At 72.1% G+C, this 57671-nt stretch carries 48 protein-coding genes, 4 tRNA genes and 1 other RNA gene (1 of these 53 running past the window's edge); 28 read left to right on the top strand and 25 right to left on the bottom strand.

Features of this window, described 5'->3' with window-relative positions:
* The 3 genes in view from ABD371_RS29545 to ABD371_RS29555 are tightly spaced (each overlapping or abutting the next) and all read right to left on the bottom strand, a layout consistent with a single transcriptional unit that may run on beyond the window.
* Positions 1–814, bottom strand: the 5' portion of a protein-coding gene (locus tag ABD371_RS29545) for an AAA family ATPase (protein WP_344483570.1). It extends 1274 nt beyond the left edge of the window; the window shows 814 of its 2088 coding nt (coding positions 1–814); it begins with the start codon at positions 812–814; the stop codon falls past the left edge of the window.
* A complete protein-coding gene (locus ABD371_RS29550; protein ID WP_344483573.1) occupies positions 811–2535 on the bottom strand; it encodes a hypothetical protein in 1725 nt (574 codons plus the stop codon). Before ABD371_RS29550 ends, ABD371_RS29545 begins: the two co-directional genes overlap by 4 nt.
* On the bottom strand, positions 2532–4868 hold the full coding sequence (locus ABD371_RS29555; RefSeq protein WP_344483576.1) for a protein kinase domain-containing protein: 2337 nt from the start codon (positions 4866–4868) through the stop codon (positions 2532–2534). Before ABD371_RS29555 ends, ABD371_RS29550 begins: the two co-directional genes overlap by 4 nt.
* A 496-nt stretch (positions 4869–5364) precedes the next feature.
* Between ABD371_RS29555 and ABD371_RS29560 the strand changes: the two genes are divergently transcribed.
* Complete coding sequence (locus tag ABD371_RS29560; RefSeq protein ID WP_344483579.1) at positions 5365–6483, top strand: macro domain-containing protein; 1119 nt, start codon at positions 5365–5367, stop codon at positions 6481–6483.
* Between the two features lie 22 nt (positions 6484–6505).
* On the opposite strand, the gene ABD371_RS29565 is transcribed toward ABD371_RS29560, so the two are convergent.
* Complete coding sequence (locus ABD371_RS29565) at positions 6506–7324, bottom strand: 4Fe-4S cluster-binding domain-containing protein (RefSeq protein WP_344483582.1); 819 nt, start codon at positions 7322–7324, stop codon at positions 6506–6508.
* A 369-nt stretch (positions 7325–7693) separates the two neighbouring features.
* On the opposite strand from ABD371_RS29565, the gene ABD371_RS29570 reads away from it, so the two are divergent.
* The 6 genes from ABD371_RS29570 to ABD371_RS29595 all read left to right on the top strand — a co-directional run bounded on the left by ABD371_RS29570 (position 7694) and on the right by ABD371_RS29595 (position 18439).
* A complete protein-coding gene (locus tag ABD371_RS29570; RefSeq protein ID WP_344483585.1) occupies positions 7694–8383 on the top strand; it encodes a hypothetical protein in 690 nt (229 codons plus the stop codon).
* Positions 8380–9162: a hypothetical protein gene (locus ABD371_RS29575; RefSeq protein WP_344483588.1), complete on the top strand. Its 783-nt coding sequence runs from the start codon at positions 8380–8382 to the stop codon at positions 9160–9162. The genes ABD371_RS29570 and ABD371_RS29575 overlap by 4 nt, the downstream gene beginning before the upstream one ends.
* On the top strand, positions 9140–10699 hold the full coding sequence (locus ABD371_RS29580; protein WP_344483591.1) for a hypothetical protein: 1560 nt from the start codon (positions 9140–9142) through the stop codon (positions 10697–10699). The genes ABD371_RS29575 and ABD371_RS29580 overlap by 23 nt, the downstream gene beginning before the upstream one ends.
* Positions 10700–10745: 46 nt before the next feature.
* Entirely contained in the window at positions 10746–12233 is a 1488-nt protein-coding gene (locus ABD371_RS29585) for a hypothetical protein (RefSeq protein ID WP_344483594.1), read from the top strand.
* Positions 12234–12317: 84 nt separating this feature from the next.
* Positions 12318–17555: a caspase family protein gene (locus ABD371_RS29590; protein ID WP_344483597.1), complete on the top strand. Its 5238-nt coding sequence runs from the start codon at positions 12318–12320 to the stop codon at positions 17553–17555.
* Entirely contained in the window at positions 17552–18439 is an 888-nt protein-coding gene (locus tag ABD371_RS29595) for a hypothetical protein (protein WP_344483598.1), read from the top strand. The genes ABD371_RS29590 and ABD371_RS29595 overlap by 4 nt, the downstream gene beginning before the upstream one ends.
* A gap of 4 nt (positions 18440–18443) precedes the next feature.
* On the opposite strand, the gene ABD371_RS29600 is transcribed toward ABD371_RS29595, so the two are convergent.
* From ABD371_RS29600 to ABD371_RS29625, 6 genes are all read right to left on the bottom strand, one after another.
* Positions 18444–18986 carry a hypothetical protein gene (locus ABD371_RS29600; RefSeq protein WP_344483599.1) on the bottom strand — a complete coding sequence of 181 codons (543 nt, stop codon included), beginning with the start codon at positions 18984–18986 and terminating at the stop codon, positions 18444–18446.
* 129 nt (positions 18987–19115) lie between these two features.
* On the bottom strand, positions 19116–20354 hold the full coding sequence (locus ABD371_RS29605) for a hypothetical protein (RefSeq protein ID WP_344483602.1): 1239 nt from the start codon (positions 20352–20354) through the stop codon (positions 19116–19118).
* Positions 20355–20437: 83 nt separating this feature from the next.
* Complete coding sequence (locus ABD371_RS29610) at positions 20438–20857, bottom strand: hypothetical protein (protein WP_344483605.1); 420 nt, start codon at positions 20855–20857, stop codon at positions 20438–20440.
* A complete protein-coding gene (locus tag ABD371_RS29615) occupies positions 20847–21347 on the bottom strand; it encodes a SigE family RNA polymerase sigma factor (protein WP_344483608.1) in 501 nt (166 codons plus the stop codon). The genes ABD371_RS29610 and ABD371_RS29615 overlap by 11 nt, the downstream gene beginning before the upstream one ends.
* 85 nt (positions 21348–21432) lie before the next feature.
* On the bottom strand, positions 21433–22857 hold the full coding sequence (locus ABD371_RS29620) for a DUF2252 domain-containing protein (RefSeq protein WP_344483611.1): 1425 nt from the start codon (positions 22855–22857) through the stop codon (positions 21433–21435).
* 133 nt (positions 22858–22990) lie between these two features.
* A complete protein-coding gene (locus ABD371_RS29625; RefSeq protein WP_344483614.1) occupies positions 22991–23581 on the bottom strand; it encodes a lytic polysaccharide monooxygenase auxiliary activity family 9 protein in 591 nt (196 codons plus the stop codon).
* Between the two features lie 259 nt (positions 23582–23840).
* Here ABD371_RS29625 and ABD371_RS29630 point away from each other — a divergent pair, with 259 nt between their 5' ends.
* The 3 genes from ABD371_RS29630 to ABD371_RS29640 all read left to right on the top strand — a co-directional run bounded on the left by ABD371_RS29630 (position 23841) and on the right by ABD371_RS29640 (position 26852).
* Positions 23841–24425, top strand: a complete 585-nt coding sequence (locus ABD371_RS29630; RefSeq protein WP_190126215.1) for a sigma-70 family RNA polymerase sigma factor — start codon at positions 23841–23843, stop codon at positions 24423–24425.
* On the top strand, positions 24422–25177 hold the full coding sequence (locus ABD371_RS29635) for an anti-sigma factor (protein WP_344483618.1): 756 nt from the start codon (positions 24422–24424) through the stop codon (positions 25175–25177). The genes ABD371_RS29630 and ABD371_RS29635 overlap by 4 nt, the downstream gene beginning before the upstream one ends.
* A gap of 94 nt (positions 25178–25271) precedes the next feature.
* On the top strand, positions 25272–26852 hold the full coding sequence (locus ABD371_RS29640) for a sulfite oxidase (RefSeq protein WP_344483727.1): 1581 nt from the start codon (positions 25272–25274) through the stop codon (positions 26850–26852).
* 12 nt (positions 26853–26864) lie between these two features.
* Here the strand turns inward: ABD371_RS29640 and ABD371_RS29645 are convergent, their stop codons facing one another.
* The 4 genes from ABD371_RS29645 to ABD371_RS29660 form a co-directional block, all read right to left on the bottom strand.
* Positions 26865–27038 carry a hypothetical protein gene (locus ABD371_RS29645; protein WP_344483621.1) on the bottom strand — a complete coding sequence of 58 codons (174 nt, stop codon included), beginning with the start codon at positions 27036–27038 and terminating at the stop codon, positions 26865–26867.
* A gap of 545 nt (positions 27039–27583) precedes the next feature.
* Positions 27584–28006, bottom strand: a complete 423-nt coding sequence (locus ABD371_RS29650) for a PIN domain-containing protein (RefSeq protein ID WP_344483624.1) — start codon at positions 28004–28006, stop codon at positions 27584–27586.
* Entirely contained in the window at positions 28003–28278 is a 276-nt protein-coding gene (locus tag ABD371_RS29655; protein ID WP_344483627.1) for a CopG family transcriptional regulator, read from the bottom strand. Before ABD371_RS29655 ends, ABD371_RS29650 begins: the two co-directional genes overlap by 4 nt.
* Positions 28279–28571: 293 nt before the next feature.
* Positions 28572–29528: a hypothetical protein gene (locus ABD371_RS29660; RefSeq protein ID WP_344483630.1), complete on the bottom strand. Its 957-nt coding sequence runs from the start codon at positions 29526–29528 to the stop codon at positions 28572–28574.
* Between the two features lie 1198 nt (positions 29529–30726).
* Between ABD371_RS29660 and ABD371_RS29665 the strand changes: the two genes are divergently transcribed.
* Together ABD371_RS29665 and ABD371_RS29670 are read left to right on the top strand one after the other, a co-directional pair.
* Positions 30727–31290, top strand: coding sequence for a hypothetical protein (locus tag ABD371_RS29665; RefSeq protein WP_344483634.1), 564 nt, complete (start codon positions 30727–30729; stop codon positions 31288–31290).
* Positions 31291–31379: 89 nt separating this feature from the next.
* A complete protein-coding gene (locus ABD371_RS29670) occupies positions 31380–31565 on the top strand; it encodes a hypothetical protein (RefSeq protein ID WP_344483637.1) in 186 nt (61 codons plus the stop codon).
* A gap of 308 nt (positions 31566–31873) precedes the next feature.
* Here the strand turns inward: ABD371_RS29670 and ABD371_RS29675 are convergent.
* Positions 31874–31961, bottom strand: a tRNA-Ser gene (locus ABD371_RS29675).
* A gap of 72 nt (positions 31962–32033) precedes the next feature.
* Here ABD371_RS29675 and ffs point away from each other — a divergent pair.
* The 6 genes from ffs to ABD371_RS29705 all read left to right on the top strand — a co-directional run bounded on the left by ffs (position 32034) and on the right by ABD371_RS29705 (position 40513).
* Positions 32034–32132, top strand: an RNA gene (ffs, locus tag ABD371_RS29680) — signal recognition particle sRNA small type.
* 61 nt (positions 32133–32193) lie between these two features.
* A complete protein-coding gene (locus ABD371_RS29685; RefSeq protein WP_344483639.1) occupies positions 32194–34449 on the top strand; it encodes a DNA polymerase III subunit gamma and tau in 2256 nt (751 codons plus the stop codon).
* Positions 34450–34508: 59 nt separating this feature from the next.
* Complete coding sequence (gene purD, locus ABD371_RS29690) at positions 34509–35819, top strand: phosphoribosylamine--glycine ligase (RefSeq protein ID WP_344483641.1); 1311 nt, start codon at positions 34509–34511, stop codon at positions 35817–35819.
* Positions 35820–36112: 293 nt separating this feature from the next.
* Positions 36113–37798, top strand: coding sequence for a hypothetical protein (locus ABD371_RS29695; protein WP_344483643.1), 1686 nt, complete (start codon positions 36113–36115; stop codon positions 37796–37798).
* A gap of 224 nt (positions 37799–38022) precedes the next feature.
* Positions 38023–39480: a N,N-dimethylformamidase beta subunit family domain-containing protein gene (locus ABD371_RS29700; RefSeq protein WP_344483645.1), complete on the top strand. Its 1458-nt coding sequence runs from the start codon at positions 38023–38025 to the stop codon at positions 39478–39480.
* A gap of 130 nt (positions 39481–39610) precedes the next feature.
* Entirely contained in the window at positions 39611–40513 is a 903-nt protein-coding gene (locus tag ABD371_RS29705; RefSeq protein WP_344483646.1) for a phosphoribosylaminoimidazolesuccinocarboxamide synthase, read from the top strand.
* Positions 40514–40627: 114 nt separating this feature from the next.
* On the opposite strand, the gene ABD371_RS29710 is transcribed toward ABD371_RS29705, so the two are convergent.
* The 8 genes from ABD371_RS29710 to ABD371_RS29745 all read right to left on the bottom strand — a co-directional run bounded on the left by ABD371_RS29710 (position 40628) and on the right by ABD371_RS29745 (position 45321).
* A tRNA-Gly gene (locus tag ABD371_RS29710) sits at positions 40628–40700 on the bottom strand.
* 22 nt (positions 40701–40722) lie between these two features.
* Positions 40723–41331, bottom strand: coding sequence for a response regulator (locus ABD371_RS29715; RefSeq protein ID WP_344483648.1), 609 nt, complete (start codon positions 41329–41331; stop codon positions 40723–40725).
* A 1-nt stretch (position 41332) separates the two neighbouring features.
* Positions 41333–42649 (bottom strand): sensor histidine kinase, encoded by a 1317-nt coding sequence (locus ABD371_RS29720; RefSeq protein WP_344483651.1) that lies wholly within the window; start codon positions 42647–42649, stop codon positions 41333–41335.
* A 34-nt stretch (positions 42650–42683) separates the two neighbouring features.
* On the bottom strand, positions 42684–43529 hold the full coding sequence (locus ABD371_RS29725; RefSeq protein ID WP_381735032.1) for an ABC transporter permease: 846 nt from the start codon (positions 43527–43529) through the stop codon (positions 42684–42686).
* Position 43530: 1 nt separating this feature from the next.
* The gene (locus tag ABD371_RS29730) at positions 43531–44448 is read right to left on the bottom strand and encodes an ABC transporter ATP-binding protein (protein WP_344483654.1); all 918 of its coding nucleotides are present in this window, start codon (positions 44446–44448) and stop codon (positions 43531–43533) included.
* 187 nt (positions 44449–44635) lie between these two features.
* Positions 44636–44708, bottom strand: a tRNA-Gly gene (locus ABD371_RS29735).
* Positions 44709–44786: 78 nt separating this feature from the next.
* Positions 44787–44858 (bottom strand) — tRNA-Gly (locus ABD371_RS29740).
* Positions 44859–44979: 121 nt separating this feature from the next.
* Entirely contained in the window at positions 44980–45321 is a 342-nt protein-coding gene (locus ABD371_RS29745; protein ID WP_344483657.1) for a histone-like nucleoid-structuring protein Lsr2, read from the bottom strand.
* 334 nt (positions 45322–45655) lie between these two features.
* On the opposite strand from ABD371_RS29745, the gene purS reads away from it, so the two are divergent.
* From purS to purM, 9 genes are all read left to right on the top strand, one after another.
* A complete protein-coding gene (gene purS / locus ABD371_RS29750) occupies positions 45656–45901 on the top strand; it encodes a phosphoribosylformylglycinamidine synthase subunit PurS (RefSeq protein ID WP_190126232.1) in 246 nt (81 codons plus the stop codon).
* Positions 45898–46578, top strand: coding sequence for a phosphoribosylformylglycinamidine synthase subunit PurQ (gene purQ / locus ABD371_RS29755; protein WP_344483662.1), 681 nt, complete (start codon positions 45898–45900; stop codon positions 46576–46578). The genes purS and purQ overlap by 4 nt, the downstream gene beginning before the upstream one ends.
* Positions 46575–48824, top strand: a complete 2250-nt coding sequence (gene purL / locus ABD371_RS29760; RefSeq protein ID WP_344483666.1) for a phosphoribosylformylglycinamidine synthase subunit PurL — start codon at positions 46575–46577, stop codon at positions 48822–48824. The genes purQ and purL overlap by 4 nt, the downstream gene beginning before the upstream one ends.
* A gap of 117 nt (positions 48825–48941) precedes the next feature.
* Positions 48942–49463, top strand: coding sequence for an ArsR/SmtB family transcription factor (locus ABD371_RS29765; RefSeq protein ID WP_344483669.1), 522 nt, complete (start codon positions 48942–48944; stop codon positions 49461–49463).
* Between the two features lie 82 nt (positions 49464–49545).
* The gene (locus ABD371_RS29770) at positions 49546–50436 is read left to right on the top strand and encodes a M23 family metallopeptidase (RefSeq protein WP_344483672.1); all 891 of its coding nucleotides are present in this window, start codon (positions 49546–49548) and stop codon (positions 50434–50436) included.
* Positions 50437–50446: 10 nt separating this feature from the next.
* Positions 50447–51238 (top strand): maleylpyruvate isomerase family mycothiol-dependent enzyme, encoded by a 792-nt coding sequence (locus tag ABD371_RS29775; protein ID WP_344483675.1) that lies wholly within the window; start codon positions 50447–50449, stop codon positions 51236–51238.
* 50 nt (positions 51239–51288) lie between these two features.
* Positions 51289–52098, top strand: coding sequence for an META domain-containing protein (locus ABD371_RS29780; protein ID WP_344483678.1), 810 nt, complete (start codon positions 51289–51291; stop codon positions 52096–52098).
* A 118-nt stretch (positions 52099–52216) separates the two neighbouring features.
* Positions 52217–53734, top strand: a complete 1518-nt coding sequence (purF, locus tag ABD371_RS29785) for an amidophosphoribosyltransferase (RefSeq protein ID WP_344483681.1) — start codon at positions 52217–52219, stop codon at positions 53732–53734.
* A 101-nt stretch (positions 53735–53835) separates the two neighbouring features.
* Complete coding sequence (gene purM / locus ABD371_RS29790; RefSeq protein WP_344483684.1) at positions 53836–54927, top strand: phosphoribosylformylglycinamidine cyclo-ligase; 1092 nt, start codon at positions 53836–53838, stop codon at positions 54925–54927.
* Between the two features lie 119 nt (positions 54928–55046).
* Here purM and ABD371_RS29795 read toward each other — a convergent pair whose 3' ends face one another.
* Together ABD371_RS29795 and ABD371_RS29800 are read right to left on the bottom strand one after the other, a co-directional pair.
* Entirely contained in the window at positions 55047–55301 is a 255-nt protein-coding gene (locus tag ABD371_RS29795; protein WP_190126241.1) for a DUF3073 domain-containing protein, read from the bottom strand.
* Positions 55302–55582: 281 nt separating this feature from the next.
* The gene (locus ABD371_RS29800) at positions 55583–56674 is read right to left on the bottom strand and encodes a Leu/Phe/Val dehydrogenase (protein ID WP_344483688.1); all 1092 of its coding nucleotides are present in this window, start codon (positions 56672–56674) and stop codon (positions 55583–55585) included.
* A gap of 156 nt (positions 56675–56830) precedes the next feature.
* On the opposite strand from ABD371_RS29800, the gene ABD371_RS29805 reads away from it, so the two are divergent.
* A complete protein-coding gene (locus tag ABD371_RS29805; protein WP_344483691.1) occupies positions 56831–57670 on the top strand; it encodes a DUF8083 family protein in 840 nt (279 codons plus the stop codon).
* The last annotated feature ends 1 nt before the right edge of the window (position 57671 follow it).

The following is a 57671-nucleotide window of genomic DNA, read 5'->3' on the forward strand; positions in this document are numbered from 1 at the left end:
CCGCGGTGTGCCCGGTGTGCCCGGAGGTGTGTCTCGCGTGCTCGGCGGCGAGCAGCCGGGCCATCCGCCGTCGGGTGCCCAGGTCGGGCAGGGGCAGCCCGATGGTCCGCACCCGCTCACTGCCGGCCACCAGCCAGGTGGGCAGCTCGCGTTCGCCGTCGGCCAGCCAGATCACCGGGTTGAAGAGTCCGCGCCCGGTCTCCGGGTCGGTGAGCGGCTGCGCGTCCTCGGCGAGTTTGAGACAGCTGAGGAAGAAGTCCCGTTCCGGCTCGCTGAGCCGGGTGACGTCGGTGGGGATGCGGGCGGCGTAGTCGATCAACAGCACCGCGCGGTACGGCTCCTGCCGCTGCGCGGGCCGCCTGCCCGGACGGTCGGCCACGGGCGGCCACCCGCTGACGATCGAGCGCAGTACGCGCTCGGTGTCGGTGAGCGGCCCGGCGGGAGCCGGGGGCCCCGGGCGCGCGGGCCGGGCGGCCCCCTCGCCGCTGTGCAGCAGCGCGCGCACCTCCTCGGCGGCCGGTCCGGCGACCACCGTGAACCCGTCCACGATGTCGTAGCGGACGAGGACTTCGTACCCCTCCTGCCAGAGCGCGTTCCACAGCACCTCGGTCAGGGTGTGATGGGCGTCGTACGTCCGGTCCGGGCCGCCGTCGTCGGGGTCGGCGTCGTGGCGTACGAGGTGGATGTCGCGGATGTTGCCGTGCAGGACGTACTGGGAGTGGACGCTGAGGGTGCCGGTCACTTCCTCGGCGAAGGCGGGCAGTTCGCGTTCGCGGACCCCGCCGGTCGCGCCGGTCCCGGGCGGTCTGCTCATCGGCGGGGCTCCTGGCCTGGACGGTCGGGACGGTCGTGGTGGCGGGCCCTGGGGCCGGTGCGGCGGTCGCGGGACCGGCGGTCCTCGTCGGCGACGGCCGGCTCGCGCGGTGCGGGCCGCTCGGGGACGGGGTCGAAGGTGAGGCGCAGCGGGAGCCCGGCCCGTTCGGTCAGCCGCTCCAGGGCCGCCAGCTGCCCGGCGGCCTCGGTGCAGCGCCGCCAGTCGAGGTCCCGGTCCGCGTCGGTCTCCTCGCCGGGGCTCCGCTCCCGGTGCATGGTGACGACCCGCGCGGCCCCGCCGTTCACCAGGAGGCGGAGCCAGTGCGTGTCCCCCCAGCCGGGCGGGGTCCAGTCGACGGTGGTGGTCCCATCGGTCCCGGCCGTGCCGCTGTCGGCCGGCCGCCCGGCCGCCGGGTCCCCGCTCGCCTCCCGGGCCGCCGCGCGGATCACCTCCGCCGTGTACAGCCGCTGGAGCAGCTCGGTCCGCTCGCCCACCCGGGCGGCGACCCGGGTGCGCACGGTGTCGGCGAGCGGCTCGCCCTGCGACAGGACCCGTTCCAGCGCGGCGATCTCGCCGTCGGCGACGGGCAGCCGGACGGTGCCGTCCGGCGGGGTCCGGCGGAGGAAGTCGAGCTGCTGGGCGGCCCATTCCTCGTCCGCCCGCAGGCGTTCGGCGGCCCGGGTCATCCGCTCGGCGAACCGCCCTGCCTCGCGCAGATGCCGGCGGGCGGCGGCGGGGCGGGCGGTGACCACTCCGGCCGCCGCCGTGATCATCTCCTCCAGCAGCCGGTAGTCCGCCGAGGGAAGGTCCCGGGGGAGCCGGGCGAGCAGCTCCCCGCCCAGACGCAGCACTTCCTCCTCGGAGAGCGCCTCGGCCGCGGGCGGTACGGAGACCTCCCCGGCCGCCTTGCCGGCCCCGGTCCGCCCGGTCCGCTCGTACTCCGTCAGCGCCTGTCGCCGCCGGGCGCGCAGCCTGGTGTGCCAGCCGCTGTCACTGCCGTCGCCGCTGTCGCCGCTTTCGAAAGCGGCTCCGTCCGCGGCCTCCATCGTCGCCCGCGCGAAGGCGGTCTCCGCGCGGCGGAGCGCGGTCCCGGTCTCGGCCAGCCGCCGCCACACCTCCGTCAGCCTCATGCCCACGGGGTCCAGCGGCGGTGGCAGGTCCGGCAGGTCCGGCGGGCCTCCGGGCCCGGATCCGGACGGCGGACCCGCCCGCCGGATCCGGGCCCGCAGCGCGGCGAGCCGGGCGTTGGTCCGCGCGGCGGCGAAGACGGCCTCGCGCCAGCACTCGGCGGCCTGAGCCGCCGTCAGCAGCTCCTTCCGCAGCGCCGCCTGGGACTCGGCGGCCCGGACGGCGGAGGCGGCGAGCAGCTGGGCCCCGGCCATGGCGGCCCGTCCGGCGAGCAGCGCGCCGCTGAGCGAGCCGAGGCCGATCAGGGCGGGCAGCAGCAGCTCCTGCGCCTGGTCCAGGGCGGAGTCCAGCACCTCGCCGCCGGCGTCGGCGAGTGAGAAGTCCGGGATCACGTCCGGGACCGAGAGCCGGGGGAAGGCCCCGGAGACCGTGGGGTCGGCGACGGCGTCCGACACCGCGCCCGACACGGCGTCCGACACCGTACCCGTACCCGTACCCGCGTCGACGATGCCGGACTCGGCGAGCGGGGAGACGGGGAAGTCCACCTGTGCCATGACCTGTTCGACGGTGGGTATGACCAGCGCGCCACTCATCCGATTCCTCCTCCGTGTGCCGTGGACCCCGGGGGCCCGGTGGTTCCTCCGCCCGTGCCGCCGCGCAGGTCGGAGAGGTGCAGATGCCAGCGGTGCAGCCTGCGCACGGTCCACCAGGCGAGCCCGGCGACGGTCGCGGCGGGCCAGAGCCAGGCCGCGTGCGTCAGCGTGAGCAGGAGCAGCCCGAGCGGCAGCAGGATCAGCAGGCCCCGGACCGGGAAGCGGGACCCCGGCTGCCGGACGAAGCGGGCGAAGGGCAGCGCGCGGTCGATCACCAGCCCGGCGAGCGAGCGGTCCGGGTGGTAGGAGGGGCTGCCGATGCGGTAGGCGGTCCACAGTTCGAGGGCGAGCACGGCCGCCGCGCCGGGGACCGCCAGCAGCCAGCCGGTGAGGACGCTCCGCCGGTCCGCCAGGCCGAACACATCGCTGACGCCGATGACGAAGATCCAGGGGAGGATCAGCGCCGCGGCCCCGCCGACGGCCCAGCCGAGGGTGGCCGGCAGGTCCTGGCGGCGCAGCCACACCGCCGCCGCGTCCAGGTCCCGCCGCTGCCGCAGGACCGCGCGGTCGGCCTCGTACCGGGCCTGCGCCTCCCAGGACTCGCGCTCGGCGAGGAAGGCGAGGCGCAGGCCGAGATGCGTCCGTACGTCGTCGGTCTCGTCCGCCACCAGCCTGCGGTACCAGCCGACCGGTCGCGGCAGCCGCCCGAGCACCTCCCGCGCGGGATCCGCGAGCCTGCCCCGGCTCCGCTCGGGCTCGGCGGCCAGCGACAGCAGCGCGGCCCGGCGCGCCTCGTCCAGCCGGGCGGCGGTGCGGACCTCGTCCCTGACCCGCGCGGGCCAGCCGGACTCGGCGATCAGCTGGTCGACGCCGTGCTCCCAGCGGGAGAGCGCCGAGATCCACCGCCGGTGCACCCCCTGGAGGCCCTCGCCGCCCGGCCGGTGCTCCAGCAGCGGCAGGATGGTGTGCGCGCCCAGGTCCGCCACGACGGAGCGGGCGAAGGCGTCGCCCCGGCCCGCCTCCCGCAGCAGCTCCCGCAGCCCGGCGCGGTCGAGCGGCACCCCCCGGTAGGAGGCGTCGAGCGTCGGGCCGAGCCAGGAGATCAGCCGTACCAGGGTCGCGGGCCCGGGCTCGTGCGCCAGCAGGCCCAGCAGGGCCGTCAGCTCATCGGCGTCCCGTCCGGGCGCGCCCTCGAACTGCCGCAGCCAGAGGGTGAACTCCTCCCGGCCGCGCCGGCCGCCCAGGGCCGCCCCGGCGCGCCGCCAGTTCTCGCCGAAGGCCCTGGCGAGCCGCGCGGGCCGGGTGTACTCCTCGCCGAGGAAGGCGTACGGCGCGATGCCGGGGCTCCGCTCCGGGTCCGTGCTCTCGGGCGCGCCGCCCGGCTCCGCCGGGGCGACCGGCGGGGAGCCGCCGGCCAGCCACTCGGCCACTTCGGCGGAGCCCCAGCGGTGGTCGGGGTCGCGGGTGAGCAGCCCCCGGCAGAGCAGCAGCAGCCGGCGGTCGGCGATCCGGGAGAGGTCGGGGGCGCGGGAGCTGATCTCCTCCCGGACGAAGTCGTTGTCGGTGTACGGGACGGGGTGCCGGCCCCCGGCCATCTCCGCGACGATCATGCCGAGCGACCACCAGTCGGCGGGCGGATGGACGAGCTGGTTGCGCAGCGAGGCCTGCGGCGACATGTAGAGGGCGGTGCCCGCCCAGCGCTCGCCCCTCAGGAACCGCTCCTCGGGGGCGTGCGCCGAGACGCCGAAGTCGACCAGGACCAGCGAGGGTTCGGCCGGGTCCAGGCTGCCCAGGACGACATTGGCGGGGCTGAGGTCGCGGTGCACGATGCCCAGTTCGTGCAGGGCCGTCAGGGCCTGGTGCAGCTGCCGTACGACCCGGCGCGTGAAGTCCGGGCCGGCCGGGCCCGAGCCGTCGCGCAGCCGGGTCGCGAGGTCGGTCTCGCCGTAGGAGGGGGCGAGGTCGTAGGGGTGGCCGTCGGCCCCGGTGAGGCCGGTCTCGCCGTAGTGGGTGAGATGCGGCAGGCCGCGCTCCCGCAGCGGTGCCCACACCAGCGGGTCCGGGGCGTGGTCGCGGTCGTACCACTTGAGGACGTGGGTGCTGCCGTCCCCGACGTCCTCGACCCGGAAGACGGCGGCCTGGTACGCGTGCTCGGGGCGGCGCAGCACGGCCCGCAGCCGGAAGCGGTCGCGCAGCGAGAGCGGCAGCTGCCCGGTGTCGCCCCGGGGCGGGCCCGCCCCGGGAGGGCCGTCCGCGGCGTGGCCCTCGTGCTCGGTGGGCGGCGGCGGTTCGGGTCCCTCGTGCTCGGTGGGCGGCGGCGGTGGAAGGGTCACATCAGTCACCTCGTACACGGGCGGGCCGAGTCGGAAGCGAGAGCGGTTCCGGACGGCGGAGAGAGGGCCGGGGCCGATTCCGGGCGCAGTTCTTCCCGTACCGCATGACGCGACCGGGGGAACCGGCCCGGGAGATCGCTCCGGAATCGCCGGGGAACCCGGCCCGGAAGCGGTGTCCGGACCTTCCGGACCTTCCCCGGTGCGACGGCCGGAATGCGCGGAGCAAATACGGAACAGTGCGTTCGGCGACCGGGCGACGGAATGGGACCGGGTGCTTCCCCCAAATCCCCTGCGGTATCGCGGCGATGGTAGCGAAACAGCGGCAATCGCGAGAGGGATTTCCGCGCCTCTCGTGTTTTCCCGCATTTCCCCCGGGAGCGGGAGCCGCCTGTGCTACGGGGCCGAGCGGCGGCCCGGTCGCGCCGGGTGCCGATCCGTACGGTCCCGTAGCGCGAAACCATCGCCCCGGCAGCGCGTGCTCGCTAGCCTGGTCGCCATGAGTCAGGAGCAGTCGCCCGCCAGTCTCCCCTCCTACGACCAACTCATCGACGAACTGCGGATACTGCGCCGCATCGGCCTGGCCGGACTGCGCGGGGCCGAATTTCCGGCGCTGCGCTCGGCCGGCCTCGCCGGAGGTTTCTGCGCGGGCCCCGACGGCGTTCCGGCGGGCATCGAGGCGCTGCTCGGGGAGGCCGTCCGGCGGCTCGGCGAGAAGGATCTGCTCGGCCGCGCCGCGGCCCACGCCTTCGGGCTGCTCCCCGACCGCCGGGGAGACCCGGCCTATGAGCGCCGCAAGGCGGCGGCGGGGGTGTACGGGGTGACCCCCGAGCGGTTCCGCAAGCACCAGGAGCCCCAGGTCGTCCAGCAGCTCGCGGAGGCGGTGCTGGCCGTGCTGCGGAATCCGGTGCGGGAGCCCGACCCCTCCTTCACGGGCCGGTTCACGGGCCAGAACAGGGGCGGCGGCCTCAGGACCGCCGGTCTCGAACCCCCGCTGCGGGTCGAGCGGGTGCCGGTGGACGCCTCCACCAGTTTCACGCTCCATGTCTCGCCCATAGAGCTGCTGCGCGACATCGACATCCTCGTCTCCTCGGAGAACGTCTATCTGGAGATGTCCAAGACCTTCCGCCCCACGGTCTCCGGCTCGCTCCGGCTGGCCGCCGCCGTGCGCGACCCGGCCGGTGAGATCGTGGACGACGTCCTCGTCCGGGAGCTGGGGGACTGGCTGCGCGCCAACGGCCGCCCGGGGCTGCCGGTGCGCTCGGGCACGGTGGTCCCCACCTCGCCGGGGGCGCTGGCCGCGCGCGGGGTGCGGCGGATCTACCACGCGGCGGTGGCCACGCCCTACGAGGACACCTACCGGGTCGGGCCGGAGAGCATCGCCCGCGCGGTGGCCTCCTGCTTCGCGCTCGCCCGCGAGGAGGAGGCGAGGGAGGGCCGGCGGCTCTCCTCGCTCTGCTTCCCGCTGCTCGGCGCGGGCCGGGGCGGGCTGACGCCCGTGGTCAGCGCGACCTGGCTGCGCTGGGCGATCCGCGACGAGCTGGCCAGGGACCCGGACCGGCAGGTGCACATGGTGGTCCGGGACCGGGAGATGGCGCGGGCCGTCGGCGCGCTCTGAAGCCCCCGCGCGGCCGGGGTGCCTACGGTCGCCAGCTGCGTCTGTCGAGCCGGATCCCCGCGCGGGCCAGCCGCCGCTCCAGCGCGGCGAGTTCACCGCGCAGGGGCACCCCGTACAGCCGTACATCGTTCTCTCCCTCGGCCAGATGCGTCTGCAGTCGGGGGCCCTCGTCGGTCCGGTCCAGATGCGCCGCGTACCGCGCGCGCCCCAGCTCCGTGCGCGGGCGCAGCCGCTGGTTCGCCGAGCCCCGCCACACCAGCGCGGTCGGCTCGGCGATCCGGAAGCGCCCGGTCACCAGGGCGTCCACGGGGCGAACGGCGGCCGTGCGCAGCGGATTCCGGTCGATCTCCTCGCCCTCGTACCCCGTGTAGAGGAGGAGATCGGCGGCGGCCGAGCCCGCCGCGAGCGCCTCGTCCCGGATCCCGGCCGCCCCCGTGAGCAGCGCGCCGAGCCCGGCCGGCTGATCCAGCGGCTCGCCGCCGCTGACGGTCAGCCCGTCGGCCCCGGCGGCCAGCGCCGCGCGCCAGAGCGCCAGCAGGGACGGCACCGGACGGTCGGAGCCGCCCAGCGGGTCCCAGGTGTGCCGGGACATACAGCCCGGACAGGCGAGGGCGCACCCCTGGAGCCAGACGGCGAACCGGCGGCCCGGCCCCAGGGTCCGTACCGGGAAATGCGTTCCGCTGATCCGCAGCGAAGCCCCAGCGGCCCCTGTGGCACGGGTGACCCCATCCGTCTCGAATTCCCCTGTGGTCCCTTTCGTTTCGGCGGATCCGACGGGTTCGATGACTTCGTCCATCCGGTCGTCCCCCTTTCCCCGGCCGCCGTGTTCGCGCAATTCCATGATCGAGAGAACTCCGGCCCCCGGAACCATTTCAGTATGACCCCGTCCGGGGCGCCGGTACGGGCGTTCTCCGGTCGGCTTCCGGGCGACTTCGGGAGGGTTGTGGAAAAGGGGCGTTCACGGGTACGGAAGAGGGAAACCTCCGCTACGCTCCTGCCAGTTGTCGCCACCTCCCGACGGTGACTCCGCGAAGAGCGGAGGCGGAACACAAGATCCCTGTCCGATCCGTATAAGAGCCGAACTCCCGTTCGCGTTCCGTGGGGGCGGTATCGCGCGACGGTCTCCGCCCGGCGTGTGCGAGAACGGCGAACACCTCTCAGTCCGGCGGCGTGGAATTCACCGCCGGGGAAAAACGGGGGAAAGAAATCCATGATCAGATCCGACAGCGTCAACGCGGTCGCCCGGCAGGGCGTCCTCGGCGGCTTCGCACGCACCGCGGCCGTCCGGCGCGGCCGGCGCGACGGGGCCCGGGGCATCCCCCGGGTGCCGCTCGCGGCCGTCGCCGCCGCCCCGCCCGGCACCGGTCCCGCCCCTCTTGCCGTCCTGCCCGACACCGACCCCCTCCTGCTGACCCCCTATGTGACCGTGGTGCGGCAGACCGCCCGCCGCGCCACCGAGCAGATGCGCGCCACGCTGATCCGCCGGGAGCACGGCCTGCTCACCCGGCTGCGCGCGGAGTCCGTGCGGGTCGTCACCCAGTACGACGTGCGCCTCGACCCGATGCCCGCCGCGCTGGCCCGCTACGGCCACTGGGTGGGCCAGTGGCGCACCAGCACCGAGGTGTGCCGCTCCCGGGCCCAGGCGGTCGTCGACCGGTCCAATCAGCAACTCGCCTGCTACTGGGAGGGCTTGTGCGGCTCCCACCAGCAGCTCTCCCGGCTCGGCCGGGGTCCGGGGCCGGAGTGGCTGCCCGGCCGGATGGAGCTGGACGAGAGCTGGCGGCGGCCGGAGGTCTGGCTGCTCGACGACGACGCGGACGCCGGTACGGCGACCTCCCGCGCCCTGCGCATCCTCGACCGGCAGAACTCCGGCCCCGCCGGGGGGAGGACCGCCCGATGAGCCCCCGCCCGCGTCCGCACCGCCGTTCCGCCGCTCTCGGGAGGGCCGCCCGCCGCGCCCTTCCCGCGGCGCTGGCCCTCGTACTCCCCCTGACCGCCACCGTCTCCTGCGGACTCAACGACGAACCGGAACGCCACACCCGCGCCTGCGGGGTCGTCGTCGACGGCTCGGGATCGGCCGCCGCCACCAAGGACGGCTTCGACGCCGAGGCCAAACTCCGCGCCAAACTGGAGAAGTTCCTCGCCGACAACGAGTGCCGCACCACCTACTTCGCCCCCATCACCCGGGTCTCCCAGGCCTCCAAGTGCCAGATCTCCGAGATCGACCTCGATCCCGACCTGCCGGGCACCGCCGACCGGGACCGCACCAGGACCGCGCTGCGCGCCGCCGCGCTCACCGGCGCGCGCAAGCTGCTGAAGTGCGCGCAGAAGGAGGAGCCCGGCTCCGACGTCATCGGCGGCCTCGCCCGGATCGCGCTCTCCCGGCCCTCCGGCGAGGACCGGTCCTTCTCGCTGCTCGTGGTCAGCGACTTCCAGCAGAACGACCCCGAGTTCCGGCTGGGACGCCAGGACCTGAGCACCGGGGCCCGGCGCGAGGCCGCCGTGGACGCGCTGCTGAAGTCCCACGACATCCCGGATCTGGCGGGCACGGACATCCATCCGGTCGGCTACGGAATGAAGTTCGACACCAAGACCTCGCGCTACCGGCAGTTCGACGCCTTCTGGACGGAGCTGCTGGAAGGGAGGATGAAGGCCCGTGTCCACACCACCTACCGCTGACGGCGAGGAGCCCCGCCGCCTCCGGATCCGCCGCCCCGACCGCCTGGACCGGGACCGGGACCGGGACCGCCGGGGCCGCACCGGCCCCCGCCGCTTCCCCGACGGCTCCCTGCCGCAGCCCGGGCCCGTCGAGCCCGACGCCGTACGCGCCCGGGACTCCGCCCGGCTGCTGGACCGGGCCCGGAGCCTCGGCGCGAAGGCGGCCTCCCGGCGGGTCTTCGACCCCTGGGTGCTCAACAGCCCCGACCGGGTGCCCTACTTCGCCGAGCTGGCGAGCCTGCGGGACCGGGTGCGCGGGCAGCTCGCCGCCGAGGACGCGCGGGCCGAGGAGGACGCCGCCCTGGAAGCGAGCCGGGTACGGGCGGCGGCCTCGGCGGCCGACGAGCGGCTGATCCGCGCGGGCGTCCGCCGGGCCCGGCTGGAGGAGCGCCAGGCCGTGGCCGTCGGCCAGCTGGACCGGCTCGCCCGGCGGGCCGACCGGTGGAACGCCTTCCGCGACCGGATCCAGGCCGGGTTCGACACCCGCCGGGCCCGCGCCGCCGCTGCCCGGAGCGCCACCGGCCCCGACGGCCCCGACGGTCCCGAAGGCGGCTCCGACGAGGCCGCGGGCCAGGGCCGCCCCCGCTGGCAGGCGCTCCCCGACGACCACGGCCGGGCCTCCGACTCCGGCTCCGGGGCCGACTTCGGGGGCGACTACGAGGGCGACTACGAGGGCGACTTCGGGGCGGGCGCGCACGCGCTCGGCGCGCGGGCCGCCTGGGAGGGCGCCACCGCCCGTCCGGGCATGTCCCGCCGGGGCCGCGCCGGACTGCTCGGGCTGCTCGCCCTGGTCGAACTCCCCGTCTACTACGTCGTCTTCCAGCAGCTCCACGGCACCGGCGACCTCGCCGCCGTGCTCTCCGTCAGCCTCACCCTCGCCGTCTCCACGGTGATGATCCTCGCCCCGCACATCGCCGGCCGGATCCTCCGCCGCCGCTCGGCCACCGGCGCGATCCGGCTCGCGGCGATCCCCGCCCTGGCACTCGTCGGGGCCTGGGGATACGGGGCCTGGACCCTGGGCGAGCTGCGCTCGAAGCTCGTCTTCCGCGAGGAGCAGCCGCTGGTGGTCTCGCCGGACGTGGCGGCGGTCACCCCGCCGAGCCTGGCCGAGTCGCTCGACCTCTCGCCCGACAGCGTCTCGCTCATGTTCATCGCCCTGCTGCTGCTCTCCGGCGGCATCGCCTTCCTGCTCGGTCTCGGCGACGAGCACCCCTATCTGGGGGCCTACCGCGACAACGCCGAACAGCTGCGGAGGCTGGAGCGGGAGACCGAGGAGGACGCCGCCGGCGCGGAGCGCGCCAAGCAGGCCGAGGCCGCGCTGCCCGCCCGGCTGACCGCCCGCCGCGCCGCCCAGAACGCCCGGCTGGACGCCGTGGCCGATCTGTACGAGGCGGCGGCCCACGCCTATCTCGACGGGGTCGCGGGCGAGTCCGGCGACCCGGCGGTCACGGAGGCCGCGATGCGGCTGTCCCGCCAGTGGCCGCTGCTGCCGCGCTGACCGTGAGCGACCGTGAGCGACCCGACAGCGAAGGAGCTGCGTGACGATGAGTACGCCGACGACGACACCGGCACCGCCGCACTACGTCCTGATCACCCAGTGCCTTCAGAACGATTTCTTCCTCAACCCGGAGTGCGCCCTCGCACTCCCCGCCGGCGCGGTCTCCAAACTGCTGCTCGGCGACGGTCACGGCGACGGCGACGGAACCACCGCCCCCCTCCGGGCCCCCCTGACCCGCGCCCGGCTCGCCCGCTCCCCGCTCGCCCGGTTCCTCGACGCCACCGTCGGCTCCCGGACGCGCGGTCACGGCGACGGCGTGCTCCACCTGGTCAACATCCGCGACTGGCACGTCCCGGGAGAGGCCTACGACCTCGAACGACGCCAGTACGGAGCCCACTGCGAGGCCGGCACCTGGGGCGCGCGGTACATCGACGGACTCGGCGAGCTGCTCGACCCGGCCGAGCCCGAAGGCGGCCGGGACGCCCTGCTCCAGGTCCACCACGTCCTCTCCGACACCCTCTTCGACTTCCAGCACGCCGAAGCCGGCGTCCCCGCGACGGGAGAGCGCTCGGCGCTCACCGGGCTGCTCGACCGGCTGCTCGGCGACGGGCGCGCCGAGACCGCCCATGTCGTGGTGATCGGCGTCCTCACCGACATCAAGATCCAGCTGCTGCTGACCGGCATCCGCTCCCGCTACGGCGTCCGCCGTCTCGCCGTCTGCGACCCGCTCACCGCCGGCCGCACCCTGGAACAGCACCTCGACGCGCTCGGCTTCTGCGAACGGGTCCTGCGCGTCGAGATCATGACCTCCCTGGCCGGCACCGCCCGCTTCCTCGGCTCCCGCCCGGAGGACGCCCGGCGGCTCCCCCGGGCCGGGCCCTCGCGGTACGCGAGCCACTCCGCGTACCTCCGCGACCGGCAGAGCGTCCTCTCCTACGAGGACGCCCGGCTCCGCGACTACCGCGACCAGTCCTCGGAACGGCTCCGCCGCGCCCGGCTCACCGTCGGCTTCGCCAGCAAGTTCCTCCTCGGCCTCGGGGCCGGGCTGCTGCTGATCTCACTCCTGCTCTCCGTGCTCAGCGTCCTCTTCCCGCACCGCTTCGGCTGGCAGATCCCCGCCGTCGCCGGACTGCTGGGCGCGGGCCAGATCGTCACCCTCTTCTTCACCCGCCCCGTCAGATCCGTCCAGGACGCCCTGGCCGAGGAGACCGTCTACCGCATGATCCTGGAGAGCCGCAGCCTCAAAGTCGCCCTCGCCCGCCACCACGTCACCACCGCCGACGCCCTGCGCCGCCGGGGCGACCCCGCCCGCCAGCTCGCCGCGCTCCAGCACCAGCTGGAGATCCTCGAACAGATCGACACCGCCGACTTCGACCGGCTGAAACGTCTCGGCATCACCCCGGACCCACCCCCGGACCCGCCGGAGCCCCCGAACGCCCCGAACGCCCCGGACCCCTCCGCGCCCCGACAGCCCCGAGCACGCCGCACCGGCCGCCGCCGCAGCCGCCGGCGTACGGACCGGGCTTCCCGGTGACCGTGCGCGACGCCGTACCGGTGGATACAGTCGTCGCGGGTCCGGAAGACGCGTAACACGCGACGAGTGGGGCGGGGTTGCTGGGTGGGGCGACGATTCTTCATCGGTCTGGGCAGCGGTCGCTACAGCCGTCTGCCCGCCGGGGAACAGCTGGACTCCGTCCCCTCCGACATCCGCGAGACCAGGGACCTCTTCGCCTCCTTCGGCCATACGCCGGTGCTCCCCGGACTCGGCGAGTACGAGGGGGCCGAGCAGATCCGGCAGAAGCTGCGCCACTGGTCGGCCGACGCCGGTCTCCGCGACGACGACGTCCTCGTCGTCTACTACGCCGGACACGGCTCGGTGGAGGACCGCGACCGGCACTATCTCTTCTGCTGGGACTCCCAGGACGGCGACCTCGCCGCCACCGGCCTGGCCACGGAGGATCTCGTACGCATCCTCTGCCGGGGCGGGCTCCGGCATCTGCTGCTGATCCTCGACACCTGCGCGGCGGGCGCGGGCGGCGCGGAGGCCTCCACGGTCGCCCTCCAGTCGATCGCGTACCGCAACACCGGCTCCGACGCCTCCACCGGCCTGTGGTTCCTCTCCTCCGCCCGGCGCAAGGACATCGCCGAGGACGGCGCGTTCACCGGAGCGCTCATCGAGGCCGTGAAGACCACCACGGAACGCACCGGCCAGCGCCAGCAGTATCTGGACCTCACCGAGCTGGTGCGCGCGGTCAACGAGCGCTTCGACTCCGACGGCCGGGGCCAGCGCGCCGAACTGGCCGGCGGGCTGGTCACCGGGCTCGCCCCCTTCCTCCCCCACTCCGGTTTCCGCGAGGAGCTGCCGCCGCTCGGCACCGACCTCGAAGTCCAGCGCCGGGTCGCCGAACGGGATCTCACCGAGCACTTCGGCCCGCGCTCGCGCGGTGTGGAGTTCGAGTCCGAGCAGGGGCTGTACTTCAGCGGCCGGGTCACCGTCCTGACCGAGCTGGTCGAGTGGCTGACCGCGCCGGAGGGGGACGGCCGGGGCCGGGTGGTCACCGGCAGTCCCGGCTGCGGGAAGTCGGCGGTGCTCGGACGGATCGTCGCCCTCTCCGACGGCCGCTACCGCACCCGGATGGACCTCTCCGCAGCCGACGCGGAGACCGTCGTCCCCGAGGGGTGCGTCACGGCCGCCGTGCACGCCCGCCACAAACGCCTCGAAGAGGTCGTCGAACGGATCGCCGCCGCCCTGGACACCCCGGCGGAGGGTACGGCCGACCTCCTCCAGGAGCTGACCCGGCGAGGCCGCCAGGGCCCGCCGCTGGTCATCGTGGTCGACGCCGTGGACGAGGCGGGCTCGGACACCGCCGCCGACTCCGGCGGCCACGGCGAACCGCGCCGGATCACCCGCGAACTGCTCCGCCCCATGTCCGAGATCCAGGGCGTACGCCTCCTGGTGGGCACCCGCCACGAACTGGTCGCGCCGCTGGGCCCCACCTTCAACTGCCTCGATCTGGACCTGCCCGGATACCGCGCGGGCGAGGACGATGTCACCGGCTATGTCACCCGGGTCCTCCTCGCCGCCGAGGAACCCGAGACCCAGACCCCGTACCGCGACCGCCCCGAACTGGCCCGGACGGTGGCCCGGGGCGTCGCCCGCAAGGCCTCGGGCGTCTATCTGTACGCCAGGACCACCGCGCGCACGCTCCGCTCCGAGCCGGGGGCGGTGGACGTCTCCCGGCCCGGCTGGGCCGACGATCTGCCCAGCGAGGTCGGCGAGGCCTTCGACGACTATCTCGCCCGCTTCGGCCCCGACGAGCCCAGGGTCCGCCGGATGCTGCTGGCCCTCGCCTTCTCGGAGGGCAAGGGGCTGCCGCGCGGCCGGGTCTGGACGGAGCTGAGTTCGGTGATCTCCGGCGTGCCCTGCACCGAGGCGGACGTCTCCTGGGTGCTGGACGTGGGCGAGGCGTACATCGCCGAAGTCATCGACGACGACCGGCGGTCGGCCTACCGGCTCTACCACAAGGCCCTCGCCGAGCATCTGCGCGCCAGCGCCGACCGCTCCTCCGAGGAGATCCAGCGCGCGATCGTCGACGCCCTCCGCTCACTGGTGCCGAAGGCCCCGGACGGCCGCCCCGACTGGTTCGCGGCCGTGTCCTACGTACGGCTGTATCTCGCCACCCACGCGGCCGCGGCGGGCCGGCTGACCCCGCTGGTCGAGGACCCCGGCTTTCTGCTGGCCGCCGAACCGCTGGCGCTGCTGCGGGCGTTCGTCTCCGTCGAGGGCGAGGAGCCCCGGCGGATCCGGGGCGCGTACGAGCAGGTCGCCCACCGTCTCACCGCCGACCGCCCGCTCGGCGAGCGCGCCGCCGACCTCCAGCTCTCCGCCCGCCGCTGCGAGGCCGACCGGCTGGCCGACCGTATCTCCGGGCTCTCCGTCCCGCTGCCGTGGACGGCCCGCTGGGCCTGGTGGTCGACGAGCGGGGCGCACCGGCTGCTCAGCGGGCACCGCAGGCGCGTCACCTGTGTCGCGATCGGCGATCTGGACGGCCGGCCGATCGCGGTGACCGGCGGCGCGGACGACACCGCCCGGCTCTGGGACCTGACGTCCCAGCGGCAGATCGGCGAACCGCTGCCGGTCGGCGCGGGGGTGGGCGCGGTCGCCGTCGGCGAGCTGGGCGACTACACGGTCGCCCTCACCGGAGCGGTGGACGGCACGGTCCGCATCTGGGACCTCTCGGCGGGCCAGGAGTACGGCGAGCCGCTCACCGGGCACACCAACAACGTCACGGCGGTGGTGATCGGCGCGGTCGAGGGCCGTCCCGTGGTGCTGACCGGCAGCGCCGACGGCACCGCCCGGCTCTGGGACCTGGAGACCCGGCGGCAGCTGGGGAGCGAGCTGAGCGCGCACCGGCGCACCGTCCTCGACGCCGATCTGGGCGAGCTGGACGGGCGGCCGGTCGCGGTCACGGGCGGCGCCGACAAGGCCGTCCATGTCTGGGATCTCAGCGAGGTGTTCCGGGGCGGGGACGCCCGGCTCGACGGCAGCCCGCTCATCGGCCCCGCCGAGTCGGTGACGGCGGTGAGCCTCATCCGGCTGGACGGGCGGACCGTGGCCCTGGTCGGCGACAAGGCGGGCATGCTCAGCCGCTGGGACCTCGGCCAGCGCCGTCAGCTGGGCGAGCCGGTCGCGGCCCATGTCTACAGCGGGAGAAGCGGTGTGGGCTCCCTCGTCACCGGAGTGTTCGACGGCCGTCCGGTGGCGCTCACCTCCGGACGGCTGGACGTCCGGCTGTGGGACCCGCGCACCCTCCAGCAGCTGGGGCAGCCGCTGCGCGGCCATGTCCTGGACATCGAGGCGGCGGCCCTCACCGACCGTGCGGACGCCGCGCTGGCGGTCACCGTCGGAGTGGACCGTACCGCCCGGATCTGGGACCTGACCGCCGACCGGCCCGAGGCCGGCCACACCCGTCCGGTCCGCGCGCTCGCGTACGCCGAGACGGAGGGCCGCCCCACGGTGGTCACGGGCGCGGAGGACGGCACCGCCCGGCTCTGGGACCTGCGCACCCGGGAGCAGCTCGGCCCGCCCATGGAAGGGCACTCGGGGCCTGTCATGGCTGTTGCCATGACGGGGATCAACGGTCGGACCACGGTCGCGACGGGCGGCTCCGACACCGACGTCCGGCTGTGGGGGCCGCTCGGGTGCGGTCCCGGAAGGGTTCTGGCCGGGCACACCAACACCGTCCGGTGCGTGGCCTTCGGGGTGCTCGACGGCGGGCCCGTGGTGGTCAGCGGGGGCGAGGACGGCACGGTACGGCTCTGGGACGCGGTCTCCGGCGCGCGCCTCGGCGCTCCGCTGGTGGGGCATGTCGGAGGGGTGCGCCATCTCGCCGTGCGCTCCTCGGGACCCCTGCTGGAGATCGTCCTCGCGACCGCGCTGGACCATGTGTACGTCTGGCGGGTGCGGGGGCGCGACGCGTCCCGGCCGTCCCGGCCGCAGGGGTACTTCAATGTGGAGGACATCACTCCGTCCGCCAGGGCGGTGGGGGTGGCGTTCCGGGGAGGCCGTCCGGTGGTGCTGTCCGCCCTGGAGGACCACGGGATCTTCGTCCACGACGTGCTGACCGGCGTCGAGGCGGCCGGCCCGTTCCAGGGCCATACGGGCCTGGTCACCGCCGCCAGTCTCGGGCGCGTCGGGCGTCATGAGGTGGTGGCGTCCATGGCTCGCGACGACACCGTCCGGATCTGGGAGCTGCGGACGGGCCGCCCCCAGGGGCCGCCGCTGGAGAGCCTCAGTGTCAGGAGCCCGGAAACGACGCGGTCCGCGCCGGTGTTCGGCCGGGTCGACGGGGTGTCCGTGGCCGTCGTCGCCAACGAGCAGGACGTCCGGGTCTGGAACGTGGACGCGATGCTTCCCGTGGGGGAGCCGCTGAGCGGTAAGGACCAGCGGGTGGTGTCGGCGGACATCGTCGCCGAACCGTCCGGGCGGGCGCTGGTCGTCACCGGTGGCTTCGACGGCACCGTCCGGATCCACGATCTGGCCGACGGACGGCAGACCGCGCCGCAGATCCCCTCGGGCGTGTCCGTCGTCTACGACGTGACGGCCGCCCGCTGCGGGGACGAGACGCTGCTGGTGCGCGGCGGCTGGCTGTACTCGGAGGTCTGGAGCCTGACCTCCCGCCGACGGCTCACCCGCCGCTCCGGGACCGCGATCCGGGTCTGTCTGCACATGGTGGACGGCCGGGCCGTGGTCGTGTCCGTGGACATGGATCACTCGCTCCACGCCTGGGACGCCCGGACCCAGGCTCCGCTCTGCCCCTCGATGAGCGGCCACACCTCGGAGATCATGACGCTGCGCGCGGTGGCGGTCGGCGGCACGCATCTGGTGGCGAGCGCTTCGCACGACGGGACGGTACGCCTGTGGGACTTGCGTACGGGCGAACCGTTCGGACGGCCGCTCACCGGCCATGTGATGGGGGCGCTGGGTCTGGAGATCGGCCTGCTCGACGGCCGGGAGACGGTGGTGACCGGGGCCGGGGACGGACGGCTGAGGTTCTCGGACCTCGTCGGCGGCGAGGGTCTCGGCGTGGAGCTGGAGCCCTTCCCCTCCGCCGCCCGGGCGATCCGTCTCACCAGCATCGGCGGGGCTCCCGCCCTGATCGCGGCGGACCGGTACGGGCTGCTGCGGGTCTGGGACACCCGCTCGTCCTCCTGGACGGCGGAGATCGACATCGGCAGCGGAATCGTCGACATCTCGACCGACGGGACAGGACAGATCAGCGTCGCGACCGACATGGGGGCGGCCGTGCTCCGCCTCGATCTCGTCGGAGCGGCCGAGAGGGAGGGGAATCGATGAGCCGGGTCGTGTTCGTCCACGGGATAGCCCAGGAGACCAAGGGGGCCGAAACCCTGCTCGAAGCCTGGTACCCGGCGCTCGCCGACGGCCTGTCCCTGGCGGGCCGGGACCTCGGCGGGGACGCCGGCCGGGACACCGGGCGGCCGGACCTGGTGCGCGAGCAGGTCTCCATGGCCTTCTACGGGGACCTCTTCCGCCCCGCCGGGCACCGGGGTCTCGGCGTCCCGGAGCTGGACGCCTCCGACGTCCAGGAGGGCCTGGAGACCGAACTGCTGCTCGGCTGGTGGGAGTCCGCCGCCGCGCAGGAGAACCGGGTGGCGGGTCCGGAGGCGGCGGCCCGGCTGCGTACGCCCCGGCTGGTCCAGCGCGCCCTGGACGCGCTCAGCCACTCCGTCTTCTTCGCCGGGATCGCCGAACGGCTCATGATCTCCAGCGCCCGCCAGGTCCGCCGCTACTTCACCGAGCCCGCGATCCGCGCGGCCGTCCAGCAGCGGTTCGCCGAGTGCCTCACCGACGAGACCGAGGTCGTCGTCGCCCACTCCCTCGGCTCCGTCGTCGCCTACGAGACCCTGTGCGCCCGCCCCGGGCGGCCCGCCCTCACCCTGATCACCATGGGCTCCCCGCTCGGCGTCCGGAACCTGGTCTTCGACCGCCTCGTCCCACCGCCGGCCGGCGGCCCCGCCGCCTGGCCGCCCCCGGTGCGCCACTGGGTCAACATCGCCGACCGGGGCGACGCCGTGGCCCTGACGAAGACCCTCGCCCCGCTCTTCGGCGAGCGCGTCCACGACGTCCTCGTGCACAACGGGGCCACGGCCCACGACGTACGGCCCTACCTCACCGCCCGGGAGACCGGCGCCGCGATCGCCCGAGCGCTTCGGCGCTGAAGGCTCAGGCCTGCTTCTCGCCGTCGTCGAAACGGACGTCCAGCACCGCGTCCAGCTCCCGCGACCACGCCTTGAGGTCGGCCCTCGACGGCGCTTCCACCTCGTTCTGGAACCACCGCTGGGGCGAGGTGTAGACCGTCACACTGAAGCGCCGGCCGAATCTCGGCGTGTCGAACTCCACCGCCTTGATCTCACCCCACCCGAACCGCGCCTCCTCCGTGTCCAGCCGGAACACCACTCCGCCCCGGTCCGCCACGATCGCGCCCCGCCGGTCCGACACCTCGAAGACAGGCCCGTCATCGGCCCCTTCCGCCTCCGCCGCGACCTCCTCCGGCTCCTCCCCGGGCTCTTCCTCCCGCGCGCCCTCCGCCTCCGGCGCCTCCGGCTCCCCGGGCGTCTCAGGCACTTCCGGCACCTCGGGCACCTCGGGCACCCGGTCCTCGGGCTCCTCGGCGGCGCGCGCGGGCATGAGCCCGGGGATGAACGCCGGGTCGACTCCGGCCGCGTGGGTCGGCGGGCTGCTCGGTCCTATGTGCTTCTGCTCCACGGCGAGCAGTATGGCGGACAAACCTGTGCCGGCAACCGCCGGGCGGCCCACAAGCCGTCAGTACGGGGTGAATCGCCCCCGTTCGGCAGGGTCCCGGGGTGCCGGCCGTCCGCGCCGGTCGCCCGCCGCTCAGATCGCGTACCGCCATGTCGTGAGCATGTGCGCCCCGTACCAGCTGCCGAAGAGCGTCGACACCGTGAGGACGACGACCACGCTGCGGTCGCTCGTGCGGGCCAGGGCGCGGGCGAGGGGGATGAGGAAGAGGACGGCGGGGACGAGGAGGCGGAGTTTGGAGTGGTAGAAGTTGCTCTGGCCCAGGGTCAGGACGAGCACGGTCGTGCCGTAGACGAGGAGTGGGGGCCAGGCGTCGCGTCGCCAGGCGAGGGCGGTGGCGCAGACGGCGGCGACGAGGAGGACGGCGGTGCTGAGGGGGACCCATTCGCCGCTGCGGAGGAAGACGCCGGTGAGGAAGTCGGCGAAGGCCGCGCCGTTGTCCCAGTGGGTGCCCCAGCCGGCCTGCTGGATCTCGAACCAGGCGTTGAGCTGGCCGGAGCGGTTGCCGACCCAGGCGAGATAGGCGGGGGTGCCGGCGCAGGCGAGGGCGACGGAGGTGAGGGGACGCCAGGAGAGGCGGCCCGTGCGGCGGATCTCCAGGAGGACGGCGCAGACGAGGGCGAGGACCAGGGCGAGGGCGGCGGGGCGGGTGAGGCCGGCGAGGAGGGCCAGGGAGCCGGCGGTGAGCCAGTGCCGGCGGTGGGCGAAGAGGAGGGACGCGGCGGCCAGCGCGAGGAACAGGGACTCGCTGTAGGCCATCAGGAAGGTGAGGGCCATGGGCTGGGCCCCCGCCAGCAGGACGAGACCGATGGTCGCGGTGCGCGGGCCGTACAGCCGGATCAGCAGCCGGTGCACGGCGAGGAGCGCGCCCAGCAGGGAGAGATGCGCGACGAGGAGGGCGGCCGAGCCGGCCTCGATGCCGGTCAGCTGGTGCACCCACCGGGCCAGCAGCGGGAAGAGCGGGAAGAAGGCGAGGTTGTTGCCGGTCAGCTCGCCGTTCTGGTCGCGGGTCAGACCGTGGGGGTAGCCGTCCTCGGCTATGGATATGTAGAGCAGCCCGTCCCAGGCCAGCAGCCGCTCCCGGACCCCGGGGCCGTGCGGCGCGGTCATCGCCGCGAGGATCAGGAGATGGACGGCCGTGCTCACGGCGTAGACCGCCGACACGTTCCACGCCGTACGGGCGAGGCCGGGGTGCCGGGCCCCGGGCCGCACCCCGGCACGCACCCCGGGCCGTCCCTCGGTCCGCCGCGCGGGCCGGGGCAGCGGGGTCGGTGCCAGGGGTGGGCGGAGGTCGGTCTGAGTCTGGTTGGCCATCGGCTCCTCGCAAGGTCAGGTTCTTCCGGCCTTACGCGGGGGGGCGGGGACGGGGTTGACATATGAGACGCGCATCACACCGGTCAGGGTGTCGGGCTGTGCTCCGGGGCCCGGGCCATTCCGGTGGGCGGCGGGCTCTGTGTCGGCGACGTCGGCGTACTCCCCCGGGGCGGGAGCGACAGGCTCGCCTCCGGTGTGCCGGTCGCGCGCGTGGGCGTGGGCGGGCCGGTCTCCGGGGCTGGCAGGGGGGTCGCCGTGACCGGGATCTCCGCCGGCATCGTCGGCGGCCCGGGGGCCGGTCCGCCGCCCGGGATCAGCAGCGCGGCCAGCGAGGCCGCCGCGCACAGGACGCCCGCCCCGGACACCGCCAGCGTCCGCCGGCGGCGGTACGCGCGCGCTCTCGCGGCGATCGCCGGGACGCCCGCCGGCCGGGCCCGCCGCGCGGCCCGGTCGGCGGCCCGCCGCAGCTCGGCGGTCACCCAGTCGTCGTGGTCAGACTTCACTGCTCTCCCCGGAGTGCGAAGGACGGTCGAGGGAATCGGCGAGCTTGGCGCGTGCCCTGGAGAGATGGGTCTTGACGGTGCCGGTCGAGAGCCTGGTCTCGGCCGCCACCTGCTCCACGGAGAGATCGCAGACGTAGAAGAGCGCCGCGCACTGCCGCTGTCTGGGCGGCATCCGGCGCAGCGCGCGTCCCACATCCACCATGCCCGGCTCCGGCCCGTCGCTCGCCGGCGGGTCGGTACGCCTGCTCCACGCGCGCTGCCCGCGCACCACCCGCCGCCACCGGCTCACCGCGAGCCGCCAGGCCACGGTCCGCACCCAGGCCTCGGGGCCGAGGTCCCGCTCCAGCCGTCCGCGTCTGCCCCAGGCGCGGACGAAGGCCTCCTGGACCACGTCCTGTGCCTCGTGGAAGTCGCCGGTCATCACATAGAGCTGGCCCGTGAGCCGGTGGACCGAGCGCGTGTAGAACTCGGCGAACTCCTCCTCGGTCAAACGTCGGCTCTCCTCGCAGGCGATCGGGGTACGGGGCAAACGCTACGCCCGCCGCCGTACACACGTACGTACCCCTGCGCGAGGCTCAGCCGGGCGTGGCGGTCACCCGGCCCGTCGCGGCGGCGTTCACCAGCGCCGCGTGGTCGCGTTCGTTCTGGTCGGCGTAGCTCTCGGCGAACTCGCTCAGCGCGCGGTCGAAGACGTCGCCCGAGCCCAGATAGGCCGCGATCGCGATCCGGTCGCCGGAGCGGGCGTGGGCGCGGGCGAGGGTCTGGCCGCAGAGTTCGCCGAAGACGCGCATACCGCGCGGGACCATGATCTGGGCGTCCACGATGCCCTTCCAGTCGTGGAGCTGGCGTACGTAGAAGTCGCGCCGCAGGGAGTCGAGGCCCGTGACCCGGTCCCAGCCGAGGAACACATCGCCGACGGCCTGCATGAGCCGCTGTCCCGCGACCACCCGTTGGCCCTGGTTGTCGTACTCGCTCGCCCCCACATGGGCGGCGAGCACCGATTCGCCGGCCTCCTTGGCCTGGAGGATCAGCGGGTCCTCGTCGTCCTTGCCGAGGAGCAGCAGGACCCAGCAGCGGGTGCCGACGCTGCCGACGCCCACGACCTTGCGGGCGATGTCGGCGAAGCGGTACTGGTGGAGCAGATGGCGGCGCTCGGTGGACAGGCTCCGGGCGTAGCGCTCGACGAGGCCCTGCAGCTCCCGGACGAAGCGGTGCCGCTCCGCGCCCTCCAGCAGGTCGTCGACCGGCACGAGCAGCGGCGGGTCGGCGGCGAACCGGCGCTCGCCGTCGACCAGGTGGGTGAGCTTCCCGAAGGCCTTGAGGCTGTCGCGGGTACGGGCCTTCGCCATGGCCTGGCCGAGCCGGGTCCGCCCCCGGGAGCCGAGCCGGCCGGCCGCGACGGCCTGGAGCTCCTCCATGTCGGCGCGGTCGTACCAGACCGCCAGATTGCCCATGCCCGCGTACGCCCGCATCCGGGTCCGGTAGGAGCCCACGGCCGCGCGGACGATGGCGGCCCGCTCCTTCGGCGGGTAGCCGTTCTCCCGGCCGGCGATGACGAGGCTGGTGGCGAGCCGTTTGACGTCCCACTCCCAGGGGCCGGGGAGGGTCTCGTCGAAGTCGTTGATGTCGAACACCAGCCGGCGTTCGGGGGAGCCGAGCAGCCGGAAGTTCAGCAGATGGGCGTCTCCGCACAGCTGCGCGGTGATGCCGGAGGACGGGGTCGAGGCGGCCAGATCGTTCGCCATGATCGCGGCAGCGCCCCGATAGAAGCGGAACGGCGACTCCGACATCCGTCCGTAGCGGATGGGGACCAGCTCCGGCACCCGTACGGCCGACTGCTCCTCGATCAGGTCCACCGGATCGGGCCGCCCGGCGGCGGGGGCGAACTCCGCGTGGGCCGATCTGGGGGACGCCTTGCGCGCCGCCCGGCCCCGGTCCGCCCGCTCGCGGGGCGTCCGGTGCGGTGGGTGCGCGCCCGGGCCGCCCTTGGCCTTGGTCATGGCTGGCCTCGTTTCCCGCTGCCCCCATTTGTCCATTATGGGGTGCGGACCCGAGGCCGCATCCCGGTCGGCGGCGCGGGACCGTGCCCCGGCGCGGGAGCCGGGGCACGGGGTGCGCGGGCTGTGCTTTTGGTCAGAAGCGCACGTCGGAGCAGGCGTAGAAGGCGTTCCCGGTGTTGGAGACGGACCACACGCCGACGATCAGATGCTTGCCGGACTTCCGGGGCAGGGTGCCCGAGTGGCTCACGGTCTCGTTCGGCTGGACTCCGCCGAACGGCACGGTGAGGAAGGGCTGCGGCTCCAGGTCGGCGCGGGTGAGCCGCTTCGTGGGGTCGTAGCCGTCCTTGGTGATGTAGTAGCGGAAGTCGGCTGTGTTGTGGCGTGCGGTGAGCCGCCAGGTGAAGGTGTGGCTCTGGCCGCTGCTCAGCTGGGTCGCGGGCCAGGCTCCGCCGCGCGGGTTGTCCAGTTCGGAGAAGCGGCCGTTGCCGCCGGAGCAGATCGCGCCGTCGGCGGGCCCGCTGCCGGGGAAGCCCTTAGGGCCCTCGACGCTCTGGGGCTCCCACACGATCTGACCGCAGCCGGTCACGGTGCCTTTGCCGCAGAGCTGCTGCCTGCTGATGGGGGAGTCGACATAGCCGTGGCCCTGCGCGCTGCCGGTGGTGGCGAGTACGGAGACGGCGGCGATACCGAGACCGAGCAGGGCTGAGCTGATCTTTCTGCGCATGCTTCGCTCCTGGGTGGGGGTGAGGGGTGCCAGGCTGGCGCAGTTCAGGTCTAGACCAAGTCCGAGGCTAACTCCGTGACTTGAGCATGTCCATACCAATGCGGGGGGTTTGCGCTCCGGCCCCGGCCGTCCCCCGCCGGCCGTCCCCCGCCGGCCGTCCCCCCGGCCGGGACCCTCGGCCGAGGTCCTCGACCAATCCGCCGGCCGGTCCGCTCCGGATAACCCGGTACCGTCCCGTCTGTCTGGAGAGGAACGCCGCGTGCCAGAAGCGGTCCACATCGGCCGGAACCCCTCGACCGGCCCGGATCTCGAAGAGCTGATGAGTCTGGTCGCGAGGGGCGACCAGCAGGCCTTCGCCACCCTGTACGACGCGGTGTCGGGCCCGGTGCTCGGGGTGGCGCGCAGCGTGCTGCGCGACCCCGCCCAGTCCGAGGAAGTCGCCCAGGAAGTGCTGACCGAGGCGTGGCGCACCGCCACCCGCTACCGCCCCGATCGGGGGACCGTCATGAACTGGGTGCTCACTCTCGCCCACCGCAGGGCCGTCGACCGGGTCCGCTCGGCCCACGCGGCGGCGGCGCGCGACGAGAAGGCCGCCCGGCTCGGGCACACCCCGGCCTTCGACCAGGTCCAGGAGGAGGTGGAGACCAGACTCGAACGCGAGCAGGTACGGCGCTGTCTGCGCACCCTCACCGAACTCCAGCGGGAGTCGCTGACCCTGGCCTACTACCGGGGACTGACCTACCGCGAGGTCGCCGACATGCTCTCCACCCCGCTCGGCACGGTCAAGACCCGGCTGCGCGACGGGCTCATCCGGCTCCGCGACTGCCTGGGGGTGAGCGTATGAGCGCCGTCGACGTCCACACGCTCTCGGGCGCGTACGCCCTCCACGCGCTGCCCGAGGACGAGCGGACCGCCTTTGAACGCCATCTGACCGGCTGTTCCCCCTGCGCCCAGGAGACCAGGGAGCTGGCCGCCGTGGCCGCCCGGCTGGGGCTGGCGCTCTCCGTCACCCCGCCGCCGGGGCTCAAGGCGGCGGTCATGGCCCGGATCGGCACGGTCCGGCAGGAGAATCCGCGTACGGCCCCGCTCCGGCGTACGTCCGCACGCTCCCTCCCGGGCCGCGCCGCCGCGCTGTCCCACTGGGTGGCGGCCGCCTGTCTGGTGGTCGCCGCCGGACTCGGCGGCACCGCGCTGTGGCAGCACCAGGAGGCCGAGCGCGCCCAGGACCGGGCCCGGGCGGCGGGCGTCCGTCTCGACCGGCTCGCGGAGGTGCTGGGCGCGCCGGACGCGCGGACGCACCGGGCGTCGCTCCCCGGCGGCGCGGGCGGCACGGTCGTCGTCTCGCGGGAGCGGGACAGGGCCGTGTTCACGGGCGACGGGATGGCCAGACCGCCCGCCGGCAAGGTCTACCAGCTCTGGTACGACGACGCCGGGACGATGCGGCCGGCGGGCCTGCTGGACCCGGACCGCTCCACCGAGGCGGTCCTCATGACCGGGCCGGTGGACGGGGCGAAGGGCATGGGCGTCACCGTGGAGCCCGCCGGGGGTTCGCCCCGGCCGACCTCCGCGCCGCTGATGGCCATCGCCTTCGGCTGAGGGAGCCGGGGGCTTTCCGGCCGCCGGGCGCGGGACCAATCCGGACCGCGCCCGGCACCGGATTCCCCCTGTGAACCAGGACGTGAACCAGGACGTGGGCCAGGAGCGGAAGACCTTGAAACACCGGCGGCGGCGCACCGCGCCCGGCGCGCTGTCCGGGGTCCTCGCCGCGTATCTCTCCCTCTGCGTGGCCGAGCTGGTGTCGGCGGCGGTACGGCCCGAGGCGGGGCCGGTGGTCGCGGTCGGCGGCGCGGCCGTCGACCGTACGCCCGCGCCGCTGAAGGACTGGGCGATCCGCACCTTCGGCGCCAACGACAAGCTGGTGCTGATCCTCGGCATCCTCGCCGTCCTGCTGCTGTTCGCGCTCGCGCTGGGGGCCGTCGCCGCCCGCCACCGCCGTACGGGCGCGGCCGGGGTCCTCCTCTTCGGCGCGCTCGGCGCACTCGCCGCGACCACCCGCCCCGACTCCACCGGCCTCCCGGACGCCCTCCCCTCCCTGGCCGGGGGCCTGACCGGAGCGGCGCTCCTGTACGTACTGACCTCGCGCCTCCCGGAAACCGGCCGGGGCGGCGCGGGCACGGGCGGCTGGGACCGGCGGGCGTTCATCGCCGCCGCCACGGCCGCCGCCGCCGTCTCCACCGGGGCCGGCGCGCTGGGCCGCTCGCTCAACGGGGCGAGCGGCAGGGACGCCGCCGTCTCCCGCGCCCGGATCGCGCTCCCCGCCCCCGGGTCCCCCGCCGCCCCCGTACCGGCCGGCGCACGGCTCCGTACCCCCGGCATCAGCCCGTACATCACGCCCAACAAGGACTTCTACCGGGTCGACACGGCCCTCGTCGTCCCCCGGGTCGACATCGCCGGCTGGCGGCTGCGCATCCACGGCGAAGGCGTCACCCGCCCGCTCACCCTCACCTACGACGAGCTGCTCCGGCGCGAGCTGATCGAGCGGAACATCACGCTGACCTGCGTCTCCAACGAGGTCGGCGGCCCCTACACGGGCAACGCCCGCTGGATCGGCGTACGGCTGTCCCCACTGCTCGCCGAGTGCGGGGTACGACCGCCGTCCCGGGGCGGCTCCGCCGACCAGCTGGTGGCGCGCTCGGTCGACGGCATGACCATCGGCAGCCCGGTCGAGGACCTCATGGACGGCCGGGACGCGCTGCTCGCGCTGGGCATGAACGGCGAGCCGCTGCCCTTCGCCCACGGTTTCCCGGTCCGGATGGTGGTGCCGGGGCTGTACGGCTATGTCTCGGCGTGCAAGTGGATCCGGGAGCTGGAGCTGACCACCTTCGCCGCCTACGACCCGTACTGGGTGAAGCGGGGCTGGGCCCGGCGGGCCCCCGTCAAGACCCAGTGCCGTATCGACACTCCCAAGCCCTTCGCCCGGCCCCGGGCGGGCACGGTGACGATCGCGGGGGTCGCCTGGGCCCAGCGGCGCGGCGTGGAGCGGGTCGAGGTCCGGATCGACGACGGCCCGTGGCGGCCCGCCGACCTCGCGGCCCAGGACACCCGGGACACCTGGCGGCAGTGGTCCCTGCCCTGGCGTGCCACCCCCGGCCCGCACACCCTCACCGTGCGCGCCACCGACGGCGACGGTCGGGTACAGACCGCGCAACGGACCCGCACGGTCCCCGACGGGGCCAGCGGCCGCCACTCGGTCGTCGTGACGGTCGACTGACGGTCTCCCCGCTCAGACCCCCCGCTTCTCCTTGGTCCGCCACAGCCCCACCACCGACCCCACCAGCACCACGGCGACACCGGCCAGGGCCCCGCCGTGCGCGACCCCTTCCAGACCGGCGAAGTTGTTGACATAGACATTGGCCACGACAGAGGCGGCGAACGTCACCCACAGGACGATTCTCACGGAGCAGTTCCCCTCACATACAAGCCAGCCCGACCCCCCGGCCGGCCCCCCCAGCCTCTCCCACCCGCCCCCGAACCACACCGGTGCCCCCACCCACCCCGCGGTGGAGCCCACTACACCATCGGAACCGCCACCTCCACGCGATGCGGACACACCACCACATCTTGCGCGAGCCCGAGCGCCGCCGACCGGTTCAGCAGGCTTAGCCGACCGACAGCCGCTCCCGTACGCCCGTACCACGCCCGCCCCACACCGCCGATGTCTGTGCCCACGCCCTGAGCCGCCAGCCAGGAATCGGCCCGGTTCCGATCGTGCATGATGGCCCGCAGAAGCGGCAGTGCTCTACGGGCGGCCCCGGGCCGCCCGTAGATTCCCTGCGGTGCCCGTGCTGCTCAGGTGGCCGCGACGGTCGGGTTCGTTCTGAGGACCCGGTCGGCGGAAGGTCTGCTGCTCGGATCGCTGTGGGGCTGGTCACGATTGTCCTGGCGACGACCGGGGCGATCGTTGTGCCGATGAATGAGACCAGAACTGAGACCAAGCCGAGATCACACCTTCTTGACGATGATCCTGTCAGGTACCAGCCGTTCCAGATCTTCCACGTCGGAGGTGAAGATCGTGACCTGCCCTCTCTGCTGCCGTGCGATGACAGCGAGTACGGCATCGATCGCGTACTTGTGACCGTGCAGTCCCGTATCGGCCAGGAGCCGGCGGGCTTCTCGAGCTTGTTCTTTTCCTATGTCCGCCACCGTGATGCGTGAGAGAACCCAGTCCCAGCGCTGTTCGGTGGTTCTGCCGTCGTAGGCCTCGACGAGCGTCATCGGAGAGGTCACCACCTCGGCTTCGCCGTCAGCAGCCAGCTTGAGCCGGGCGATCATCATTCGATCTCCGCGTACGGCGAGCGACAGGGCCTCACAGTCGAGTACGAAGATGCGCAGTGGTGGGCCGTTGTCACTGATCTGCCTCTTCACGCGGCTTCTCCCGCGCGATTCTTCCTGGCCTGGCGGCGTTTGTGCTCGGCATCGAGATCATCCAGTTCGTCACGCACCGCCATGCGCTCGTTCTCCGTGACCGACCCGTGTTCCTCTTCCAGCCAGGTCACAAGTTCTCTGAGCCGGTCGCGGTCGCGCTTGAAGCGCAGCGCCTCGGCGACGTACGCCGACAGACCTCTCTCAGCAGCCTCCGCCCGGATCTCTTCAAGGAGATCCTCGGGGATCGTCACTGTTACCTTCTTTGTCGCCATATGAATTACCATACTCCGCATATCTGTTGCCTTACCAGATCCTTCGCGATGAAGCGCCGCAGTGCTGAGTCCTGACTGTCCTGCGGGGGAGGGCTGCTGAGACGACCGACGCGGCGTGCTCAAGACGTTGCCCAGTCGGGCAGATGGCCCTGAAGTCCTTCCAAGGCCATTGCGTATCGCTCACGCTGGAAACTTATTCGTGGACATCCCGAAGATGCCGCATAGGCTTGGCTGTCTACCTTGGTTCCGAGTCGGTCCGTAGTGCTTTGAGGGGAGACTTGGTGCCTACCGCTTCAGCGCGGTTTCACGATGTCGCTCCCGAGCCACATTTCGCTGACGCTGAGGGTTGGCGGAACGACCTCTGGGAAACGGTCAGCAAGGTACTGCTGCCGGGTCTCTTCGCCGGTCCTCCGGTCGATGACGTTTTTCACGCCGCCCATTTTCATCTTCTTCAGAGTGCCGATGGATTCTCCGACGACGAGAGCGTTAAATGCCTTGATGGCTTGTGCTGATTGCTGGACGCTATCCCGGCTGATGACTCCGCGATTAACATTGATCATGGTGTTCGTGTAAATTGCCCGAGGGTCTCGTCCGAGGAACTCTCGGCTTGCTTCGCCGATACCGTCGAAGAAAAGGTTCGCGACTTCTTCAGGCCATTCCTCGGTGATGATTTGATGCGCGACGGTCAGTCCCGTTGCACTGGAATGGCATTGCTTTCCCTTGCGTACCATGCTGAAGATTCGCTCTTCACGCACGGGCCACTTTGTCACCAGTTCCCGCAGCTGCTCGGCTGTTACTTTCCCAGTGGTCCACCGTGTCCAGTGCAGACCTGCCGAGCGATTCGAGAGAATCTTGAGGGCGGCGGCGTACACGTTTGAGTTGCTCTGCTTCATTTCAGTGATCTGTGCGACAAAGTCGCCGGCGGTGCGAACGCGTCCACCGTCGATGGCCGCGAATGTGTCAGGGTTGAGGTTGTATGTGATCTGCGCGGTCACCGTCACGCCGGTCTCGATGATCGCGGCAGCCCGGTGCTGCCCGTCAATCAAGCAGCCGTGCCAGTCGAGCGCAAAACCTTGATGAGTGGTGCGAAATTGTCCGCTGCGAAGAATGCTTTTGAATTTATCGATGTTGGAGCGCTTTAGCGGGACTCGATTGCATGTCCTGTTTTTCATCCATTCCGCGCATGTCTCGCGTGTCACTTTGGTGATCTCGGTGCGCACGGGAGGGTGGATTTCGTTCTTCTCGATCACGCTGTATCACCTGTTCGTGTGGTGGTGTTTCGCGGCATGACGCATTGGTGTGCGATCTGCCCACTCGACCGCAACCCTCCTCGGGATGTTACTGCCGGGCTGCATCACTAGGCACCGATCTTCGCATCTGTCCATACCCGGCTGCGTTGGATCGTTTTGCCGTGCATATGTGGATCTTTTTGATCGATTATTTCGTGGAACGCATGGCATCGGTGACCCTCCTTCATCGATGCTTGTTGAGTTCGAGGATGCCCGGTTGGCAGGTTTCCTGATCGTGAGTTCTCTCTTCGCCTCAAAGGCGTCTCAGGCGGCTCATCAATGGGCCTCTGAACTGGCGCAAAGGGGTTGGCAAGGGTGTCTAGGGCTTTGCCTTGCTGAAACTGGTGTGCTATCGGCACTCCTGTGGATCCGCAGTAGTTGGTGGGCGTGTCTCACGGATGACAACCCGCCAGGAGTTCGAATCCCGCATCCTCCGTCAATGCCTCACCAGGTGTTAACGTCGAAGGATGGGCCCGTCTGGGCGGGGGAGGGGGCAACCAGAAATGCAAACCAGAACGCGTCGGCCATCTGGAATCGACCAGGGCTTATGGTCCGGCCGGCTTGTAATCCTTTCGCAGGCGGAGCGAACGCGCCCGAAGTGGACAGCCGTCCCAACAACGGGGGTCCGCTGGGGATCGTGGTGGAGGTGACGCGGTTGCCGTTCCCACACGCCGTATCAGGCGACTCCTGTCGAGCCGATCGCCGGCCAGGGGTCGCATCCAGGGCAGCGCTCCGGCACATCCGGACTGACGAGGCCGGAAGCCTTCTGCATGGTGCTGGGGTCGACACCGGCCCGCTTGTTGACGATCGCCTTCATCTGCTCGGGCGGGATCTCTCGGAGCGCCTCGACTGCGGCCGATGGGTTGTCGGCCTGCCTGTAGACGGCGCTCCTTCCTCCGCCGCAAGCACGCCGACAAGGTCGCTGCATCGGCTGGGCTACCAGAGCCGTGGTCGGCGTCGGCCCGGCGCCTTGGCTCGGGTCCCGGGAGGGTGCGGTGACGCCGACGGATGGTAGCTGCCGCACCTTCTTCGATCTTGCGCCGAACTGCGCCGGAAAACTGCGCCGAAGTGCGCCGAATATGCTTTACTCAGCATGCGGCAGACGAAGGGGGTGTGACACGTGACGGATTCTCGGCTGCCTGACTGGACCGACAGGAAGATGTCGACCAAGGTACGGACGGCCTTGTGGCTGGCCACCGAGGTTGGTGAAGGGAGCGTCTACACCAAGGCGCAGCTGCGTGAGGCGTTTCCCGACGTTGCGCAGATCGACCGCCGGGTGCGAGAGCTGCGGGGGCACGGTTGGGTCATTGCGACTAACCGTGATGACCCGGGCCTGAGGTCCCACGAGGCGCGGTTCGTGCGGGCCGGCGATCCTGTTTGGCAGCCAGCCATCCGCCCCCGCGCTTTGCCCGAGCCTCATGCGCTGGTTCCTCTGCGCGAGGCTTCGCCGGAACCGGTTCGTGAGGTGCGCTTCCAGTATGACGCCGCGCTTCGGCGGGCGCCGGATCCGGGAGCGGTCTGGGAGCGTCTGAAGGGCCTCTCCCAGGCGGAGAAGTCCCTCGTTCTGGCCTGGATTGCCATGGGGCGCCGCCCCAGTTCCTCTGCGGAACTCGCCTGGCGTGCCTTTCGCGGTCTGTCAGAGCGGCAACGCCTTGAAATGGCGGCGAAGCTTGGCGAACTCGTGAGTTCCGAGCTGTACGAGGAGCGCGGCGACGACATCTAACCCACATGCTTCCGCCGGATCCCGTGTCACCTTCCACAGATCTCCGGGGTCCGGCGGATGGTCCAACCCATCTAATGAGGAGAAGAACCATGTCCAGTATGCGCGTCCCCCTGGTCGGAAGCGAGCGGCCGCCCCGGTTCGAGATGTTCGTGGCCGCAGTCGCAGTCGGCTATGCGGCGGGCTACACCACCGGCATCGGTAACGAGGCCCAGCAGGTGCTCGGCCTCGTGACGGTCACGGCGATGGGGTGGCTCTGGGAGCAGTGGCGGCGCTGATTGCCTTCGATGGCTGGTGATCGAGCCTGTTTCTGGTGGTGGTCCCGAAGCCCTTCGGGACCACCACCAGAGTTCGAGACCTCACGCGTCCTGTTGAGTGTCGGTGAGCCGGACAGTCTCTTGATCGACCGCGTCCCGTGGCCTGATGCCGGATGCCCGCCGTAGGAGCTTGGCTGCGTGCCGACTGCGGCCAGAAGATGTGGCGGTATGGGCAGAGTGCCCAGAGCGTCCCTATGTACTGCAACCACTAACGTCGAAGGCCCCGCTGCGAGCAGCGGGGCCTTCGACGTTAGTGCCCGGTGAGGCACTGGCGGAGGATACGAGATTCGAACTCGTGAGGGGTTGCCCCCAACACGCTTTCCAAGCGTGCGCCCTAGGCCACTAGGCGAATCCTCCGCCGCAAACAATACAAGACGTTGAGGGGTGCTAGCGAACTCGTTCGCACCCCCGGGGATCAGGTACCCTGTGCGGAGCCCCTCACGTGGCGCTATCTGACTGAACTCCCCCAGGGCCGGAAGGCAGCAAGGGTAGGTCGGCTCTGGCGGGTGCGTGGGGGGCGCTTGCGTTTACGGGGTGGTGGGGGCGGAGCGGGGCACGGTTGTCGGTGGGTCCCGATAACCTCGTAGATGTGTCGTCCCTTGCGCTGTACCGCCGCTATCGCCCCGAGTCCTTCGCCGAGGTCATTGGGCAGGAGCATGTCACCGACCCGTTGCAGCAGGCCCTGCGGAACAACCGGGTCAATCACGCGTACCTGTTCAGCGGGCCGCGCGGGTGCGGGAAGACGACCAGTGCGCGCATCCTGGCCCGCTGTCTGAACTGTGAGCAGGGGCCGACGCCCACTCCCTGCGGGGAGTGCCAGTCCTGTCGTGACCTGGCGCGGAACGGGCCGGGGTCGATCGATGTCATCGAGATCGACGCCGCTTCGCACGGTGGTGTGGACGACGCGCGCGATCTGCGGGAGAAGGCGTTCTTCGGGCCCGCGGGCAGCCGGTACAAGATCTACATCATCGATGAGGCGCACATGGTCACCCCGCAGGGCTTCAATGCCCTGCTGAAGGTGGTGGAGGAGCCGCCGGAGCACCTCAAGTTCATCTTCGCGACCACCGAGCCCGAGAAGGTCATCGGCACGATCCGGTCGCGTACGCACCACTACCCCTTCCGGCTGGTCCCCCCGGGCACCCTGCGCGAATACCTGGGGGAGGTCTGCGGCAGGGAGGGGATCCCCGTCGCGGACGGGGTCCTGCCGCTGGTCGTGCGGGCCGGGGCCGGGTCCGTGCGGGACTCGATGTCGGTGATGGATCAGCTGCTGGCCGGCGCGACCGAGGAGGGCGTGACGTATGCCATGGCCACCGGTCTCCTCGGATACACGGACGGATCGCTGCTCGACGCCGTCGTGGACGCCTTCGCGGCGGGTGACGGTGCGGCCGCGTTCGAGGTCGTGGACCAGGTCATCGAGGGAGGGAACGACCCGCGCCGCTTCGTCGCCGATCTGCTGGAGCGGCTGAGGGATCTGGTGATCCTGGCCGCCGTGCCGGACGCGGTGGAGAAGGGGCTGATCGACGCCCCGGTCGATGTGGTCGAGCGGATGCAGGCGCAGGCCTCGGTCTTCGGCGCGGCCGAGCTGAGCCGGGCCGCGGACCTGGTCAACACCGGGCTCACCGAGATGCGTGGTGCCACCTCCCCCCGGCTTCAGCTGGAGCTGATCTGCGCGCGGGTGCTGCTGCCCGCCGCCTTCGACGACGAGCGCTCCACGCAGGCCAGGCTCGACCGGCTGGAGCGTGGGGCCGCGAGCCGCCCGGCGGCCGGTCCGGCGCCCGTCTTCTCGGCCGGTCCGCCCGGACCCGCCATGGGGTACGTACCCGGCCCTGCGGCCGCTCCGCACATGCCGGGCCCGGACGGGCCCGTCGCACCTCCCGCCGCCGTGGCACCGCCCGTACCGGAGGCCGCGCCCGCCCCCGCGCCCCCGGTGGAGCAGGAGAGCCCGGGCGGCCGTCCGGGCGGCTGGCCCACCGCCGCCGCACCCAGCGCACCCAGTGCGCCCAGCGCTCCTGAGGCACCCGCCCCCGACGCCGCGCGCAGGCCGGGCGGCTGGCCGACCGCCTCCACGCCGGGGCAGGGCCCCCGGCCCGCCGCCGCCCAGCCGCAGGCGCCCGCCCCGCAGGCTCCGGCGGCCCAGGCACAGCCCCAGGCTCAGCCGGCGGCTCCGGCCGCGCAGTCGGTGAGCATGGCCCAAGGCGCGGGGCAGGTCCGCAACATGTGGCCGGAGATCCTGGAGGCCGTCAAGAACCGCCGCCGCTTCACCTGGATCCTGCTCAGCCAGAACGCCCAGGTCACCGGCTTCGACGGCACCACCCTCCAGATCGGCTTCATCAACGCGGGCGCCCGGGACAACTTCTCCGGCAGCGGCAGCGAGGAAGTGCTGAAGCAGGCGCTCGCCGAGCAGTTCCATGTGCAGTGGAAGATCGAAGCGATCATCGACCTCTCCGGCGGATCCGCCGGCCCCGGCAGCAGCGGCTTCGGAGGCGGCGGCGGTGGCGGTGGAGCCGGTGGTGGAGGCGGCGGCTTCGCCGGCCGGCCGGCCCAGCCGCAGGCGCAGCCCGCCCCCCACTCCGCGCCCGCCCCGGCCCCCCAGTACCAGCAGGCACCGCCGCAGGCGGCTCCGCCGCGTACCCCTGCGGAGCAGCCCGGACCGCAGGCCCCCCGCCCCGCCGCCGAGCCGCCGCGCGCCGCGCCCGCCCCGGCGTACAGCCCGCCGCCGGTCTCCCCCGAGGACGACGTCCCCGAGGACGACGACCCCGATCTCGTCGACTCCGCGCTCTCCGGGCACGACCTGATCGTGCGCGAGCTGGGCGCGACCGTGGTGGAGGAATACACAAACGAGTAGGGGGGACCCGTTAGGAGGGGAGTACAGGGCCGACGACGGCGGCGGTTAGGCTGACTGCCGTGAAGGTCCTCGTCATCGGCGGCGGCGCCCGCGAACATGCCCTGTGCCGCTCTTTCTCTCTCGACCCCGACGTCACCGCTGTGCACTGCGCGCCCGGCAACGCCGGCATCGGCGAGGTCGCCGAACTGCACCCGGTCGACGCGCTGGACGGCGAAGCCGTCGCCCGGCTCGCCATCGAACTGGAGGCGGCGCTCGTCGTCGTCGGCCCCGAGGCGCCACTCGTCGCCGGAGTCGCCGACGCCGTGCGCGCGGCCGGCGTCCCGTGCTTCGGCCCCTCCGGCGAGGCCGCCCGGCTGGAGGGCTCCAAGGCCTTCGCCAAGGATGTGATGGCCGCCGCCGGAGTGCCCACCGCCCGCAGCTATGTCTGCACCACCCCCGAGGAGATCGACGAGGCCCTCGACGCCTTCGGCGCTCCCTACGTCGTCAAGGACGACGGCCTCGCGGCCGGAAAGGGCGTCGTCGTCACCGACGACCTCGCCGCCGCCCGCGAGCACGCCCTCGCCTGCGGCCGCGTGGTGATCGAGGAGTTCCTCGACGGCCCCGAGGTCTCCCTCTTCGCCATCACCGACGGCGTGACCGTCCTCCCGCTCACCCCGGCGCAGGACTTCAAGCGCGCCCTCGACGGGGACGCCGGCCCCAACACCGGTGGCATGGGCGCGTACTCGCCCCTGCCCTGGGCCGACCCCAAGCTGGTCGACGAGGTCATGGCCACCGTCCTCCAGCCCACCGTCGACGAGCTGCGCCGCCGGGGCACCCCGTTCGCCGGACTGCTGTACGCGGGTCTCGCGATCACCTCGCGCGGCGTGCGGGTCATCGAGTTCAACGCGCGCTTCGGCGACCCGGAGACCCAGGTGGTGCTGGCACGGCTGCGCACCCCGCTCGCCGGTGTGCTGCTCCACGCGGCCAACGGCACGCTGGACGACCAGCCGCCGCTGCTCTGGCGCGAGGACGCCGCCGTCACCGTGGTCGTGGCCTCCCACAACTACCCGGACACCCCGCGCACCGGCGACCCGATCGAGGGACTGGCCGAGGTGGCGGAGCTGGACGCTCCGCACGCGTACGTCCTGCACGCCGGGACCAGGCGCGACGGGGACGCGGTCGTGAGCGCGGGCGGGCGGGTCCTCTCCGTCACCGCGACCGGACGCGATCTGCGGCAGGCGCGGGAGCGCGCGTACGAGGCGGTGGGCCGGATCCGTCTGGACGGGTCCCAGCACCGCACGGACATCGCCCGAACGGTCGCGGAGGCCGCGGAAGCCGCAGGGACGGCGGCCGAGGCGGCGGAGACGACCGCCGAGGCCGTCCAGGCCTGATCACCGGGGCCGCCGCAGCCCGGCGGCCCCGTCCCGGAGGACCACCCCGCGCCCTCCCGGCCCACCGGGCCCGGGAGGGGACGCCCGACGCCCCACCCCCGCCAGCACCTTTACCCAAAGCCATTCCATCGAGTGACGACTACGCCATCCGGATGACGTCCGGCCAACCCCCAACTAGGGTGCGGCGAAGGCATTCCGGCACTTGGCCCACCGGCATTGCGATGTCAGTGGCGGGTGCCACAGTGGGGGAGTGCACCCAGACCGTCACAGGGCAGAGGGGGTGATGACCGACCGTGTCCGATATCGATATCGGTGAGTCGATCGGCGCGCAGGCCGCGCGCTCGCGGGCGCTGGCCGTGCTGCGGGTCCGCAGCCGGGCCCTCGCCGCCGCCCTCCTGCCCGCGGCCGTCGCCGTGGTGCTGCTCGTCGGCGACGGCACCGGCCACATGCGCGGCGACGGCTGGGACGCCGCCCGCTGGTTCACCGGAGTCCTCGCGGTGATCGTGCTGCTGCTCGCGGCGGTGGTGACGGCCGTGATCGTACGGGCGTCCCCCGCCCTCAGCCCCACCGTCGACCTCTCCGAGCGCGCCGCCCCCGATCTGTACCGGCTGGTCAGAGATCTGGCCGAGCGGCTCGACGTCCCCGCGCCCTCCGCGCTCGCGCTCACCCCCGACTGCGACAGCTGGCTGGAGGACCGGACCCACCCCGCCCACGCCCTCCCGCACGCCCTGCGCGACCGAGGAGGCCGGCGCACCGCCGAGGCCCCCGTTCTGGTGATCGGCTCGCCCTTTCTGTGGTGGATGCGGGTCGCCGAGCTGCGGGCCCTCCTCGCCCCCGTCGTCGCCGGCACCGCGCCGTCCGCGCAGCCCGACATAGCCGCGGCCCGCCGGTTCGTCCGGGGGCTGGACGCGGCGGTAGCGGTCGCCGCGAGCCCGCCGCCGCGCCGCTTCATATCCCCCGTCCGCTTCATCCGGAAGGCGGCGTTCGGCTTTGTCGGCCGGGTGGCCCGGCTGCTGCTGCACAGCTGTCAGCTGTACGCGGGCGAGATGGAGCGCGGGGTCGCGGCCGCCGCCTCCGAGCGCGCCCAGACCGTCGACTACGGGCTGCGGATCGTCGCCCAGGAGCAGGTGGGCCTGGCCTACGCCGGATGGGACCGGCTGCTGACCCGGGTCGCGCTCCCCGCCTGGCGGATGGGCCGCTGGCCCTCCCGGCTCGACGCGGGCGTGGTCTCCGCGCTCACCGAGCTGTCCCGCCGCGACCGGCTCGCCGAGGGCTTCGCCTCCCGGCTCGGCGACCGCCCCGCGTGCGACCTGCTGGAGGAGCCCGGCGCGGTGGACGAAGCCGCCTCCCTGCTCGCCGCCCGCCTCTTCCACGGCGGGCCCGCCGAGACCGGCGCCGACTGGTCCCCGGTGGACTGGCAGCAGTATCCGGAAGAAGTCGTGGACCGCAAATGGCGCACCGAGGCGGCCCGGCTCCACCGGATCCTCGACGATCTCGGGGTCACCCCTTCGAGCCGCCCCGACGGCCCCACCCTCGACCGGGTGCTGGCGCACCTCACCACCAGCGGCGAGGCCGCCGGAGAGAATCTCGCCGCCGCCATCGGCGCGGAGGTCGCCCGTGAGGAGGCGGCCCGCCAGCGGCCCCCGGGGGACGCGCTCCTCGCCACCAGCCCGGTGGACGTGCTCAACGGATGGGGTGCGGATCCGCTGCCCCTCTTCCCGCTGCAACCGCCGCGCACCGGGCGGGAGCTGCTCGCCGACCATGTCATCGCCATGGTCTGCTGCGCCGCCGTCGACACGGCGGGCGCCGCCCCCGGCCTCGACTGGCTCGACGGCCCGGTGCTGCTGACCGGCGGCGTCCGCTGCGCCGAGCTGATGTCCCCCGTCCTCAGCCTCACGGAGGACGGCGACCCCACCCCCCTGGGCAACTGGCTCGCGGCGGTGGGCGTCCGCCCCGAGAAGCCCGTCCGCCTGGTCTAGCCCGCCGGCCCCGCCCACTGGGCCACTGGGCCACCGGCCCCTGGTCCGGGCCCGCCCCCGGCCCCTGAACACGGCCCGCGGAGTCATATCCCCGCCTCGCAACAATTCACGACGAAGGGTGACGGTCCGCGTGCGTTATGTGATGTGCTGGGGTCGGGCGTCGGGCGAGCGGCGCGGGGACGGCTGTTCGGCTGGGGCTGCCCGGGGGCGGCGAGGGAGGGCGCATGGGGGCGGAGCACCATCGGCGGTGGGAATCGGGTGCGCTGGCCCACGCCGTCTCCGATCCCTTCGGGCAGGGCCCGCTCCCCTGGCTGCGCGGCGCGGAGCAGTACGTGGGAGACGGCGGGAGAGTCGTCCCCTGGTACGCGGAGACCGAGCGGTCCGGCAGTGCCCGGGGCCCCCGCAGCGCCGACGACGTCCACCGCCAGATCAAGGGCTTCGCCTCCAACGGCGCGGTCGCCCCCGGTGAGTCGATCGACTTCCATGTCACCGTGGACCCGCCGCAGCAGTTCTCGGTCGACGTCTACCGCATCGGCCACTACGCGGGCCACGGCGCATCCAAGATCACCACCAGCCCCCGGCTCTCCGGCATCGTCCAGCCTCCCCCGCTCGCCGCCAACCGCACGATCTCCTGCCACCACTGGTGGCTCTCCTGGCGGCTCCAGATCCCGTCCTACTGGGCGATCGGCGCGTATGTCGCCGTCCTCACCACCGCCGACGGCCACCGCTCCCACATCCCCTTCACCGTCCGCGACAGCCACCCCGCCGATCTGCTGCTCGTCCTCCCCGACATCACCTGGCAGGCGTACAACCTCTACCCCGAGGACGGCCGCACCGGCGCGAGCTTCTACCACGCCTGGGACGAGGACGGCCGGCTCCTCGGCGAGAAGCACGCCGCCGTCACCGTCTCCTTCGACCGCCCCTACGCGGGCGCGGGCCTGCCCCTCCACATCGGCCACGCCTACGACTTCATCCGCTTCGCCGAGCGCTACGGCTACGACCTCGCCTACGCCGACGCCCGCGATCTGCACGCCGGCAACATCGACCCCACCCGCTACCGGGGCGTGGTCTTCCCCGGCCACGACGAGTACTGGTCGGCCCCCATGCGCCGGACAGTCGAAACCGCCCGCGACCACGGCACCTCGCTCGTCTTCCTCTCCGCCAACACCATGTACTGGCAGGTGGAGCTGGGCCCGTCGCCCTCCGGCGTACCCGATCGGCTGCTCACCTGCCGCAAGCGCCGGGGCCCCGGCAAATCGGCCCTGTGGCGCGAGGTCGACCGGGCCGAACAGCATCTGCTCGGCATCCAGTACGCGGGCCGGGTGCCCGAACCGCATCCCCTGGTCGTACGGAACGCCCACCACTGGCTCTGGGAGGCGACCGGCGCGGCCGAGGGCGACGAGCTGCCCGGCATGGTCGCGGCCGAGGCCGACCGCTACTTCCCGCGGATCTCGCTCCCCGAGAATCTGGACCGCATCCTGCTCGCCCACTCCCCCTACCGCGACGCCAAGGGCGTCACCCGCCACCAGGAGACCTCCCTCTACCGCGCCCCCTCCGGGGCCCTGGTCTTCGCCTCCGGCACCTTCGCCTGGTCCCCGGCGCTCGACCGGCCCGGCCATGTGGACTCCCGGGTGCAGCGCGCGACCGCGAACCTCCTGGACCGCATCTGCAAGCGCGACTGAGGCGGGCCCCGAGGCAGGCCCCCGAGGCGGGCCCTGAGCCTCAGGGGCCCTCAGGGCAGCCCCGGCCTCCGCCCCCCTCCCCGGATGCGGAAGAATCGGAATCATTCGTTCAGAACCACGGGGAGGAACCGTGTCCGGATTCGTAGAAAAGCCCGAACCGCTTCAGGTGCCGGGCCTGGTTCATCTGCACACCGGCAAGGTGCGCGACCTGTATCAGAACGAGGCGGGACAGCTCGTCATGGTCGCCAGCGACCGCATCTCCGCCTATGACTGGGTGCTGCCCACGGAGATCCCCGACAAGGGGCGGGTGCTCACCCGGCTCTCCCTCTGGTGGTTCGACCAGCTCGCCGATCTCGTCCCCAACCATGTGATCTCCACCGAGCTGCCGCCCGGCGCGCCCGCCGAGTGGGAGGGCCGCACCCTCGTCTGCACCTCGCTGCGCATGGTCCCGGTCGAGTGTGTCGCCCGCGGCTATCTCACCGGCTCCGGCCTCGCCGAGTACGAGCAGACCCGCACGGTCTGCGGTCTCGCCCTCCCCGAGGGGCTCACCGACGGCTCCGAACTCCCCGCGCCGATCTTCACCCCGGCGACCAAGGCCGCCGTCGGCGACCACGACGAGAACGTCAGCTACGAGGAGGTCGCCCGCCAGATCGGCGCGGAGACCGCCGCACTGCTGCGGCAGACCACCGTCGCCGTCTACGACCGGGCCCGCGACATCGCCCGCGAACGGGGCATCATCCTCGCCGACACGAAGTTCGAGTTCGGCTTCGACGCCGACGGCAACCTGATCATCGCCGACGAGGTGCTGACCCCCGACTCCTCGCGCTTCTGGCCCGCCGCCGACTGGGAGCCGGGCCGCGCCCAGCCCTCGTACGACAAGCAGTACGTACGGGACTGGCTCACCTCGCCCGCCTCCGGCTGGGACCGCCGGAGCGAGCAGCCGCCGCCCGCGCTTCCCCGGGAGATCGTGGACGCGACCCGGGCGAAGTACCTGGAGGCGTACGAGCTGCTCACCGGCGTCCGCTGGGACTGAGCGCCCCCCGCCGCACCCCCGGCACCCCCGGCGCCCTCCTTCGGGAGCGCGCCGGAGGTTCCGGGGCATGACAAAGGCCCCGATCCTCAGAGAGGACCGGGGCCTTTGAAACGGAGCGGACGACCAGGTTCGAACTGGCGACCTCAACCTTGGCAAGGTTGCGCTCTACCAACTGAGCTACGTCCGCATGCGCCGTGGCGCGAGGCCAACTATACCCAACCGCGCTGGCGCGCGAGACGGGCCGCCGTGTGACGGTTCTCCGCACCCAGCTTTGAAGCGGCCGAGGAGAGATAGTTCCGTACGGTCCCCTGCGACAGCGACGCCCGCTCCGCGATCTCCGCTATCGGCGCGCCGTCCGCCGCCAGGTCCAGCACCTCCGCCTCCCGGGCGGTCAGGGGGGAGTCCCCGGCGGAGATCGCGTCGGCCGCCAACTCGGGGTCCACATAGCGGTTTCCGGCGTGGACGGCGCGGATGATCTCGGCGAGCCGCTGGGCGCTCAGAGTCTTGGGGACAAACCCCCGCACACCGGCTGTGAGTGCCCGTTTCAGATGCCCCGGCAGCCCATGACTGGTGACGATCATCGTCCGGCAGTCGGGGAGTTCGCCCCGGAGAGTTGTGGCGACTGTCACACCGTCCGCGCCCGGCATCTGCAGATCGAGCACCGCGACATCGGGCCGGTGGATCAGTGCCATCGCGATCGCCTCGGTCCCGGAAGCGGCCTCGGCGACCACTTCGAGATCGTCCTCCAGGGCGAGCAGCGCGGCCAGCGCGCCCCGGATGAGGTGTTCGTCGTCGGCGAGAAGCACACGGACGGTCATCTCAAGCCCCCTCTCCCGGCAGCGGCAGCGGCACCCGGGCCGTGAGCCGGAAGTGCCCGGAGCGGGCAGGGCCCGCCTCCAGTACGCCGCCCACGGCGGAGAGCCGCTCCCGCAGCCCCGCGAGACCCGACCCCGGCCTCCCGGCCGAGCCGAAGCCGGAGCCGGAGCCGGTGATGCCGGAGCCGTCCGAGCCGACGACGGACGAGCCGGTACCGGCTCCGGCCGCCCCCGGCGAGCTCTGGGCCGCCCCGTCGTTCTCCACGACCAGCAGCGCCGCACCGTCCACGGCCCCCAGCGAGATGGTGCAGCGCCGGGTGTCCCCGTGCCGCAGCACATTCGTGGTGGCCTCCCGGACCACCCACCCCAGCGCGGAGCGGACCTCGTCCCGCAGCTCCAGCTCGCCCACCACCACCGTGCAGGCGATCCCGGCCGCGTCCAGCACCCCCCGCGCGCCCTCCAGCTCCACCCTCAGATCCGCCTCGCGGTAGCCGCGTACGATCTCGCGCACCTCGCGCTGGGTCTCCCGCGCGATGCGCTGGACCTCCAGCATCTGGTCCACGGCCTCCGGCCGCCCGCGCCGGGACAGCTGGACGGCCAGCTCGCTCTTGAGCGCGACCACGGCCAGATTCCGGCCCATGACATCGTGCAGATCCCGCCCGAAGCGCAGCCGCTCCTCCGCGACCGCGAGCCGGGCCTGCACATCGCGGGCCTCCCGCAGCTCCCACATCACCGCGATGACCCACATCGACACCCGCGAGGTGAAGGCCATCCAGGCCGTCATGAACCCGGTGAACACCGTGGTGAACAGGGCCTCCCACAGACCGAGCCCGCCCACCGTGACCAGGGCGAACAGCAGCACGAGACCGATCGACTGGATCAGTGTGGTCACTTTGACCGGCACCATCAGGGCATGCACGGCGGACGGGGCGACCAGCGCCATGGCCAGCACCGTCGCCAGCAGATCGGGGCTCGAAGCCATGATCGTCAGCACGGTCGCGACGGTGATCGTCGCCGCGCCGGTGGCCAGGGACCAGCCGAGCAGCCTCCGCGGCACCCGCCCCTGTCCCAGATAGGCGTCCATCGCGTGCCGGGCGAGCCGGGCGAAGACCACCCCCTCCGCGAGTGCCAGCACCTGCCCCGCCACCACCAGCGGCACGGGCGCGCTCTGGCGTACCGGGGTCGAGAGCAGCACCACCATCAGGATCAGCGTCCCCGTCCACATGACCAGATAGACGGTGCCCCGGCTGTACAGATCCACCTTGGCGAGCCGGCTGCGCCCGCTCCAGCCCCGCACCCGCCCCTTCACCCTCACCCGCACCGCAAACCCCAGCACTCCACCCGGTCGGACGCGATCAGCGTCGCGGTTCCCAGCGGAACCACCGTCGAACAGCAAACACCGAGAGCGCGACCCACACCAGCGCGGTGAGCGCGGCGGTCGCCGTCTCCCCGCCTTCCGCGCCGCCGAGCCAGCCGGCCCGTACCAGGGTCATCACCCCGGTCAGCGGGAGCAGCTCGCAGAACGACGCGATCTTCTCGGGCATCAGCTCCAGCGGTACGAAGAGCCCCGAGCCGCCGAGCGAGATCATGAACAGCGGCATGGTGGTGATCTGCGCGCTCTCCACGGTCCGGGTCACCGCCGCCGTGACCGCCGACAGGGCGGCCATCAGCACCATGCCGAGCGCGATGCCCGCGATCAGCAGATCCGGGCGCTTCGGGGCGGTCAGATCGAGGAAGGCGACGCCGCCGATCACCAGCAGCGCGCACTGGGCGAGCGCCAGCCCGAAGGCGGGCAGCGCGGTCCCGGCGAGGATCTCGTGGTCCGCGACCTCGCCGGTGCGCAGTCGCTTGAGCACCAGCTCCTCGCGCCTGGCCACATAGGCGGAGACGAGGTTGAGATGGACGACCAGGATCAGCACCATGCCGATCCCGCCGGTCATCACCGCCTCGCCGACGCTCATCCCGGCCGCGCCGAGGTCGGCCCGGTCGAGCGAGGCCTTCATGACCGCCACCATCAGCGCGGGCATCAGCAGCGCCACGAAGAGGGCGGTCCTGTTCCGCAGGAGGAGGGTCAGCTCGGCCCGCCCCAGCCCGGCCATCCGGCCCGCCGCCGTGGTCCTCGCCCCGTCGGCCCGGCCGCGCGCCCGGCGCGCTCCGCCCGGCCCGCTCGATGTGTTCGTCCCGCCGGCTGTCGTTGTCATGTCACACACCCGCCATGTCGTTCCGCGCGATCTCCAGAAAGGCTTCTTCGAGGGAGGCCGACCGCGCGTCGAGCCCCTCCAGCCTGATGCCGGACTCCTCGGCCCACCGGAGCAGTTCGCCCAGTGACTCCTGGAGGTGCTGGGTGCGGATCGAGACCCGGGAGCCCTCGGCGGCGGCGTGCAGCGAGAGCGGCAGCCGGCCCGCCGGCACTCCCTCGGGGAGGGTGAAGCGGATCCGGGCCGGCCGGGAGCCGGTCACCTCGGCGGGGGTGCCGGTGGCGACGATCCGGCCCTTGTTCATGATCGCCAGCCGGTCGGCGAGCGATTCGGCCTCTTCCAGATAGTGCGTGGTCAGCAGCACGGTGGTGCCGGTGTCGCGCAGCGCCCGCACCAAGTCCCAGGTGTCGCGGCGGCCTTCCGCGTCCAGCCCGGTGGTCGGCTCGTCGAGGAAGAGCACCTCGGGCCGGCCCAGCAGCGCCAGGGCGAAGTCCAGCCGCCGCCGTTCGCCGCCGGAGAGCTGTTTGACGCGTACGCCGGCCCGCTCGGCGAGCCCGACCAGCTCCAGCGCCTCGGCGGGCGGGCGCGCGCCGCTGGTGCAGCGGGCCCACATCGCGGCGGTCTCGGTCACGGTCAGATCGGAGGGGAAGCCGCCCTCCTGGAGCATCACCCCGATCCGGGGGCGGACGGCGGCGCGCTCGCGGTACGGGTCGTGGCCGAGGACGCGTACCGTTCCGGCGGCGGGGGCGGCGAGGCCCTCCAGCAGCTCGACGGTGGAGGTCTTGCCCGCGCCGTTCGTGCCGAGCAGGGCGAAGATCTCGCCGCGCGCCACTGAGAAGGAGATCCCGCTCACGGCTTCAAAGCCCCCCGCGTAGCTCCGCCGCAGGCCGTCCACCGTGATCACATGCTGGTCCGTGGTCATGACTGAAGGATTCCGCCGCCGGGCGGGCGGGGGCAGTGCGGGCTGTCACCGGTCGGGCTGACAAATGTCATACGGACATGACAGGCCCCTGACAAGAAAGCCGATCCGGCGCCCTGATGCCCATCCGATGCTCCCCGCACACGAAGAAGACCCCGATTCTGAATCAGAATCGGGGTCTCATACTCTGAGCGGACGACCAGGTTCGAACTGGCGACCTCAACCTTGGCAAGGTTGCGCTCTACCAACTGAGCTACGTCCGCATGCCGCCACTCGGCTTTCACCGGGTGGTGCGACCATCACTCTACCTGATCCACCGGAGTGGTCGGTAAGGCGATGAGAGCGGGTGACAGGAATTGCACACTGCGCCTTCCCCCTGGAAGGGGGATGTTCTACTACTGAACTACACCCGCACGCTGCTGAGGTGGGGCCTTTGCGGCCTTGCCCCTCGGCGTGATCCAAACTCTAGCGGACGGTGGGGGGTGCTGCGCAACTTGAGATCCACTTCTATGTCGCGCGCGCCGTCCGCCCCCCTCAACTCGCTTCGCGGAAGGCCTCGTAGACCGCCTTGGGGATGCGCCCCCGGGCCGGCACGTCCATCTTGTTGGACTGCGCCCAGGCCCGTATGGCGGCGGGCGCGGGCTCCAGCGCGGTGTGCGTGTAGGTGAGCGGCCGCCCGGGCCGGCCGCGCTTCGCGCCGCCCACCTGCTTCCTGGCGGCGGTCAGGTAGGGGGCCAGGGCCTTGCGCAGTTTCTTTGCATTGGCGGGATTGAGGTCGATCTCGTACGACTTCCCGTCCAGGCCGAACCTGACCGTTTCCGCCGCTTCTCCGCCGTCGATGTCGTCGAAGAGCGTGACCACTACTCGTTGAGCCACGGATATCGGTCCTTTCCCGAGGCATCCCGCATCGTCACTGGCTCTGACATGCGGCGATACCAGCATTCCGGCTGTCGAGAGGGTAAAACCTCCGCCCTCTGCATTCCTTTGTACAGCGATCGGTGGTGCATTGTGAAGCCCACCCAATTATGTGCGCGTGTCCGATCAATGACGAGCGGGTTATTTTCCGGGATTTTCGTCGGCGGTTACCTCGTCCGGCGGCGGCTTCGGCGTCTTGGGGAAGCATCGGAAATCCGCCCATATCTACGCGAGTAGATTTCTTGGCCGGGTACGCTGGGCGGACCGCCTTCGCACCACATCACCGGGAGTGCCCGTGGCACGCGTCGTAGTCGACGTCATGCTCAAGCCCGAGATCCTCGACCCGCAGGGACAGGCGGTGCAGCGTGCGCTGCCCCGCCTCGGTTTCGACGGCATCGCGGACGTTCGTCAGGGCAAGCGTTTTGAACTGGAGGTGGAGGGGCCGGTCGACGAAGACGCCCTCGCCCGCATCCACAAGATGGCTGAAACGTTCCTCGCCAACACCGTCATCGAGGACTTCGTCGTGAGGGTGGAGTCGTGACCACTCGTGTCGGAGTCGTCACTTTCCCCGGCACGCTGGACGACCGGGACAGTCTGCGGGCCGTACGGCTCGCGGGCGCCGAGCCCGTCTCGCTCTGGCACCGCGACAAGGACCTGAAGCAGGTCGACGCCGTGGTCCTCGCCGGAGGCTTCTCCTACGGCGACTATCTGCGGGCCGGAGCCATTTCCCGGTTCTCGCCGGTGATGGAGACCGTCATCGAGCAGGCCAGGGCCGGCATGCCGGTGCTCGGCATCTGCAACGGCTTCCAGATCCTCACCGAGTCGCATCTGCTGCCGGGCGCCATGCTCCGCAACAACCACCTCCACTTCATCTGCCGCGACCAGCGGCTGCGGGTGGAGAACGCGGAGACCGCCTGGACCGCCGATTACGAGGCCGGTCAGGAAATCTCCGTACCGCTGAAGAACATCGACGGCCGTTACGTCGCCGACGAGCGGGTGCTGGACGAGCTGGAGGCCGAGGGCAGAGTCGCCTTCCGCTATCTCGACGGCAACCCCAACGGCTCGCTGCGCGACATCGCGGGCATCACCAACGCCGAGGGCAATGTCGTCGGTCTGATGCCCCACCCCGAGCACGCGGTGGAGCCGCTCATCGGCACCGGCCGCACCGACGGTCTCGCCTTCTTCACCTCCGTCATCAAGAAGCTGGTCACGGCATGAGCCTCGATACGGTCAAGCACGCAACCGACACGCCCGAGGCCGACCAGCCCTGGGCCGAACTCGGCCTCAAGCAGGACGAGTACGCGCGGATCCGCGAGATCCTCGGCCGCCGTCCCACCGGGGCCGAGCTGGCGATGTACAGCGTCATGTGGTCCGAGCACTGCTCGTACAAGTCGAGCAAGGTCCATCTGAAGCAGTTCGGCGACAAGGCCCCCGAGAACGACGCCATGCTGGTGGGCATCGGCGAGAACGCCGGTGTGGTCGACGTCGGCCAGGGGTACGCGGTCACCTTCAAGGTCGAGTCGCACAACCACCCCTCCTACATCGAGCCCTACCAGGGCGCGGCCACCGGCGTCGGCGGCATCGTCCGCGACATCCTCGCGATGGGCGCGCGCCCGGTCGCCGTGGTCGACCCGCTGCGCTTCGGCGCGGCCGACCACCCCGACACCAAGCGGGTGCTGCCCGGTGTCGTCGCGGGCATCGGCGGCTACGGCAACTGCCTGGGTCTGCCCAACATCGGCGGTGAGGTCGTCTTCGACCCCTGCTACCAGGGCAACCCGCTGGTCAACGCCGGCTGCATCGGTGTGATGAAGCACGAGGACATCCACCTCGCGCAGGCCTCCGGCCCCGGCAACAAGGTCATCCTCTACGGTGCCCGCACCGGCGGCGACGGCATCGGCGGAGTCTCCGTCCTGGCCTCCGAGACCTTCGACGCGACCGGCCCGGCCAAGCGCCCCGCCGTCCAGGTCGGCGACCCCTTCCAGGAGAAGCTCCTCATCGAGTGCACCCTGGAGATCTTCGGCGAGAAGCTCGTCGCGGGCATCCAGGACCTCGGCGGCGCCGGGCTCTCCTGCGCCACCTCCGAGCTGGCGAGCGCCGGTTCCGGCGGTATGCGGGTCGATCTGGACACCGTGCCGCTGCGCGACGCGACCCTCTCGCCCGAGGAAATCCTCATGAGCGAGTCGCAGGAGCGCATGTGCGCGATCGTGGAGCCCGCGAAGGTCGCCCGCTTCCTGGAGATCTGCGAGAAGTGGGACGTGATCGCCACCGTCATCGGTGAGGTCACCGAGGGCGAGCGGCTGGAGATCTTCTGGCACGGCGAGCAGATCGTCGACGTACCGCCGCGCACCGTCGCCCACGAGGGCCCGGTCTACCACCGTCCGTACGCCCGTCCCGAGTGGCAGGACGCACTCCAGGCGGACGACGCGGGCAAGCTGCCCCGCCCGGCCGGCTCCGCCGAGCTGCGCGAGCAGGTGCTGAAGCTGGTGGCCTCGCCGAACCAGGCGTCGAAGGCGTGGATCACCGATCAGTACGACCGGTTCGTCCAGGGCAACACCGTGCTGGCGCAGCCCGAGGACGCGGGCATGGTCCGGATCGACGAGAAGACCAACCTCGGCGTCGCCATGGCCACCGACGGCAACGGCCGGTACACCAAGCTCGACCCGTACACCGGGGCGCAGCTCGCGCTGGCCGAGTCGTACCGCAATGTGGCCGCGTCCGGCGCGCGTCCGCTCGCCGTCTCCGACTGCCTCAACTTCGGCTCCCCCGAGGACCCGGGTGTCATGTGGCAGTTCGCCGAGGCCACGCGCGGTCTCGCGGACGCGTGTCTGAAGCTGGGCACCCCGGTCACCGGCGGCAATGTGTCGCTGTACAACCAGACCGGCGACACCGCCATCCACCCGACGCCCGTCGTCGCGGTGCTCGGTGTGATCGACGACGTCAACCGGCGCACTCCGATCGCGTTCGCGGAGGAGGGCCAGCTGATCTACCTCCTCGGTGACACCCGGGAGGAGTTCGGCGGCTCCGCCTGGTCGCAGGTGATCCACGACCACCTCGGCGGTCTGCCGCCGGCCGTGGACCTGGACCGCGAGAAGCTGCTCGGCGAGATCCTGATCTCCGCCTCGCGCGACGGAATGATCGACGCGGCGCACGACCTCTCGGACGGCGGTCTGGTCCAGGCCGTGGTCGAGTCGTGTCTGCGCGGCGGCAAGGGCGCGCGGCTGGTCGTCCCGGACGGGCTGTCCGCGTTCACCTTCCTCTTCAGCGAGTCGGCGGGGCGCGCGATCGTCTCGGTGCCGCGCAGCGAGGAGCTGCGGTTCACCGACATGTGCGGGGCGCGCGGGCTGCCCGTCACCCGTATCGGTGTCGTGGACGGCGACGAGGTCGAGGTGCAGGGCGAGTTCACCCTGCCGCTGGCCGAGCTGAAGCGGGCGCACGAGGAGACCATCCCGGCGCTGCTCGTCTGATCCACCCGGGCCGCACGGCCCGACCGCCTGTGCGGCGGAGCCCCCGTTTCCTCTCCGGAGCGGGGGTTCCGTCGTTTTTTTGTTGCACGTGATTACGTACTTACGTATATTCTGAGTATGGAACTTGAGGAGCGCGTCGCCGAGCTGGAGCGCAGGCTCGCCGCGCTGGAGGAGAGCCGCGAGGCGGCCCCGCCGCCCCCCACCACCACGGGGGGCGAATTCTGGGCGCTGAACGGCTTCAGGGAACAGCTCGCCGAGATCGGCGCCGACACCGGCGGGGTGCTCTTCACCGGCTCCGTGCGGCTGCCGACCCAGGAGCGGTACGAATGGCAGTACGGCGCGCTCACCGACGGCCTCCTCGACGGCGAGGGCGACTGGGCCGGTGTGGCCGACTCCCTCGCCGCACTGGGCCACGCCGTACGGCTGCGGCTGCTCCGCGAGATCCTCGGCGGCCGGCGCACCGCCGCCGAACTGGCCGAGCTGGAGGGCCTCGGCACCACCGGCCAGATCTACCACCATCTGCGCCAGCTCACCGCCGCCGGCTGGCTGCGCACCGCCGCCCGGGGCCGCTACGAGGTGCCCGCGACGCGCGTGGTGCCCCTGCTGGTCGCCCTGACGGCGGCCCGCCCGCAGGCGTGACGCCCCGCCGTACCAACGGGCAGTACCGACCCGCCGTACCGACCTGCTGTACGGACCCGACAACCGCACCCGGGGGACACAGATGACCGCACGTAACCGAAAATCGCTGATGATCGCGATCCGGACGCTCTTGTTCGCCACGCTGACCCTGATAGCCGTCTCTCTCTCGTTCGACCTCTCCTTCAGCGTCCTGTGGATCCTTGTGCCGGGCTTCACGGCGATGATCATCAGCATCGCGCTGGACCGGGCCGCCGCCAAGGACCACACCCCGCAGAAGCGGCCGTTCGCCGTCGAGGTCGAACCCCCGATCGCCGGCCGCTGGACCGCGCTCAACAGCCCCGCCGACAAGGTCCCCAGCCACAGGACGCACGCATACGGGCAGACGTACGCCATCGACATCGTCGCCGAACCCGAGGGCCCCGACGCCCCGGTCCGCCCCGGTTTCACTTGGCTCTGGCCCCTGGTCCGGCGCAACAGCGCCTTCCCCGCCTTCGGGGCCCCGCTGCTCGCCGTCGCGGACGCCACCGTCGTCCACGCCTCCGACGGCCAGCGCGACCATCTCAGCCGCAACTCCCTGCCGATGATCGCCTATCTGATGCTCATCGAGAGCTCACTGCGCGACGTGACGGGCCCGGCCACCATCGTCGGCAACCGGATCGTGCTCGACCTCGGCGACGGCGTCTACGCGGCCTACGCACATGTCCAGCGCGGTTCGCTCGCCGTCCGCGCGGGCGACCGGGTACGCGCGGGCCAGCCCATCGCCCGCGTCGGGAACTCGGGCAACTCCGGCGAGCCGCATCTGCACTTCCAGCTGATGGACGGCCCCGACCTGGACAGCGCCAAGGGGATCCCCTTCAGCTGGCGCGGCATCGGAGTCCCCGCCAACGGCGAGACGTTCACCGCCGACGCACCCGCGCCCGCCGACGCACCCGCGCCCGCGGCCGAGCCTGCGCCCCTCGCCGACACGATCTAGGGTCGATGCCATGCCACCGGCCCGCAAACGCCTCCGCGCCTATGACCCCGTGAAGACCCGAGCCGCCGTCCTCGCCCAGTTCGAGCAGGTCGCGGCGGCGGTCGCCACCCTCACCCCCGAGCAGCTCGCCCTGCCCACCCGGCTCGGCGACTGGACCGTACGCGAACTGGCCGCCCATCTCTCGACGGTGCTCGGCCCGCTGCTCGAAAGCCTCGCCCTGCCCGAGCCGCCGAAGGCCGAAGTCGCGCTGATGGAGTGGCCCTTCCGTACGGCGGGCGCGGCGGCCGACATCGAGGAGACCGCCATCGGACTGGCCGCCGGGGCGGCCCCCGCCGAGCTGATCGCCGATGTCGCCGCCCGGATCGGGGAAGCGCTCGGCCGGGCCTCCGACGACCGAGCGGTGCCCACCCGCTTCGGCCCCATGCGGCTCGCGGACTACCTGGTCACCCGTACCGTCGAACTGGTCGTCCACACCGACGACCTCAACGACGCGACCGGGCTGGACATCCCCTTCGACCGGCACGCGCTCGCCACCGCCACCCGGCTGCTCGCCGACGCCCTCGCGCTCAGGGCCCCGGGCGGCTCCGTGGAGGTGCGGATCCCGCCGTACGCCGTGGTGCAGTGCGTCGAGGGCCCCCGGCACACCCGGGGCACCCCGCCCAATGTGGTCGAGACCGACCCGCTGACCTGGGTACGGCTCGCCACCGGGCGTACGGGATGGGCGAAGGCCCTGGAGTCGGCGAAGGTCGCGGCGAGCGGTGAACGGGCCGATCTGGACGCGCTGCTGCCGGTGCTGGGCTGAGCGCGGGACGGGCGGGGGAACCGGACCCGGCCCCCGCCCGTCCCAGGGGCATGCGAAACGAGCTGAGCGTCCCCCTCACCGTCCTGGCCCTTCTCGCGCTCGCCGCCTGCGGCTCCGGCAGCGAAGACGGCTCCGGCTCCGGCTCCGCCAAGCCCGCCGGCGCGCCCGACCTCCCCATCACCGGTGTGCACTGGACCTTCGACAGCATCACCGTCGACGGAAAGAAGACCAGCGCCCCCGCCGGCGCGCATGTCGAGATCACCGAGAAGGGCCGTGCCCAGGGCAGCTACGGCTGCAACCGCTTCGGCGCCACGGCGAAGCTCGACGGCGACACCGTCACCCTCGGCCCTTCGGAGATGCACCTCGTCGGCTGCGACCCGGAGACCGATCGGTTCGAGACAAACGCCAAGCGCGTCTTCGCCGGACGCCTCAAGGCCCAACTGGCGGGCAAGAAGCTCACCCTGACCAGCGCCGGGGGCGACACCGTCGCCCTCACCTCCCAGGACCCGGCCCCGCTCATCGGCACCACCTGGACGGTGGACTCGCTGCTCACCGGGGACATCGCCGAGCCGCTGCCCGCCGGTACGGAGAAGTCCGCGCGGCTGACCTTCACCAAGGACGGCAAGGTCCGCGGAAACCTCGGCTGCAACAACTTCAGCGCGCCCGCGAAGGTCACCGGTTCGAAGATCACCCTCGGCCGGATCACCGCCACCCGCATGATGTGCGCCGGCACGGCCGGACAGGTGGAGGCCCATCTGCTCGCCGTGCTCGACAAGGAGGTCACCTACAACCTGCTGCACCGCGGGCTCACCCTCACCGGACCGGCCGACAAACGCCTCTCCGCCGTCGCCGGCAGGTAGACTTCCGGGCCCGGCCGCGGCAGAGATCCCGGCCCCCGCCCGGTGACCGGACCGTCACCGAGAGCCCACGGGTCCCCCCAATTCGGACCGGTGGTCGATCTCGCCTACACTCGGTGCCGTGCCACGTGGTGACGGTCGACTCAATCACGATCTGCTCCCCGGCGAGAAAGGCCCCCAGGACGCTTGTGGCGTCTTCGGGGTCTGGGCTCCGGGTGAAGAGGTCGCAAAACTGACGTACTTCGGGCTCTACGCCCTCCAGCATCGAGGCCAGGAATCCGCCGGAATCGCGGTGAGCAACGGTTCCCAGATCCTCGTCTTCAAAGACATGGGCCTCGTCTCACAGGTTTTCGACGAAACCTCCCTCGGTTCCCTGCGCGGACATATCGCTGTCGGTCACGCGCGCTACTCGACCACTGGAGCATCCGTCTGGGAGAACGCGCAACCGACTTTCCGGGCCACGGCCCATGGCTCCATCGCCCTCGGGCACAACGGAAATCTGGTCAATACGGCCCAGCTCGCGGAGATGGTCGCCGACCTTCCCCGCCAGGACGGCCGCGCCACCCAGGTGGCGGCCACCAATGACACCGATCTGGTCACCGCACTCCTCGCGGGCCAGGTGGACGACGACGGCAAGCCGCTGACCTCGGAACAGGCCGCCGCCCGAGTCCTCCCCGAAGTCCGGGGCGCCTTCTCGCTCGTCTTCATGGACGAGACCACGCTCTACGCCGCCCGGGACCCCCAGGGCATCCGCCCGCTGGTGCTCGGCCGGCTCGACCGGGGCTGGGTGGTGGCCAGTGAGTCCGCCGCCCTCGACATCTGCGGTGCGAGCTTCGTCCGGGAGATCGAGCCGGGCGAGCTGATCGCCATCGACGAGAACGGCATCCGCACCTCGCGATTCGCGGAAGCGAAGCCCAAGGGCTGTGTCTTCGAGTATGTCTATCTGGCCCGCCCCGACACCGACATCGCCGGCCGGAGCGTCTATCTCTCCCGGGTGGAGATGGGCCGGAAATTGGCCAAAGAAGCTCCTGTCGACGCCGACCTGGTCATAGCGACTCCGGAGTCCGGCACCCCCGCCGCGATCGGCTACGCCGAGGCGAGCGGGATCCCCTACGGCTCCGGGCTCGTCAAGAACGCCTATGTCGGCCGGACCTTCATCCAGCCCTCGCAGACCATCCGTCAGCTCGGCATCCGCCTCAAGCTGAACCCCCTCAAGGAAGTCATCAAGGGCAAGCGGCTGGTCGTCGTCGACGACTCCATCGTCCGCGGCAACACCCAGCGCGCCCTGGTCAAGATGCTCCGCGAAGCCGGTGCGGCCGAGATCCACGTACGGATCTCCTCCCCGCCGGTGAAGTGGCCCTGCTTCTTCGGCATCGACTTCGCCACCCGCGCCGAGCTGATCGCCAACGGGATGACGATCGATGAGATCGGCACCTCCATGGGCGCCGACTCGCTCGCCTACATCTCCCTCGACGGCATGATCGAGGCGACCACCATCGCCAAGCCGAATCTCTGCCGTGCCTGCTTCGACGGCGAGTACCCGATGGAGCTTCCCGACCCCGAGCTGCTCGGCAAGCAGCTGCTCGAAACCGAGCTGGCGGGCGGCACCGACGCCGCCGACGCACTCCGCCGCCCCTAGGTTCCCGTGCTCCGCCGCACGGTGATCCACAGCGCCGTGGATCACCGGGAGGCGGCCCGCGGCCGGGGCTCCGCAGTACCGACACGAAAGCTCTCTCCGTCATGACATCTGAGTCTTCTGTACCTGCTCCGCAGGCGGGCACCGGTGCCAGCTACGCCGGCGCGGGCGTCGACATCGAAGCCGGTGACCGCGCCGTCGAGCTGATGAAGGAGTGGGTGAAGCGGACCCGCCGCCCCGAGGTCTTCGGCGGCATCGGCGGATTCGCCGGTCTCTTCGACGTCTCGGCGCTCAAGCGCTACGAGCGTCCGCTGCTGGCCACCGCCACCGACGGCGTCGGCACCAAGGTCGACCTCGCCCGCAAGCTCGGTGTGTACGACACCATCGGCCACGACCTCGTCGGCATGGTCGTCGACGACATCGTGGTCTGCGGTGCCGAGCCGCTCTTCATGACCGACTACATCTGTGTCGGCAAGGTCCACCCCGAGCGGGTCGCCGCCATCGTCAAGGGCATCGCCGAGGGCTGTGTGCTGGCCGGCTGCGCGCTGGTCGGCGGCGAGACCGCCGAGCACCCGGGCCTGCTCGGCGAGGACGACTTCGATGTCGCCGGCGCGGGCACCGGTGTGGTCGAGGCGGACCGGCTGCTGGGCGCGGATCGTATCCGTACGGGGGACACGGTCATCGCGATGGCCTCCTCCGGCCTTCACTCCAACGGGTACTCACTGGTCCGCCATGTCCTCCTGGACCAGGCGGGAATGGCCCTGGAGTCCCATGTGGAGGAGTTCGGGCGGACTCTGGGCGAAGAACTGCTCGAACCCACCAAGATCTACTCTCTGGACTGCCTGGCGCTCATCCGGACCGCCGAGGTGCATGCCTTCAGCCATGTCACCGGCGGCGGTCTTGCCAACAACCTCGCCCGTGTGGTGCCGGACGGACTGCACGCCACGGTCGACCGTTCGACCTGGACGCCCGCGCCGGTCTTCGATCTCGTCGGCAGGACCGGCCGGGTCGAGCGGCTGGAGCTGGAGAAGACGCTGAACATGGGCGTCGGCATGATCGCCGTCGTGCCCGAGGAGTCGGCGGACGCGGCGCTGACCCTCCTCAAGGACCGAGGCGTCGAGGCATGGGTCGCCGGAGAGATCACCGAGCGCGGCGATCACTCCACCGGCGCGACCCTCGTCGGCGACTACGCCTGATCAGAGGCTCGCACCAGGGTCGGGCCGTTCATGGGGAGCGGCCCGGCCCGAACACCGATCCGAACAGCACAGAACCCGGTCCGGAGTGATCCGGACCGGGTCAGTTGCCAGCTACGACGTCAAGCGCCGCGGCGATGTGACGACGGACCGGACTCTTCGTCCTCGTCCTCATCGTCGTTGTACATCTCCGCGTACCGCGCGTACGGGTCGTCTTCCTCGTCGTCGTCGTCCTCGAACGGCTCCGGATTCGGAGGCTGGCTCGAAGTCGAAGCGCCCAGCTCGTTGGCCAGACGCGACAGGTCAGTCCCGCCGCTGTTGTACTTCAGCTGGCGGGCGACCTTTGTCTGCTTGGCCTTGGCCCGGCCGCGCCCCATGGCTCGACCCCCTCGGTGACGGGGCTCGACGGCCCCAGAGTCTTGACACGCGTTCATGAGTCGGAACGGACTCCCCGCGGGGAGACCGGCCCGTAGGGCTTCAACGGTACCTGCTTCCGCAGCCATACGGTACGCCGCCCGCATGACGTGCCACTTCGCAGGACCCGCGAGGAGCCCCGTCCTCGCTGGTCAACTGCGATATTAACCTCTTCTTGGCGGTCGACCCGCCGACCGGGGTGAGTCTTGTCTCCCGACGCGGCGGGCCGAAGCCATGATCATCTTCAGGGCCGGCGGGCCTCCGCCATCCGCTGCTCGGCGATCCGGTCCGCCGCGACGGCCGGCGGAACACCCTCTTCATTCGCACGTGCGAATATTTCCAGCGTGGTGTCGTAGATCCGGGCCGCCTGGGCCTTGCACCGGTCGAAGTCGAAGCCGTGCAGTTCGTCGGCGACCTGGATGACTCCGCCCGCGTTCACCACATAGTCGGGGGCGTAGAGGACGGAGCGGTCGGAGAGATCCTTCTCGACGCCCGGGTGCGCGAGCTGGTTGTTGGCCGCGCCGCAGACCACCTTCGCGGTGAGCACCGGCACGGTGTCGTCGCCGAGCGCGCCGCCGAGCGCGCAGGGCGCGTAGATGTCCAGCCCCTCGATCCGGATCAGCGTGGCTGTGTCCGCCACCGCGGTGACCTGAGGATATTTGGCCTGAATTCGCCGTACGGATTCTTCGCGCACATCCGTGACGACAACCTTCGCGCCGTCTTGAATCAGATGGTTCACCAGGTGATGACCCACCTTGCCGACACCGGCGACCCCGACCAGCCGTCCGCTGAGCGAGGGGGATCCCCACAGGTGCTGGGCGGATGCCCGCATGCCCTGGAAGACGCCGTACGCGGTGAGTACGGAGGAGTCGCCCGCGCCGCCGTTCTCGGGGGAGCGGCCGGTGGCCCAGCGGGTCTCGCGGGCCACCACGTCCATGTCGGCGACGTAGGTGCCGACGTCGCAGGCGGTCACGTACCGCCCGCCGAGCGACTCGACGAAGCGGCCGTAGGCGAGCAGCAGCTCCTCGCTCTTGAGGGTCTCGGGGTCTCCGATGATCACTGCCTTGCCGCCGCCGTGCCCGAGGCCGGCCAGGGCGTTCTTGTACGACATCCCGCGGGCGAGGTTCAGCGCGTCGGCGACGGCCGCCGCCTCGGTCGCGTACGGATGGAAACGGGTGCCGCCCAGGGCCGGGCCCAGGGCGGTGGAGTGGATGGCGATCACGGCTTTCAGACCGGAGGCGCGGTCCTGGCAGAGCACGACCTGCTCATGGCCGCCCTGGTCCGAGCGGAACAGGGTGTGCAGTACATCGACGGAAGCGCCGGTCACATCGGTCACTGTGGTGACTCCCAGGTAAGAAGCGGCGGATGAGGGACCATCCTGTGGGTGGGGACGGTCCGATTGGGCACGAGGGTAAGTGCTGAACGGGCGTGGATCGGGCGCAGTGCCCAGGATCACCCCCTGGCGGAGTACGGGCAGGGAAGGATTTGCGACATGCCGGCGGTGTCCTCGGTTCTGGTCCCCTATGCGGCCTACTTGCGGGTGTACGAGCCCCTGGAGGCCTTTCCGCGCCCCGAGCGCGAGCACTGGACGCGCTACGCGCAGCGCGGCCGGACCCCCACGGCCCAGGATGAACTGCGCAGGTCACTGGCGGATTTGCTGCCCACCCCGCCGATCGCGGTGCCGGTGCACGAGAGCGCCGAGGCCTTTGTGACCGAGGTGGACGGCGTGGTGCGGATCTGCCCCTGGCGCACCCGGCTGCGGGGCTGGCTGGCCCTGGAGGAGCTGGTGCGGGAGCTCCCGCCCGCGCTGCTGGACGCGGTGCTTCCGCCGGTGGTCAGGGCCCAGGCGGCGGCGGACTGGGGGCGGTGGCGCGAGCGCAATCCGGACGCCCGTCCATGGATCAGGAGCGCGGTCTGGCAGGTGCCGGTCCGCTGGTTCGTGCTCTTCGCCGACGAGGAGCGGGCCTATGAGCCGGCCGGTCCCGGCGCGGCAGCCCTGCGCTACCGCACCCCGATGGTGGAGGCCCGCCGCCGGACCGCCCGGGCGCTGAAGGCGCTGCGCGACTCCGCGGACGCGGGTCCGCTGATCGAAGGGCTGGTCGAGGTGGGGCGGTGGCTGGAGGAGTTCCATCCGCGCTCGCTGGTGGAGCTGGACTACGGGGGCCTGGTGCACGCGCTCTCCGGGGAGCGGCTCGCCGACGACCACTCGGCGGCGGATGTGGCGGAGGGGATCGCCGCGCTGCGATCGGGCGACGGTGACGCCGCGGGGGAGGCATATGCCCGGCTTGTGGCCCGATGGCGGGTAGTGAGGGACCTTCAATTCGCAAACTGAG

Origin of the sequence: Streptomyces amakusaensis (genome assembly GCF_039532665.1) — a bacterium.
GTDB classification, from domain to species: Bacteria; Actinomycetota; Actinomycetes; order Streptomycetales; family Streptomycetaceae; genus Streptomyces; species Streptomyces amakusaensis.

Bases quoted from the DNA above. Each gene is read 5' to 3' on its own strand.
- ABD371_RS29575 (WP_344483588.1), top strand. From the start codon at position 8,380: ATGAGCCCCCGCCCGCGTCCGCACCGCCGTTCCGCCGCTCTCGGGAGG.
- ABD371_RS29655 (WP_344483627.1), bottom strand. From the start codon at position 28,278: ATGGCGACAAAGAAGGTAACAGTGACGATCCCCGAGGATCTCCTTGAA.
- ABD371_RS29775 (WP_344483675.1), top strand. From the start codon at position 50,447: ATGCCACCGGCCCGCAAACGCCTCCGCGCCTATGACCCCGTGAAGACC.
- ABD371_RS29770 (WP_344483672.1), top strand. From the start codon at position 49,546: ATGACCGCACGTAACCGAAAATCGCTGATGATCGCGATCCGGACGCTC.
- ABD371_RS29625 (WP_344483614.1), bottom strand. From the start codon at position 23,581: ATGCGCAGAAAGATCAGCTCAGCCCTGCTCGGTCTCGGTATCGCCGCC.
- ABD371_RS29605 (WP_344483602.1), bottom strand. From the start codon at position 20,354: ATGGCCAACCAGACTCAGACCGACCTCCGCCCACCCCTGGCACCGACC.
- ABD371_RS29550 (WP_344483573.1), bottom strand. From the start codon at position 2,535: ATGAGTGGCGCGCTGGTCATACCCACCGTCGAACAGGTCATGGCACAG.
- purM (WP_344483684.1), top strand. From the start codon at position 53,836: ATGACATCTGAGTCTTCTGTACCTGCTCCGCAGGCGGGCACCGGTGCC.
- ABD371_RS29700 (WP_344483645.1), top strand. From the start codon at position 38,023: ATGGGGGCGGAGCACCATCGGCGGTGGGAATCGGGTGCGCTGGCCCAC.
- ABD371_RS29585 (WP_344483594.1), top strand. From the start codon at position 10,746: ATGAGTACGCCGACGACGACACCGGCACCGCCGCACTACGTCCTGATC.
- ABD371_RS29635 (WP_344483618.1), top strand. From the start codon at position 24,422: ATGAGCGCCGTCGACGTCCACACGCTCTCGGGCGCGTACGCCCTCCAC.
- ABD371_RS29560 (WP_344483579.1), top strand. From the start codon at position 5,365: ATGAGTCAGGAGCAGTCGCCCGCCAGTCTCCCCTCCTACGACCAACTC.
- ABD371_RS29620 (WP_344483611.1), bottom strand. From the start codon at position 22,857: ATGACCAAGGCCAAGGGCGGCCCGGGCGCGCACCCACCGCACCGGACG.
- ABD371_RS29730 (WP_344483654.1), bottom strand. From the start codon at position 44,448: ATGACCACGGACCAGCATGTGATCACGGTGGACGGCCTGCGGCGGAGC.
- ABD371_RS29665 (WP_344483634.1), top strand. From the start codon at position 30,727: ATGTCGACCAAGGTACGGACGGCCTTGTGGCTGGCCACCGAGGTTGGT.
- ABD371_RS29795 (WP_190126241.1), bottom strand. From the start codon at position 55,301: ATGGGGCGCGGCCGGGCCAAGGCCAAGCAGACAAAGGTCGCCCGCCAG.
- ABD371_RS29715 (WP_344483648.1), bottom strand. From the start codon at position 41,331: ATGACCGTCCGTGTGCTTCTCGCCGACGACGAACACCTCATCCGGGGC.
- ABD371_RS29570 (WP_344483585.1), top strand. From the start codon at position 7,694: ATGATCAGATCCGACAGCGTCAACGCGGTCGCCCGGCAGGGCGTCCTC.
- ABD371_RS29765 (WP_344483669.1), top strand. From the start codon at position 48,942: ATGGAACTTGAGGAGCGCGTCGCCGAGCTGGAGCGCAGGCTCGCCGCG.
- purL (WP_344483666.1), top strand. From the start codon at position 46,575: ATGAGCCTCGATACGGTCAAGCACGCAACCGACACGCCCGAGGCCGAC.
- ABD371_RS29805 (WP_344483691.1), top strand. From the start codon at position 56,831: ATGCCGGCGGTGTCCTCGGTTCTGGTCCCCTATGCGGCCTACTTGCGG.
- ABD371_RS29565 (WP_344483582.1), bottom strand. From the start codon at position 7,324: ATGGAATTGCGCGAACACGGCGGCCGGGGAAAGGGGGACGACCGGATG.
- ABD371_RS29595 (WP_344483598.1), top strand. From the start codon at position 17,552: ATGAGCCGGGTCGTGTTCGTCCACGGGATAGCCCAGGAGACCAAGGGG.
- ABD371_RS29780 (WP_344483678.1), top strand. From the start codon at position 51,289: ATGCGAAACGAGCTGAGCGTCCCCCTCACCGTCCTGGCCCTTCTCGCG.
- ABD371_RS29725 (WP_381735032.1), bottom strand. From the start codon at position 43,529: ATGACAACGACAGCCGGCGGGACGAACACATCGAGCGGGCCGGGCGGA.
- ABD371_RS29670 (WP_344483637.1), top strand. From the start codon at position 31,380: ATGTCCAGTATGCGCGTCCCCCTGGTCGGAAGCGAGCGGCCGCCCCGG.